This window comes from Micromonospora sp. RHAY321, assembly GCF_023896955.1.
GTDB lineage: Bacteria > Actinomycetota > Actinomycetes > Mycobacteriales > Micromonosporaceae > Micromonospora.
Map to the genome: position 1 here is coordinate 1 of NZ_JAMHIW010000019.1, position 57,456 is coordinate 57,456.

49 protein-coding genes and 1 pseudogene are annotated in these 57,456 nt (G+C 71.0%); 35 read left to right on the top strand and 15 right to left on the bottom strand.

What is annotated here, in order from left to right:
* Positions 1–22: 22 nt before the first annotated feature.
* Complete coding sequence (gene prfH, locus M8C17_RS27385) at positions 23–691, bottom strand: peptide chain release factor H (protein WP_252419444.1); 669 nt, start codon at positions 689–691, stop codon at positions 23–25.
* Entirely contained in the window at positions 688–1,875 is a 1,188-nt protein-coding gene (locus M8C17_RS27390) for an RNA ligase RtcB family protein (RefSeq protein WP_252419445.1), read from the bottom strand. Before M8C17_RS27390 ends, prfH begins: the two co-directional genes overlap by 4 nt.
* A 513-nt stretch (positions 1,876–2,388) precedes the next feature.
* Here M8C17_RS27390 and M8C17_RS32235 point away from each other — a divergent pair.
* Complete coding sequence (locus M8C17_RS32235) at positions 2,389–2,667, top strand: hypothetical protein (RefSeq protein WP_308209596.1); 279 nt, start codon at positions 2,389–2,391, stop codon at positions 2,665–2,667.
* A gap of 55 nt (positions 2,668–2,722) precedes the next feature.
* On the opposite strand, the pseudogene M8C17_RS32240 reads toward M8C17_RS32235, so the two are convergent.
* Together M8C17_RS32240 and M8C17_RS27400 are read right to left on the bottom strand one after the other, a co-directional pair.
* Positions 2,723–3,445, bottom strand: a pseudogene (locus M8C17_RS32240) (ice-binding family protein); the annotation flags it as partial.
* A 243-nt stretch (positions 3,446–3,688) separates the two neighbouring features.
* A complete protein-coding gene (locus M8C17_RS27400; RefSeq protein WP_252419447.1) occupies positions 3,689–4,384 on the bottom strand; it encodes a class I SAM-dependent methyltransferase in 696 nt (231 codons plus the stop codon).
* A gap of 197 nt (positions 4,385–4,581) precedes the next feature.
* Here M8C17_RS27400 and M8C17_RS27405 point away from each other — a divergent pair, with 197 nt between their 5' ends.
* On the top strand, positions 4,582–5,337 hold the full coding sequence (locus tag M8C17_RS27405) for an SDR family oxidoreductase (RefSeq protein ID WP_252419448.1): 756 nt from the start codon (positions 4,582–4,584) through the stop codon (positions 5,335–5,337).
* Positions 5,338–5,350: 13 nt separating this feature from the next.
* Here the strand turns inward: M8C17_RS27405 and M8C17_RS27410 are convergent, their stop codons facing one another.
* On the bottom strand, positions 5,351–7,582 hold the full coding sequence (locus M8C17_RS27410; RefSeq protein ID WP_252419449.1) for a hypothetical protein: 2,232 nt from the start codon (positions 7,580–7,582) through the stop codon (positions 5,351–5,353).
* 215 nt (positions 7,583–7,797) lie between these two features.
* Between M8C17_RS27410 and M8C17_RS27415 the strand changes: the two genes are divergently transcribed.
* The 12 genes from M8C17_RS27415 to araA all read left to right on the top strand — a co-directional run bounded on the left by M8C17_RS27415 (position 7,798) and on the right by araA (position 21,876).
* A complete protein-coding gene (locus tag M8C17_RS27415) occupies positions 7,798–9,012 on the top strand; it encodes an FUSC family protein (RefSeq protein WP_252419450.1) in 1,215 nt (404 codons plus the stop codon).
* Between the two features lie 90 nt (positions 9,013–9,102).
* Positions 9,103–9,627 (top strand): hypothetical protein, encoded by a 525-nt coding sequence (locus tag M8C17_RS27420; protein ID WP_252419451.1) that lies wholly within the window; start codon positions 9,103–9,105, stop codon positions 9,625–9,627.
* 72 nt (positions 9,628–9,699) lie between these two features.
* Positions 9,700–10,542: a DUF4097 family beta strand repeat-containing protein gene (locus M8C17_RS27425; RefSeq protein WP_252419452.1), complete on the top strand. Its 843-nt coding sequence runs from the start codon at positions 9,700–9,702 to the stop codon at positions 10,540–10,542.
* 44 nt (positions 10,543–10,586) lie between these two features.
* A complete protein-coding gene (locus M8C17_RS27430; protein ID WP_252419453.1) occupies positions 10,587–11,543 on the top strand; it encodes an ATP-binding cassette domain-containing protein in 957 nt (318 codons plus the stop codon).
* Complete coding sequence (locus M8C17_RS27435) at positions 11,540–12,328, top strand: ABC transporter permease (RefSeq protein WP_252419454.1); 789 nt, start codon at positions 11,540–11,542, stop codon at positions 12,326–12,328. Before M8C17_RS27430 ends, M8C17_RS27435 begins: the two co-directional genes overlap by 4 nt.
* A gap of 762 nt (positions 12,329–13,090) precedes the next feature.
* Complete coding sequence (gene araB, locus M8C17_RS27440) at positions 13,091–14,761, top strand: ribulokinase (protein WP_252419455.1); 1,671 nt, start codon at positions 13,091–13,093, stop codon at positions 14,759–14,761.
* Positions 14,758–15,450: an L-ribulose-5-phosphate 4-epimerase gene (locus M8C17_RS27445; protein ID WP_252419456.1), complete on the top strand. Its 693-nt coding sequence runs from the start codon at positions 14,758–14,760 to the stop codon at positions 15,448–15,450. The genes araB and M8C17_RS27445 overlap by 4 nt, the downstream gene beginning before the upstream one ends.
* A gap of 116 nt (positions 15,451–15,566) precedes the next feature.
* On the top strand, positions 15,567–16,568 hold the full coding sequence (locus tag M8C17_RS27450) for an ABC transporter substrate-binding protein (RefSeq protein WP_252419457.1): 1,002 nt from the start codon (positions 15,567–15,569) through the stop codon (positions 16,566–16,568).
* 184 nt (positions 16,569–16,752) lie between these two features.
* A complete protein-coding gene (locus tag M8C17_RS27455) occupies positions 16,753–18,294 on the top strand; it encodes a sugar ABC transporter ATP-binding protein (RefSeq protein ID WP_252419458.1) in 1,542 nt (513 codons plus the stop codon).
* A complete protein-coding gene (locus M8C17_RS27460; RefSeq protein WP_252419459.1) occupies positions 18,291–19,361 on the top strand; it encodes an ABC transporter permease in 1,071 nt (356 codons plus the stop codon). Before M8C17_RS27455 ends, M8C17_RS27460 begins: the two co-directional genes overlap by 4 nt.
* Positions 19,358–20,347 carry a galactofuranose ABC transporter, permease protein YjfF gene (gene yjfF / locus M8C17_RS27465; protein WP_252419460.1) on the top strand — a complete coding sequence of 330 codons (990 nt, stop codon included), beginning with the start codon at positions 19,358–19,360 and terminating at the stop codon, positions 20,345–20,347. Before M8C17_RS27460 ends, yjfF begins: the two co-directional genes overlap by 4 nt.
* A gap of 26 nt (positions 20,348–20,373) precedes the next feature.
* Entirely contained in the window at positions 20,374–21,876 is a 1,503-nt protein-coding gene (gene araA, locus M8C17_RS27470; protein ID WP_252419461.1) for an L-arabinose isomerase, read from the top strand.
* A 79-nt stretch (positions 21,877–21,955) separates the two neighbouring features.
* Here the strand turns inward: araA and M8C17_RS27475 are convergent, their stop codons facing one another.
* Positions 21,956–24,697, bottom strand: coding sequence for a beta-L-arabinofuranosidase domain-containing protein (locus M8C17_RS27475; RefSeq protein WP_252419462.1), 2,742 nt, complete (start codon positions 24,695–24,697; stop codon positions 21,956–21,958).
* Positions 24,698–25,315: 618 nt separating this feature from the next.
* On the opposite strand from M8C17_RS27475, the gene M8C17_RS27480 reads away from it, so the two are divergent.
* From M8C17_RS27480 to mmsB, 4 genes are all read left to right on the top strand, one after another.
* Positions 25,316–26,302 (top strand): LacI family DNA-binding transcriptional regulator, encoded by a 987-nt coding sequence (locus M8C17_RS27480; RefSeq protein ID WP_252419463.1) that lies wholly within the window; start codon positions 25,316–25,318, stop codon positions 26,300–26,302.
* Positions 26,303–26,536: 234 nt separating this feature from the next.
* The gene (gene chvE, locus M8C17_RS27485; RefSeq protein WP_252419464.1) at positions 26,537–27,679 is read left to right on the top strand and encodes a multiple monosaccharide ABC transporter substrate-binding protein; all 1,143 of its coding nucleotides are present in this window, start codon (positions 26,537–26,539) and stop codon (positions 27,677–27,679) included.
* A gap of 80 nt (positions 27,680–27,759) precedes the next feature.
* The gene (gene mmsA / locus M8C17_RS27490) at positions 27,760–29,298 is read left to right on the top strand and encodes a multiple monosaccharide ABC transporter ATP-binding protein (protein WP_252419465.1); all 1,539 of its coding nucleotides are present in this window, start codon (positions 27,760–27,762) and stop codon (positions 29,296–29,298) included.
* Complete coding sequence (gene mmsB / locus M8C17_RS27495; protein WP_252419466.1) at positions 29,295–30,545, top strand: multiple monosaccharide ABC transporter permease; 1,251 nt, start codon at positions 29,295–29,297, stop codon at positions 30,543–30,545. The genes mmsA and mmsB overlap by 4 nt, the downstream gene beginning before the upstream one ends.
* A 93-nt stretch (positions 30,546–30,638) precedes the next feature.
* Here mmsB and M8C17_RS27500 read toward each other — a convergent pair whose 3' ends face one another.
* Entirely contained in the window at positions 30,639–32,015 is a 1,377-nt protein-coding gene (locus M8C17_RS27500; RefSeq protein WP_252419467.1) for a DNRLRE domain-containing protein, read from the bottom strand.
* A gap of 222 nt (positions 32,016–32,237) precedes the next feature.
* On the opposite strand from M8C17_RS27500, the gene M8C17_RS27505 reads away from it, so the two are divergent.
* The 9 genes from M8C17_RS27505 (at position 32,238) to M8C17_RS27545 (ending at position 42,227) form a co-directional block, all read left to right on the top strand.
* A complete protein-coding gene (locus M8C17_RS27505) occupies positions 32,238–33,518 on the top strand; it encodes an MFS transporter (protein ID WP_308209594.1) in 1,281 nt (426 codons plus the stop codon).
* Positions 33,515–34,501 carry a hypothetical protein gene (locus M8C17_RS27510; RefSeq protein ID WP_252419469.1) on the top strand — a complete coding sequence of 329 codons (987 nt, stop codon included), beginning with the start codon at positions 33,515–33,517 and terminating at the stop codon, positions 34,499–34,501. The genes M8C17_RS27505 and M8C17_RS27510 overlap by 4 nt, the downstream gene beginning before the upstream one ends.
* 139 nt (positions 34,502–34,640) lie before the next feature.
* Complete coding sequence (locus M8C17_RS27515) at positions 34,641–36,167, top strand: alkaline phosphatase (protein ID WP_252419470.1); 1,527 nt, start codon at positions 34,641–34,643, stop codon at positions 36,165–36,167.
* A 14-nt stretch (positions 36,168–36,181) separates the two neighbouring features.
* Positions 36,182–37,504 carry a hypothetical protein gene (locus M8C17_RS27520; protein WP_252419471.1) on the top strand — a complete coding sequence of 441 codons (1,323 nt, stop codon included), beginning with the start codon at positions 36,182–36,184 and terminating at the stop codon, positions 37,502–37,504.
* A 127-nt stretch (positions 37,505–37,631) separates the two neighbouring features.
* A complete protein-coding gene (locus tag M8C17_RS27525) occupies positions 37,632–38,045 on the top strand; it encodes a septal ring lytic transglycosylase RlpA family protein (RefSeq protein WP_252419472.1) in 414 nt (137 codons plus the stop codon).
* Positions 38,046–38,060: 15 nt separating this feature from the next.
* On the top strand, positions 38,061–38,657 hold the full coding sequence (locus M8C17_RS27530; RefSeq protein ID WP_252419473.1) for a cell wall protein: 597 nt from the start codon (positions 38,061–38,063) through the stop codon (positions 38,655–38,657).
* 79 nt (positions 38,658–38,736) lie between these two features.
* On the top strand, positions 38,737–39,603 hold the full coding sequence (locus M8C17_RS27535) for a MauE/DoxX family redox-associated membrane protein (protein ID WP_252419474.1): 867 nt from the start codon (positions 38,737–38,739) through the stop codon (positions 39,601–39,603).
* 28 nt (positions 39,604–39,631) lie between these two features.
* Positions 39,632–40,801, top strand: a complete 1,170-nt coding sequence (locus M8C17_RS27540) for a peptidoglycan DD-metalloendopeptidase family protein (RefSeq protein ID WP_252419475.1) — start codon at positions 39,632–39,634, stop codon at positions 40,799–40,801.
* 37 nt (positions 40,802–40,838) lie between these two features.
* Positions 40,839–42,227, top strand: a complete 1,389-nt coding sequence (locus M8C17_RS27545) for an N-acetylmuramoyl-L-alanine amidase (protein ID WP_252419476.1) — start codon at positions 40,839–40,841, stop codon at positions 42,225–42,227.
* A gap of 14 nt (positions 42,228–42,241) precedes the next feature.
* Here M8C17_RS27545 and M8C17_RS27550 read toward each other — a convergent pair whose 3' ends face one another.
* The 3 genes from M8C17_RS27550 to M8C17_RS27560 are packed head-to-tail and all read right to left on the bottom strand — an operon-like array spanning position 42,242 to position 45,982.
* Positions 42,242–42,814, bottom strand: a complete 573-nt coding sequence (locus M8C17_RS27550; RefSeq protein ID WP_252419477.1) for a TetR/AcrR family transcriptional regulator — start codon at positions 42,812–42,814, stop codon at positions 42,242–42,244.
* A 53-nt stretch (positions 42,815–42,867) separates the two neighbouring features.
* A complete protein-coding gene (locus tag M8C17_RS27555; RefSeq protein ID WP_252419478.1) occupies positions 42,868–43,533 on the bottom strand; it encodes a hypothetical protein in 666 nt (221 codons plus the stop codon).
* Positions 43,534–43,576: 43 nt separating this feature from the next.
* Positions 43,577–45,982: a PEP/pyruvate-binding domain-containing protein gene (locus tag M8C17_RS27560; protein ID WP_252419479.1), complete on the bottom strand. Its 2,406-nt coding sequence runs from the start codon at positions 45,980–45,982 to the stop codon at positions 43,577–43,579.
* A gap of 120 nt (positions 45,983–46,102) precedes the next feature.
* Here M8C17_RS27560 and M8C17_RS27565 point away from each other — a divergent pair, with 120 nt between their 5' ends.
* A complete protein-coding gene (locus M8C17_RS27565) occupies positions 46,103–46,759 on the top strand; it encodes a M23 family metallopeptidase (protein WP_252419551.1) in 657 nt (218 codons plus the stop codon).
* Positions 46,760–46,870: 111 nt separating this feature from the next.
* Entirely contained in the window at positions 46,871–47,101 is a 231-nt protein-coding gene (locus M8C17_RS27570; protein ID WP_252419480.1) for a DUF2188 domain-containing protein, read from the top strand.
* 81 nt (positions 47,102–47,182) lie between these two features.
* Here M8C17_RS27570 and M8C17_RS27575 read toward each other — a convergent pair whose 3' ends face one another.
* Both M8C17_RS27575 and M8C17_RS27580 read right to left on the bottom strand, forming a co-directional pair.
* A complete protein-coding gene (locus M8C17_RS27575) occupies positions 47,183–48,205 on the bottom strand; it encodes a DUF4331 family protein (protein WP_252419481.1) in 1,023 nt (340 codons plus the stop codon).
* A gap of 51 nt (positions 48,206–48,256) precedes the next feature.
* Entirely contained in the window at positions 48,257–49,444 is a 1,188-nt protein-coding gene (locus M8C17_RS27580; RefSeq protein ID WP_252419482.1) for an ROK family transcriptional regulator, read from the bottom strand.
* A gap of 92 nt (positions 49,445–49,536) precedes the next feature.
* Between M8C17_RS27580 and M8C17_RS27585 the strand changes: the two genes are divergently transcribed.
* Positions 49,537–50,835 (top strand): DUF1479 domain-containing protein, encoded by a 1,299-nt coding sequence (locus tag M8C17_RS27585; RefSeq protein WP_252419483.1) that lies wholly within the window; start codon positions 49,537–49,539, stop codon positions 50,833–50,835.
* Positions 50,836–50,936: 101 nt separating this feature from the next.
* On the opposite strand, the gene M8C17_RS27590 is transcribed toward M8C17_RS27585, so the two are convergent.
* Positions 50,937–52,196 carry a family 16 glycosylhydrolase gene (locus M8C17_RS27590; protein WP_252419484.1) on the bottom strand — a complete coding sequence of 420 codons (1,260 nt, stop codon included), beginning with the start codon at positions 52,194–52,196 and terminating at the stop codon, positions 50,937–50,939.
* A gap of 327 nt (positions 52,197–52,523) precedes the next feature.
* On the opposite strand from M8C17_RS27590, the gene M8C17_RS27595 reads away from it, so the two are divergent.
* On the top strand, positions 52,524–52,922 hold the full coding sequence (locus M8C17_RS27595) for a hypothetical protein (protein ID WP_252419485.1): 399 nt from the start codon (positions 52,524–52,526) through the stop codon (positions 52,920–52,922).
* A gap of 94 nt (positions 52,923–53,016) precedes the next feature.
* Positions 53,017–53,919 (top strand): LysR family transcriptional regulator, encoded by a 903-nt coding sequence (locus M8C17_RS27600; protein WP_252419486.1) that lies wholly within the window; start codon positions 53,017–53,019, stop codon positions 53,917–53,919.
* A gap of 7 nt (positions 53,920–53,926) precedes the next feature.
* Here M8C17_RS27600 and M8C17_RS27605 read toward each other — a convergent pair whose 3' ends face one another.
* The gene (locus tag M8C17_RS27605) at positions 53,927–54,547 is read right to left on the bottom strand and encodes a TetR/AcrR family transcriptional regulator (RefSeq protein ID WP_252419487.1); all 621 of its coding nucleotides are present in this window, start codon (positions 54,545–54,547) and stop codon (positions 53,927–53,929) included.
* 116 nt (positions 54,548–54,663) lie between these two features.
* Here M8C17_RS27605 and M8C17_RS27610 point away from each other — a divergent pair, with 116 nt between their 5' ends.
* The 3 genes from M8C17_RS27610 (at position 54,664) to M8C17_RS27620 (ending at position 56,964) form a co-directional block, all read left to right on the top strand.
* A complete protein-coding gene (locus M8C17_RS27610; RefSeq protein ID WP_252419488.1) occupies positions 54,664–55,380 on the top strand; it encodes an SDR family NAD(P)-dependent oxidoreductase in 717 nt (238 codons plus the stop codon).
* Positions 55,381–55,410: 30 nt separating this feature from the next.
* Positions 55,411–55,650: a 4-oxalocrotonate tautomerase family protein gene (locus tag M8C17_RS27615; RefSeq protein ID WP_252419489.1), complete on the top strand. Its 240-nt coding sequence runs from the start codon at positions 55,411–55,413 to the stop codon at positions 55,648–55,650.
* Between the two features lie 138 nt (positions 55,651–55,788).
* Positions 55,789–56,964: an alcohol dehydrogenase catalytic domain-containing protein gene (locus M8C17_RS27620; protein ID WP_252419490.1), complete on the top strand. Its 1,176-nt coding sequence runs from the start codon at positions 55,789–55,791 to the stop codon at positions 56,962–56,964.
* A gap of 12 nt (positions 56,965–56,976) precedes the next feature.
* Here the strand turns inward: M8C17_RS27620 and M8C17_RS27625 are convergent, their stop codons facing one another.
* Entirely contained in the window at positions 56,977–57,399 is a 423-nt protein-coding gene (locus M8C17_RS27625) for a thioesterase family protein (RefSeq protein WP_252419491.1), read from the bottom strand.
* Positions 57,400–57,456 lie beyond the last annotated feature (57 nt).

Genomic DNA, 57,456 nt, shown 5'->3' on the forward strand with positions numbered 1-57,456 from the left:
CCAACGGGTGGGCCGGCCTGTCTCAGTCTGCCCGCCGTCGCTTCCGCGAACGCCGGTGCGGGGCCTGGTCCGGTTCGGACGGGTCGGGGCGTTCGACCCGGGTGGGGTCGCCGCGAACGAGCTCGTCGTGGATGCGCCACCGGGAGGTGGTGACGGCACGTCGGGCCGCCTCGTCGCCGTCCTCGATGCGCCGCCGCAGGAGTTGCAGCGCGATGCGGCGGTTCAGGCTGAACTGCCGCTCGTCGTCCACCACCACCACGATGCCCGAGGGACGGTGGGTCGCCCGTACCGCCGTGCTGGCCTTGTTGCGGTGCTGACCGCCGGGCCCGCCGGTGCGGCAGGCGACGATGTGTACGTCCGCCTCCGCGAACCTGGTCGGCGGAGCGTCGAGCTGGGGTGGGCGAGCGGTGACGTACCAGTTCTTCCGGCCGGTGCCCGACCGGTAGGGGCTGGGAGCCTGCCAGCACAGGGTGCCGGTCCACGAGGCGGCGAAGGCCTCGGCGCCGGCACCGGAGATCTGGATCAGGACCGATCGGTGGGTGCCGGGCCGGTCACCCGGCAGGGTCTCTTCCCTCCGGGTCGTCAGGCCCTGTGCGATGGCGTCGTCCTCCAGACGACGCAGTAGGTGGGTCAGCGCCCAGGCGCACTCCTGCGGGCCACGCCCGGCCGACAGCAGCAGGCGTACGCTCATGACCGCCCCCGCCTGCGACGCTGGTCACGGCGGTCCGGTCGGGCCGCGGATCCAACGTCGGGCGTCTTGTACGTGACCAGCGGAGTGGTGGCGGCCACCGGTGTGGCCAGGTGGTGGTCGACCAGGTCGGCGATCACCTGCTCGATGCGCTTGTACGCCGTGGGCGCCTCCTCGAAGAGCAACTGGCGGTCCCCGCACACCACCACGGAACCCACCGGCGTGCGGCGCAGCTCCTCGACCGTGTGCTTGGCCCGGCCTCGGCGCAGGGCGTCGGCGCGGGACATCTTGCGGCCCGCGCCGTGCGCCACCGAGTGGTTGGCGTCCGCGCCGGCGTGGGCGGCCACGAGGTAGGAGGCGGTACCCCGCGTACCGGCGATGAGCACGTCACGGCCGTCACCGGGGGCCGCGCCCTTGCGGTGCAGGTAGACCCCGTCGCGGACCTCGACCAGGTTGTGGCACTGGTCCACGATCGGCTCGGTGGGCTCGGCGCCCAGGGCGTGCGCGACCCGGGCGGCCATCAGCCGGCGGTTGAGCGACCCCCACCGCACGGCGTCGTCGTGCATCGCCAGGTAGGCGGCCGGGTCGGGGGCGGGGCCGGCGCCGTGGACCTCGGTGTGCGCCCGCAGGATCCGCTCGCCCAGGCCACGGGAACCACTGTGGACGATGAGGACGAGGTCGCCGGCGTCGAGCCCGAGGCGGCTGGCGTGGCCCGGGTCGAAGACGGTCTCGACGCGTGCGAGTTCGACGAAGTGGTTACCCCGGCCGACCGTCCCGAGGCCCTCCAGGTGACCGGCGGGGATGTCGTCCGGCGCGACGGCCCAGGCCGGGTCGTCGGCGTGCTGCTGCGGGTCCAGCGCGCGGTCGAGGTCGGGGAACCGGGCGGCGAGCCGCTCGGGCACGGCCCGCTTGAGCCGGATGGGGAACACGGCGATGCCGCAGCCGATGTCGGAGCCCACCAGGAACGGGTACAGCACGGTCGACGCCATGGCGGCGCCGATGGGCGCGCCCTTGCCCGGGTGCAGGTCCGGCATGGCGGCAACGTGGATCATGCCGTCGAGGGCGGCCACCTGCCGGCACTGCGTGAGGGCGTCGGACTCGACCCAGCTGGCGGGGGAGGCGAACACGGTGACGGTGGCGGGGGTGGATCGGGGCAGCGACTCCCGATCCGAGAGGTGCTGGGACAAGGTGGCTCACATCTCGTACAGACGGAGGGGCGGGCGGCGTCACGGCCCCGGGCGGCGCGGCCGGGGGCTCGGAGCAGATTCGGTGATGTCCGTCAGTACGTCATGGACGCCACTGTGGCGGAGCCGAGCGCGGCCGGCAAGCGAGTTTCGAGGCCCGGTTCCGTGCAGACCTGGGTGGTGCGTCTGGGGAAGGGGCAGCCCGGGTCCTGCTCTACCTGTCGCACGAGCGGGAGGAAGACGCCACGGAGCGGGCCTCACCCGCCGAACCGTCCGTCTCCGTACCTCGACGGGCCGTCCCCGCTCGGAGGTGGCCCGGCCGGCACATCGCCGGCCGGGCCACCGATCAGGACTCCTGGCTTCGACGCCGGGCGAGGAAGAACGCGAGCCCGCCCAGGGCGACCATGACGCTTCCCAGGCCCGTCATGGCAGGGACCGCGCCACCACCGGTTACCGGCAGGATCGGAGACTTGCCGCCCGGGCTGCCAGGGCCACCGGGGGCGCCGGGACTACCAGGTGCTCCAGGGCTGCCGGGTGCTCCGGGTGCTCCGGGTGCGCCGGGTGCTCCCGGCGCGCCAGGTGCGCCAGGCGCTCCGGGTGCTCCAGGGCTACCGGGGGCGCCGGGACTACCGGGTGCTCCAGGGCTACCGGGGGCACCGGGGCTACCGGGTGCTCCAGGGCTTCCCGGGGCGCCGGGGCTGCCGGGAGGGCCGGACGGTCCGGGTGGGCCGGTCGGTCCGGGTGGGCCGGTCGGTCCGGGCGGACCCGTCGGTCCAGCGCAGGTGGGTGCCGTGATGACGTTGGTGTCGAGGGTGACGGCGGCCGTTCTCGCCAGGGCGCGGCCCTGGAGTGTCGCGCCCGTTGCCAGCGTGATCGACGCCTGGGCCATGATGGTGCCCACGAAGGTGGTGCCCGTGCCGATCGTGGCCGAGCTGCCGATCTTCCAGAACACGTTGCAGGCCGACGCGCCGTTGATCAGGACGACGCTGCTGTTCGACGCCGTCGTCAGCGACGAGTCGATCTGGAAGATGAACACGGCCGACGGGTCGCCCTGGCCGTTGAGCGTCAACGGCCCGGTCAGCTGCGCGGCCCCGATCCGGTAGACCCCGGCGTTGAGGGTGTTGCCGCCCAGTTCCGCCGGAAGGTTGGTGAAGGGGGTCCGACCGGCGGCGTCGTTGAAGGCGATCGTCAGGTCGCTCTGGGCCTGGAGGGCGACCGCGTCGCCGAGGTGGACCTCGCCCCCGATGGTTGCCGTCTCGAAGCCGGCCGCGGTGTTCCCCGGGAACCGGCCGAGGCTCTGGGCCAGGAAGCTGGGGCCGGTGTTGGTGGGCTCGGCGCCGGCCAGGACGGAGAAGTTGGCCGCCGTTCCCAGGTTCACCGGTGCTTCCTGGGCGTTGGCCGCGGTCGAGCTGAAGAGCAGCAAGCTGGCCGCCACAGCGGCGGCCGCGGAAGCCGCGAGCGCCGGCAGGGCCGTACGCCGTAGACGAGAATTGGGTTTAGCTGTCACAGAACACCCTCCGTGGGTACTACTCGCAGGCGGCGTCTCACGAACCGCATTCCTGCGCGGAACCATCTATATGACGCAGACAAGTGCGGTGACCACCACATCACGCCAGATGCGCTTATGCCATCAAAACGGGACAATAAGTCAGCCCGGCGGTGCAAAGAGGATCGACCTTCACGTTCCCGTCGTCGGTCTCGCGTTTCCTGGCTCGGCTCGCCACCACGGCCACCGGCCGCATCCACATGCGGCATCTGATGTCGGAGCGCCGTCGGCGGCAGCGGTCGCGGTCGGTTCAGCCGACGGGTGCCGTCCTCAGTGCAGGTTCGTCGGGACCGCTCTGATCGCGCGGCCGAGGACGCACGGCGAGGACGGGCTGTTGCTGCCGGCCGGGAACCGGAACCGGTGCACGTCCTCGATGACGAACCCGGCGGAGCTGATGGCGGCGGCGGTGTCACGGCCGGTGTGGCAGCCGGCGAACAGTTTCGGCCAGAGCGTCGCGTCGAGCAGCCGTTGGGCCCGTTGCAGACGGCCGGGCTCCTCGACGGCGACGTGCTCGAAGAACCGCAACTGCCCACCGGGACGCAGCACCCGGCCGATCTCGGCGAGCGCGCTCGCCTGGTCGGGCACGGTGCACAACACCAACGCGGCCACGGCCGCGTCGAACTCGCCGTCCCCGGCGGGCAGCGCCTCGGCCAGACCGTCGACGACCGTGACCGGTACCGGCGCCGTCGACGCCGCCCTGAGGGCGGCCGCACGCAGCCGTCGTTCCGGCTCGACCGCGACGACCTCGGTCACCGCGGGAGGGTAGTGGGGGAACATCCGTCCGTTGCCCGCGCCGATCTCGATCACCCGGCCGGACAGGCCGGCCACCAGGTCCCGTCGGTACTCGGCGGTGCCGGCACGGTCCATGGCCACACTGAGTCGCTCGTAGACCCGGGCGTACACCGGGTGGGACACCGCCGCCATGCCGACCTCCAGGTGCGCTGGGACGCCGTCACCATCCTGCACGACCTGCGCAATCATGAGCCGTGATGTCCCAGCGCCAGACATCCACAGGTACGTAGCCTGATGTCGTCCGTGGCTCCACCGACCGGGGCATCCCGGCAACTGGATCGACGCACCTGTCACGGATCGGCGCCCTGTTTCCGTCGTACCTGGTTGGCAACGACTCAGCCCATCGCGGGCAGGCAGGAAGTGGTTCGATCATGAAGATCGTCGTCATCGGCGGCAGCGGCCTCATCGGCTCCAAGCTCGTGGACCGTCTCGGTGAGCAGGGCCACGAGGCGGTGCCGGCGTCGCCCAAGACCGGCGTGAACACGCTGACCGGCGAAGGGGTCAGTGAGGTGCTCGACGGCGCCGACGTCGTCGTCGACGTGTCGAACTCGCCCTCGTTCGAGGACGCCGCCGTGCTGGAGTTCTTCGAGACGTCGACCCGGAACCTCCTCGCGGCCGCGGCGGCCGCCGGGGTGGGGCACTACGTGGCGCTCTCGATCGTGGGTTCGGACCGCATTCCCGACAGCGGGTACATGCGGGCGAAGGTCGCCCAGGAGAAGCTCATCACCGCGTCCGGTCTGCCCTATTCGCTGGTGCACGCCACGCAGTTCTTCGAGTTCGTCCAGGGCATCATCGACGCCGCCGCGGACGGCGACACCGTACGCCTCGCGCCGGTGTTCATCCAGCCGATGGCGGCCGCCGACGTCGCGGCCGCGGTGGCCGAGGTCACGGTCGGCGCACCGATGAACGGGGCGGTCGACATCGCCGGACCGGAGCAGTTCCGCCTCGACGAACTGGGTCGATCCGTCCTCGCGGCCCAGTCCGACCCCCGCTCGGTGGTGACCGACCCCGAGGCCCGGTACTTCGGCGCGAAACTCGGCGAACGCTCACTCGTTCCCGCTGGCGACGCCCGCGTCGCCGACACCAACCTCGACGACTGGCGTGCGCGGGCGGCTCGCGGGAAGTGACGTCCCCGGCGCGCTACGGCGGGTCGGTTCTGGGACCCGCCGTAGCGCCGAGGCGCTCCACCAGCTCCCGCACCGCCCGGATGAACCGGTCGTCGGACTCGCACCCCCAGTGCCCCTGGATGGGTGGGGGGATGCTGTCCCCGGGGGGAGTCACCACGCCGCGCGGATCCCGCTGCCGGCGGTCCACCGTCATGGCCGGGCCGTCGACGGTCGCCATCTCGCCCGGCCGGTGGCCGGAGAAGATCCAGCCACCGATGGGGTCGGTGTCACGCCACAGGTTCACCCACCGCCAGCCGACCCGGTCACCAACCTCCTGCAGCACCGCGTCGTTGACGTAGGCGGGGAAGAGCCGGCCGTAGAGCCGACGCAGCGGTGCCCCGTCGGTGAGCAGGGCGACCCGGCTGCCGACCTGTGGTGGCAACTGGAGCACCGTCGCGGCGACCAGGACCGAGCCGTGGCTGTGCCCGGTGAGCACCACCGCGTCGCCGCGTTCCACCAGGTAGGTGATGCGTCGGGTCAGCTCCGGCACGGCCCGCTCGGCGTAGCAGGGCGGCGCGAACGGGTGGGCGGCCCGGGGCCAGAAGGTGCCCAGATCCCAGATGACTCCGACGTACCGCCGGAACTGGCTGGTCCGGTAGGCGAAGACTCCCCCGATGACCAGGCCGAGGATGATCGCCGCGATCACCCAACTGCCGAACGCGATGGCGAAGGTGACGACGTCGGACGGCACGCCGGCGTACCGCTCGACGACGTCACTCGGGAACAGCCCCAGCAGGCCGATGGTGGTGGTGGCCGTGCCGAGTCCCGCGAGACAGCCGAAGACCACGGCCAGGGGCACCAGCTTCTCGGTGAACAGGGCACGTGCTATCACCTGTCGCACCTGCCGCAGCCGGGGCTCGGCCTCGGCGGGCGGGTCCGGGTGGTCGCGCGCGACGATCGCCGCCGCGGCGCGGTACCGGCCGCGGCGGGAGACCAGAATGACCAGGCCAACGACGATCAGCGTGAACAGCACCGTCCGGAAGAAGCCGAAGATCGCCCAGGTGTACGCCCACGGCGGGCCGTTGACGATTCCCTCTCCGGTCGGGGCGTCGCGATCCAGAAAGTCCGCCACCCGGTAGACGAGCTCCGCGGAGTACGCCACCGCCAGACTGATCGCGACGGCCACCATCACCAGCGTTCCCAGCCCGAACAGCGGGGTGGCGCCCCGCCGCCGGTCCCGGCGCCAGAGCAGCACCACGCCCAGGGCCACCAGCAGTGTCGTCTGGGCGACGAACACGCAGGCCAGAATCGCCTCGTAGCCGGGCAGGGCGCCCCCGGTGCGCCACGGCGCCGGGTTGGCCAGCAGGTGGGCTACGACCACCACGGTCAGGATGATGGCGGTCGTCCGCAGCGTGGTGGTGATCGCGTCGAGCCGCCGGTCCGTAGCGCCCCGGTCGATCAGCGGGGGCGTGCAGAGCAGGACCACGCAGGCGGCCAGGACCACCCCGGTGACCACGACCAGCGTGATCGTGCCGGCCGAGGCGCCGCTCGCGGCTCGGGCGGCGAGCAACGTGACGTCCAGTGTCGCGAACGCCGCTGCCACGTGGATGGAGCGCAGCCGACCCACCAGCGGCTCGGCGTCCCACTGACCGACCGCGCCGAGCGGTAGACCGGAGACCTCCCTCTCGGGTGCCCGAAACGCCTCGAAGGTTCTGCCCGGGCGGTTGCTGAGCCGCCAGAGCAGGCCGATGGCGGCGGCCGGGCCCAGCGCGAGCACCGCCAGCCGCAGCCCGGTGGATTGCCCTCCCAACCAGGAGAACCAGCTACGCCCGGCCAGGCAGCCAGACGAGGTCATGCACTTCCAGGCCAGCAGGTCCAGGGCGACGCCGGCGGCGGCGAGGACGTACAGCGCGGTGAGCGTGAGCGCCAGCACCCGGCACAGGGACTTGACCATGGCCTCGGAGCCAGGGTTCGCCGGGCGCATCCAGATCGCCACGTTGGCCAGCATGAACGGCAGCAGGAAGACCAGCGCCAGGGTGCGGGCCACGGTCCCGGAGGGCAGATCACCCCAGCGGTACGCCTCCAGCGCCACCCCCTGCGCGCCGCTGGTGTGCGAACAGCGCGGACTGGCCCGGTAGAAGCCGCCGCTGCGGTCTCCCGCGACCTGCGAGGTCTGCTCCAGCCCCAACACCTGCTCGGCGCTCGTACTGGAGACCCCGTGCACCCGCAGCTCGACGACCCCGCCAGAGCTGCCCGACCCGCTCAATCGCGCTGATCCATCCGACAATCGCCCCCCGAGGCGTCCCGGCAGTCCCTGCCCCACGCATCCGGCCGAGGACGCCCGCCACCCACGTGGCAGGCCGGGGTCTACCCGGCCTGGAGGGGCGCAATCGTGGCACCAGCGGCGTCCTGCACAGCCGGCACCCGACCGCGGGCCGTGGCGGCCAGGACTGATCCGGGCGGGGTGGGGTAGGTGCCGCCATGGTCGATGCCGGTCGGAACGGGGCGGACGGGGATGCACCGACCCGGCCCGACGACTCCGCCCGGGCCGGCCTGGCGGGGGTCGCCGCCAGGGTTCCGGCTCGTTCGGCCGCCGTCCTGCGGGAACGGTCGCGTCGGCTGCGCGCCACCTGGGGGCTCGCCGTGCAGGCCGGCCTCGCCGCGGCGCTGTCCTGGGTGGTGGTGCACGACGTGCTGCACGTCTCTCAGCCGGTGTTCGCGCCGATCTCGGCGGTGTCGACTCTCGCCGCGTCGGTGGGTCAACGCCTGCGCCGTACGGTCGAGTTGATCATCGGCGTCACCGTCGGGGTGCTGATCGGTGACCTGCTGCTCGTCGTGATCGGCACCGGGTGGTGGCAGCTCGCACTGATCGTGGTGCTGGCGATCGTCGTCGCGTTGTTTCTCTCCGGCAGTGCGGCGGTGGTCATCCAGGCCGGGGCGACCGCGGTGCTCATCGCCACGCTCACCCCATCCGTGCGTGATCTGGAGATCCCCCGGTTCGTGGACGCGCTCGTGGGGGGAGCGGTGGCACTGCTGGTCACCGCCGTGCTGCTGCCGCTGAACCCGCTCCGGGTGCTCAACCGGGCCGCCCGTCCGGCGCTGGACCTGCTCAGCGCCCAGCTCGACGCCACCGCCGGCGCGCTGGCCGAGCGCGAGGTCGCTCCGGCGCGTACCGCCCTGGTCGAGCTGCGGCAGAACAAGGACGAGCTGAAGGCCCTCGTCGAGGCGACGCAGGGGGCGCGGGAGGCCAGCATCCTGTCGCCGGTGCACTGGCACCAGCGGCACGGGCCGGTGGGCCGGTACGCGCAGGCGGCGGAACCGATCGACCGGGCGATGCGCAACAGCGGGACGTTGATCCGCCGGGCGGTGACCCTGATCGAGGACGGCGAGCCGATCCCGGAGCCGATGCCGACGGCGGTCGCGGGCCTGGCCGAGGCGGTCCGGCTGTTGAAGCGGCAGTTCGCCGCCGGCGACGAACCCAGGCGGGCGAGGGATCAGGCACTGCGGGCGGTCTGCGCTGCGGGTGACGCCTACCGTGAGGGGGTCGGTTTCTCGGGCGCGGTCGTCGTCGCGCAGGTCCGCACGACCGTCAGCGACCTGCTGGTGGCCACCGGGCTGAGCCAGGAGGACGCGAACCACCTGGTCCGGCGCGCGTTCGGCGAGTTGACGCCGCCCATCAGGGGTCGCAGGGGTTGACCAGGGCGTACGGCCACTCGTCCGCAAGCTGACACCACCCTGAGCCAAGAGGTATTGCGCGCTGAGCCAAAGTGGTGCCATGATGGCGTCATGGATCTGAGGCCGTACGTCGAGAACCTGCGTAACGAGTTCGCCGTGGCAGCGGAGGGCGTCGACCCGGACAGTCGGGCGCTGGCCCAGCGGCTCTTCACCCAACTGGAGGCGGCGACCCGCCTCATGCTGCTCGACGCGCTGTCCGACGCGGCCGGCGAGATCACCCGGGAGCTCGCGCCCGGGTCGGTGCACGTCCGGCTGCGGGGGCGCGAACCGGACTTCGTGGTGACGCCGGCCAGCCCGCCGACCGACGGGGGCGGCGAGGACGCCGGCCCGCCAGCGCCGCCGCCGCCGGTGCTCGCCCCCGGGGGCGACGAGGGTGGCACGTCGCGGATCAACCTCCGGCTCCCCGACCAGTTGAAGGCCAGCGTCGAGGAGGCTGCCGGACGGGCGGGGTTGTCGGTCAACGCCTGGCTCGTGCGGGCGGTCGCCGGCGCCATCGGGGCGGGCGAGCCGGATCGTCGCCCGGCGCGCCGGGTGGAGCCACGCTCCGGCCAGCACTTCACCGGCTGGGCGCGCTGACCCCGTACTCCCTTTCCTTTCCCCACCGCTGACCTGCAGCGATGTGCGCTGCCCACCTTCCGGGAGACCGCCATGCCTGTTTTCGATACGCCAGAGCCCATCTCCGTCCGGATCGAGCTGCCGGTGGGGGACGCCTGGATCAGCGCGACCGACCGTGCCGACACCGTCGTGGAGGTGCGGCCCCGTAACCCGTCGGACAAGGCCGACGTGAGCGCCGCGGAGCAGACCACCGTCGAGTACGCCGGCGGGCAACTGCTGATCAGGGCGCCGAAGAGTTGGCGTCGCTACGGCTTCGGCACCGGGCCGTCGGTCGATGTCCTGATCGAGCTGCCGACGGGATCCCGTGTGCGCGCCGAGTCGTCCTGGGCCGCGTTCCGCTGCGAGGGGCGGCTCGGCGAGTGCCACTTCAAGACCGGCGGCGCGATCCGGCTCGACCAGACCGGACCGTTGGACGTCGACAACAGCCACGGTGAGGTCGCCGTGGAACGCGTGGCCGGCCCCGCTCGGGTGAAGGCCTCCTCCGGCAAGGTGCGCCTCGGCGATGTCGACGGCACCACCGAGATCAAGAACTCCTCCGGCGACTGCTGGGTCGGCCGCAGCAGCGGCGACGTCCGGGTCAACTCCGCCTACGGCGACATCACCGTCGACGAGGCTCTCGCCTCGGTGACGGCACGGACGGCGTACGGCAACGTCCGGCTGGGCGCGGTCGTGCGGGGGTCGATCGAGCTGCAGACGTCCTACGGGGCCGTCGAGGTCGGCGTACGCCGGGGGACCGCCGCCTGGCTCGACGTCAGCTCCCGCTACGGCCGGGTGCACAACGCGCTCGAAACGACCGACGGCCCGGCGCAGACCGACGACACGGTCGAGGTCCGGGCCGGCACCTCCTACGGCGACATCACGATCCGCCGCGCGTGACGGACCGCGCGCGGCGACAACCCCGTACCCGAATCGAGGAGACCATGGCCAGCCCTTCCCGACCCGCGATAGTCGCGACCGGCCTGCGCAAGTCGTACGGCGACAAGGTCGTGCTCGACGGCATCGATCTGGAGATCGCCGAAGGATCGATCTTCGCCCTGCTGGGCCCCAACGGCGCTGGCAAGACCACCACCGTGCAGATCCTGTCCACGCTGATCGGTGCCGACGGCGGCGAGGCCCGCGTCGGCGGCCACGACCTGACCCGGGAACCCGACGCGGTACGCGAGCTGATCGGCGTCACCGGCCAGTTCTCGGCCGTCGACAACCTGCTCACCGGCCGGGAGAACCTGAGCCTGATGGCCGACCTGCGCCACCTCGGCAGGGCGGCCGGCCGGCGACGCGTCGTCGAACTGCTGGAGCAGTTCGACCTGGCGGAGGCGGCGGACAAGCCGGTGGCGACGTACTCCGGGGGGATGCGCCGACGGCTCGACCTGGCGATGACCCTGGTCGGGGAGCCGCGTGTCATCTTCCTCGACGAGCCGACGACGGGCCTCGACCCGCGTAGCCGCCGCGCGATGTGGCAGATCATCCGCGACCTCGTCGCCGGTGGCGTCACCATCCTGCTGACCACCCAGTATCTGGAGGAGGCCGACCAGCTCGCCGACCGGGTCGCGTTCCTCGACCACGGCCGCCTGATCGCCGAGGGCAGCCCGCACGAGTTGAAGCGGCTCATCCCCGGTGGTCATGTCGTCCTGCAGTTCGCCGACCACGAAGGGCTCGACTCGGCCGCTCGGCTGCTCGTGGCGGCCACCCGCGACGACGCGGCGCTCACCCTGCAGATCCCGAGCGACGGCGGGGTCGGCTCGCTGCGGTCCCTGCTGGACCAGCTCGACCGCGCCTCGATCGGCGTCGCCGGTCTCACCGTGCACGGCCCCGACCTCGACGACGTCTTCCTCACCCTTACCGGCCGACCCGACAACGAAAGGGCCATGGCGCGATGAGCACCCTCACCCTCGCTGCCCGCGACTCGAGCACGATGCTGCGGCGCAACCTCCTGCACATGCGGCGCTATCCGTCGATGACGCTCCTGCTCATCGGCATGCCGGTCATCTTCCTGCTGCTCTTCGTCTACGTCTTCGGTGGCACGCTCGGCGCCGGCCTCGGGCCGACCGGCGACCGGGCCCAGTACGCCAACTACGTCACCCCCGGCATCCTGCTCATCACCGTGGCCAGCGCGGCGCAGGGCACCGCCATCTCGGTTGCCATGGACATGACCGAGGGCATCATCGCCCGGTTCCGCACCATGGCGATCTTCCGGCCGTCGGTCCTCACCGGCCACGTGCTCGGCAGCCTGCTCCAGACGCTGCTCAGTCTCGCGGTCGTGACCGGTGTGGCACTGCTCGTCGGCTTCCGGCCGACCGCCAATCCGGTCGAGTGGCTCGCCGCGATCGGCGTCCTCGCCATGATCACCTTTGCGCTCACCTGGCTGTCGGTCGCTCTCGGGCTGGTCAGCAAGAGTGTCGAGACGGCCAGCAACCTGCCCATGCCGCTGGTGTTGCTGCCGTTCCTCGGCAGCGGGTTCGTCCCCACCGACTCGATGCCGACGGCGGTGCGGCTGTTCGCCGACTACCAGCCCTTCACGCCTGTGATGGAAACCCTCCGCGGTCTGCTGCTCGGCACCGGCATCGGCAGCAACGGATTCCTCGCGGTCGCCTGGTGCGCCGTCATCACCGTGCTCTGCTTCTTCTGGGCCAGGGCGCTGTACAACCGCAATCCCGCACGCTGAACGCAGGCGCTCGCTGCGATCCACCGCGATGACGACGACGGCCCGGCTGGTAAGCCGGGCCGTCGTCCGTTCCGTAGCTGTGCCCGTGGTCGGTCTGAGGATCGTTGTCGTACGGCCCTCGGGAGTGGCGGCGGCCTCGCGGGAATCGCGTTGTTATCGATAACAATCGAATCCTTCTCTGCTGTCCCGCGTTTTGTCTGGCAGCAGTGGCCGGTCGACCAGATCGACGCGGGATCGAATCCGGTGATCCCCGGTCACCGGACGGGACCCGGATGGCCGCACCGGATGACGGCACGGGCGCCAGCCCTGGCAGACGGCTGGCACCGACTTCCGTCCCGGACAAGTGGGGCACTGACGGTCCGAAGCGACGGCGGACCGGCGTGGGTCGCCGAGCCGGCCCTGCGTCGCGGAAGCGCCGGCAGCCTGCGCTTTCGGATGGCCGCTGCAATTGACGGTCCTCCACGACTCACCCATTCATGAGCCTGAGTGTCTGCCCGCGATGATCAGCCGAATATCCTGCGTGCCGGGTATGGATGTTATCGCTGACATTGCCTCTCGCTGGTGAATGGTCGTGATCGGACGGTCGCGCTGAACGGCCTGCCCGGGGTGGTCCGGATGTGGCACCGCGTTGTGCGCCTGTCGCACCTCGTCGACGCACCCGTCGGACGATCCAGGGCGCCGTTACGGAGCTGTTGCGATCAGATGTCTTGACGGGTTTAGATGTGAGCGTTAACACTGTCACCGTTAACGGTGGAGGTGAGCATGAACCGTGTGGACGGAGCCGGCGAACGCTACGTCGTCGGCGTCGACTTCGGCACCCTGTCCGGCCGTGCCCTGGTGGTGCGGGTCAGTGATGGTGCCGAGATGGGGACGGCGGTGCGCGAGTACCGCGACGGGGTCATCAGCACGGAGCTTCCGGAAGGTCGACCGCTGCCGCCGGACTGGGCTCTGCAGAATCCGGAGGACTACCGTGACGTGCTGCGGTACGCCGTCCGGGCGGCCGTGTCCGCCGCAGGGATCGACCCGGCGGCGGTAGTCGGCATCGGCATCGACTTCACCGCCTGCACGGTGCTGCCGACGTTCGCCGACGGCACCCCGCTGTGCGAGGCGCCCGAGCTGCGCGACCGTCCGCACTCCTGGGTCAAGTTGTGGAAGCACCACGCCGCCCAGCCGCACGCCGACCGGATCAACGCGCTGGCCCACGAGCGCGCGGAGCCGTGGATCGGCCGGTACGGCGGCAAGATCTCCGCCGAGTGGCAGTTCGCCAAGGGCCTGCAGATGCTGGAGGAGGATCCCGAGGTCTACCACCGGGCAGAGCGTTTCGTCGAAGCCGCGGACTGGATCGTCTGGCAGCTCAGCGGCACCGAGACCCGGAACGTCTGCACGGCCGGCTACAAGGGCATCCGGCAGGATGGCCAGTACCCGTCGGCGGAGTTCCTGACCGCGCTCAACCCGGACTTCGGCGACTTCGTGGCCAAACTGGACGGCCCGCTGCTGCCCCTCGGCGCCCGTGCCGGCACGCTCACCGCCCAGGCCGCGGCCTGGACCGGCCTGCCGGTGGGGATCGCGGTCGCCGCCGGCAACGTCGACGCACACGTCACGGCGGCCTCCGCGCAGGCCGTGCGGCCCGGTCGGCTCGTCGCGATCATGGGCACCTCCACCTGCCACGTGGTCAACGGCGCCCACCTCGCGGAGGTGGCCGGGATGTGCGGTGTCGTCGACGGCGGCATCAGCCCTGGCGCATGGGGTTACGAGGCCGGGCAGAGCGGGGTGGGTGACATCTTCGGCTGGTTCGTCGACCACGCGGCCCCCGCCGGCGTCGCCTCGCACGAACGCCTCACCGAGCTGGCCGCCAGCCAGCCGGTCGGCGCGCACGGCCTGATCGCGCTGGACTGGTGGAACGGCAATCGCTCACTGCTGGTCAATCACGACCTCAGCGGGCTCGTCGTCGGGATGACGCTGGCCACCCGACCACAGGACATCTACCGGGCGCTGCTGGAGTCCACGGCGTACGGGACACGGATGATCATCGAGGCGTTCGTCGACGCCGGAGTGGCGGTGGACGACCTGGTGATCGCCGGTGGTCTGACCTCGAACGAGCTGTTGATGCAGATCTACGCCGACGTGACCAACCGTCCGCTGAACATCATCGGCTCCGCACAGGGCCCCGCGCTCGGGTCGGCCATCCACGCGGCGGTCGCCGCCGGTGAGTACCCCTCGATCCACGAAGCGTCGCAGGCGATGGGGCGGGTGCACGAGGCCGTCTACCGACCGGACCCCGACCGGGCGCGCGCCTACGACGCCCTCTACGCCGAGTACCGCGCCCTGCACGACCACTTCGGGCGCGGGGGCAACGACGTCATGCTCCGCCTGCGAGCGATCCGCAACGCGGCGGTCGGGACCGCCGCGGCCCCACTGGAGGTGGTCGCGTGAACGCCGAGCTGGACCGACAGATCGGTGAACTGCGGGAGACGGTCGCCCGCCTGCACGCCGAGCTGACCCGGTACCGCCTGGTCGCCTGGACGGCCGGCAACGTCTCCGCGCGGGTCCCCGGCCGGGACCTCATGGTGATCAAGCCGAGCGGCGTGGGCTACGACGAACTCACGGCGGACACCATGGTGGTGTGTGACCTCGACGGCGTCCTCGTCGACGGGGATCTCGCCCCGTCCAGCGACACCGCCGCCCACGCCTACGTCTACCGGGCCATGCCCGAGGTCGGTGGGGTCGTCCACACGCACAGCTCGTACGCCAGCGCCTGGGCCGCCCGTGGGGAGGCGATCCCCTGCCACCTCACGGCACAGGCCGACGAGTTCGGCGGGGAGATCCCCGTCGGCCCGTTCGCCCTGATCGGCGGCGACGACATCGGCAAGGGCATCGTCGCCACACTGGCCGGGCACCGCTCGCCGGCGGTGCTGATGCGCAACCACGGCGTGTTCACCATCGGCCGCGACGCCCGCGCGGCGGTCAAGGCGGCGGTCATGTGCGAGGACGTGGCGCGTACCGCACACCTGGCCCGCGCGGTCGGGCAGCCGGTGCCGATCGCGCAGGCCGACGTCGACGCGCTCTACCACCGCTACCAGAACGTCTACGGCCAACAACCAGTCTCACCGGCGGGGTCCTGACCGTCGAGATTCGCCGGTGCGCACCACCGAGGTACAGCACGCACCACCCGCGTACGCCGCTTTCCGAATCTCTGCGGTCGGCGCGGTCACCCACCACACCGAGCCAAGGAGATCCGATGGGAAAGATGCGAACGCACTCCGCCCGGTGGCGTGCCGGCGCGGTCATCGCCAGTGCGCTGCTCGTCGGCAGCATGGCGGCCTGCGGCAACAGTGACACCGGCGGCGGATCCAGCGACGACGGCAAGCTCACCCTGGGCTTCTCGCAGGTCGGCGCGGAGAGCGGTTGGCGTACCGCGAACACCACCTCGATCAAGGAGGCCGCCGCGGCGGCGGGGGTCGAGCTGAAGTTCGACGACGCGCAGCAGAAGCAGGAAAACCAGATCAAGGCGATCCGCAACTACATCCAGCAGAAGGTCGACGTGATCGCCTTCTCGCCGGTGGTGGAGTCCGGGTGGGACACCGTGCTCAAGGAGGCCAAGGACGCCGACATCCCGGTCATCCTGACCGACCGCTCGGTCGACTCGGCCGACAAGTCCCTGTACAAGACGTTCCTCGGCTCGGACTTCGTCAAGGAGGGCCGGCTCGCTGGTGAGTGGCTGGTCGAACAGAAGAAGACCGCCTCGGGCCCGGTGAACATCGTGGAGTTGCAGGGCAACACGGGCGCGGCGCCGGCGAACGACCGCAAGAAGGGCTTCGGCGAGGCGATTGCCGCCAACCCGAACCTCAAGATCATCGCTTCCCAGCCGGGCGACTTCACGCGGGCCGGCGGCAAGGCCGTCATGGAGCAGTTCCTCAAGGCCAACCCGAAGATCGACGTGCTGTTCGCGCACAACGACGACATGGGTCTGGGCGCGCTCGAGGCGATCACCGCCGCTGGCAAGGTGCCCGGCAAGGACATCACCATCATCACCGTCGACGCCGTCAAGGACGGCATGCAGGCTCTCGCCGACGGGAAGTTCAACTTCATCGCGGAGTGCAGCCCGCTGCTCGGCCCGCAGCTGATGGACCTGGCGAAGAAGGTCCACGCGGGCGAGGAGGTGCCTGCTCGGATCGAGACCGAGGAGACCACCTTCACCCAGGAGCAGGCCAAGGAGGCGCTGCCCAACCGCAAGTACTGATCGACGCCGGGGGTCGCCGCGCTCGCGTGGCGGCCCCGCCGCGTCGCCCCCTACCCGCAACGGACCGGGCCTGGCCCGCGACCACCCGGAGCAGGCCCGCCCGATCGACCCGCAGGGACGACCGGGCGGGCGCACGGGAGCGTAGCGGCCTTCCGTGTCGACGACCCAGAAGAGGTCTGATGGGATGACGGATAGCCGTCCGGTCCTGACCATGACCGGGATCAGCAAGTCCTTCCCCGGGGTGCGCGCACTCCACAACGTCAACGTCCGGCTCTTTCCCGGCGAGGTGCACGCCCTGATGGGCGAGAACGGCGCCGGCAAGTCGACCCTCATCAAGGTGCTCACCGGCGTCTACGACACCGACGAGGGCACGATCACCCTCGATGGCGAGTCGGTGTCCTTCAGCGGGCCGATGCAGGCGACCGCCGCCGGGGTGAGCACCGTCTTCCAGGAGGTCAACCTCTGCACCAACCTCTCGGTGGCGGAGAACATCTTCATCGGCCGCGAGCCCCGGCTCCTCGGCGCCGTCCGCTGGGGTGAGGTTCGCCGCCGTGCCCGGGCCCTGCTGGCCCGCCTCGATCTCGACCTCGACGTCAGCGCGCCGCTCGGCTCGTACTCCCTGGCGATCCAGCAGATGGTCGCCATCGCCCGCGCCATCGACATCAAGGCCCGGGTGCTGATCCTGGACGAGCCGACGTCCAGCCTCGACGCCGGCGAGGTGGCGCAACTGTTCCGCATCATGCGGCAACTGCGCGGCGAGGGCATCGCGATCCTCTTCGTCACCCACTTCCTCGACCAGGTCTACGAGATCGCCGACCGCATCACGGTGTTGCGCAACGGTGGGCTCGTCGGCGAGTACCTGACCGCCGAGCTGCCCCAGCTCTCCCTGGTCGAGAAGATGATCGGCAAGGAACTCGACGTCCTGGAGGGCATCGAGGAGCACTCCCGACGGGACCTGACCGCGCTGGAGGAGGGCACCCCCCTGGTGGCGGTGTCGAACTTCGGCCGGGCGGGCGCGGTCGAGCCGTTCAGCCTCACCATCCACGCCGGCGAGGTGGTGGGCCTGGCCGGCCTGTTGGGCTCCGGGCGTACCGAGGTGGCGCGGTTGCTGTTCGGGGCCGACCGGCCCGACGGCGGTCAGGTCGTGGTCGACGGCACGGCGAGCAGCCTGCGCACCCCCGCCCAGGCCATCGACCACGGCGTCGGCTTCTGCTCGGAGAACCGCCGCGCGGAGGGCATCGTCGCCGACCTGTCGGTCCGCGAGAACATGATCCTCGCGATGCAGGCGGCCCGCGGCTGGCTGCGGCCCATCCCGCGCCGTCGCCAGGACGAGCTGGTCGACAGGTACGTCAAGGCACTCAACATCCGGCCCGCGGACCCGGAGGTGCCGGTCCGCAACCTCTCCGGCGGCAACCAGCAGAAGGTGCTCCTGGCACGGTGGCTGATCACCGAGCCGCGACTGTTGATCCTCGACGAACCGACCCGGGGCATCGACATCGGCGCGAAGACCGAGATCCAGAAGCTCGTGACCCAGTTGTCCGACGGCGGCATGGCGGTGCTGTTCATCTCCGCCGAGCTGGAGGAGGTGCTGCGCCTCAGCCACAAGGTGGCCGTCATGCGGGATCGACAGATGGTCGCGCAGCTCGCCAACGACGACAGCCTGGACGCCGACCGCATCATGCAGACGATCGCCACCGGGTCCCACCGGGAGGAGGCAGACCGATGAACGCCACCATGGGCCGCTACCGGGCGGTGACCGGCCACCGGCTGTTCTGGCCCGCCGCCGTGCTGGTCGTCATGCTCGCCGCGAACACGATCTACCGGCCCGGGTTCCTGTCGATCGAGCTCAAGGACGGGCATCTGTACGGCTCGCCGATCGACATCCTGCGGCTGAGCGCGCCGCTGATCCTCGTCGCACTGGGCATGACCCTGGTCATCTCGACCGGCGGCATCGACCTGTCCGTCGGCTCGGTGTGCGCGATCAGTGGCGCGATCGCCTGCATGTACATCAGCAAGCAGTCCGACCAGAACAGCCTTGCCGTGGTGCTGACCGCCCTCGCGATGGCGTTGGGGGTCGCGCTCGTGCTCGGCGCGTGGAACGGGGTGCTGGTGGCCGTGATCGGAATCCAACCGATCATCGCCACCCTGATCCTGATGGTGGCCGGCCGGGGTCTCGCCCAGCTGATCACCCAGGGTCAGATCATCACCATCAACTCCGAGCCGTTCCGGGCGATCGGGCTGGGCCACCTGTTGACCCTGCCGCTGGCCATCTTCATCGCCCTCGCCGCGGCCCTGCTCGTCGCCGCGTTCACCCGGCGCACCGCGCTCGGGATGATCGTCGAGTCGGTGGGCGGCAACGCCGAGGCGAGCCGGCTGGCCGGCATCCGCTCCGGCCGGGTCATCTTCCTCGCGTACGTGCTCAGCGCCGTCTGCGCCGCGGTCGCCGGATTCATGATGACGGCCAACGTCTCCAGTGCCGACGGCAACGCCGTCGGCCTCTGGGTGGAGCTGGACGCCATCCTCGCGGTCGTCATCGGCGGTACGTCCCTCGCCGGCGGCCGGTTCTTCCTCAGCGGCACGATCATCGGCGCGCTGATCATCCAGACCCTGACCACCACGGTGTACGCCATGGACATCTCACCGCAGACCTCGCTGCTGTTCAAGGCGGTCGTGGTCATCGCCGTCTGTCTCATCCAGGCGCCGGCCTTCCGGGCCCGGTTCGCCCGCCGCAGGCGTGGCGCTCCGAAGCCCAACACCATCGCCGACAAGCCGAAGGAGCAGGTGCCGGCATGACCACTGGATCGCTCACCGCTGGTCGTGCCCGGTTCCGGCTGCCGAGGCGGCAGATTCCGGTCCTGGCCACGCTCGCCCTGCTGCTGGTGATGTACGGCATCGGCGTGTCCCAGTACACGGCGTTCTCCAACGTGCAGGTGATCTTCAACGTCTTCATCGACAACAGCTTCCTGCTCGTGGTCGCTGTCGGGATGACCTTCGTGATCCTCACCGGCGGCATCGACCTGTCGGTCGGGTCCGTCGTCGCCATGACGGCGATGGTGTCGGCCTGGCTGCTCCAGGAGGGTCTGCCGGCCGCGCTGGTGCTCGTCATCGCCCTGCTCATCGGCCCGACGCTCGGCCTCCTGATGGGCTGCGCCATCCACTTCTTCGAGATCCAGCCGTTCATCGTGACGCTCGCCGGGATGTTCTTCGCCCGGGGGATGTGCACGTTCATCTCCGGCTCGTCCATTCCGATCACCGACGGGTTCTGGACCAGGATGTCGCAGGAGCGGATCGGTGACCCGCGGGGCAACTTCGTCTCGGTCAGCGTGCTGATCGCCTTCGTCGTGGTCGCCGTCGCCGCGTACACGCTGGCCTACACCCGGCTGGGGCGCAACGTGTACGCCATCGGCGGCAACTCCCAGTCGGCCCTGCTGATGGGTCTGCCGGTGGGGAGGACCCGGATCGCCGTCTACACGATCAGCGGTCTGTGCTCCGCGATCGGCGGGATCCTGCTGTCCTTCTACACCCTCTCCGGTGCGCCGTTGATCGCCGTCGGCATGGAGCTGGACGTCATCGCCGCCGTCGTCATCGGTGGCACCGTGCTCACCGGCGGCTCGGGGTACGTCTTCGGCACGGTTCTCGGCGTCCTCGTCCTGGGCGTGATCCAGACCCTCATCACGTTCGACGGCAGCCTCAACTCCTGGTGGACCAAGATCGTGATCGGGGGCCTGCTCTTCGCGTTCATCCTGCTCCAGCGCCTCATCGGAATCCGTTACAAGTGACCGCCCCACTCGCGGAAGGCAACCCCATGGCACCACACAGCGCACCCGAGATCTGGTTCCTCACCGGCAGTCAAGGCATGTACGGCGAGGACACTCTCCGGCAGGTCGTCGAGCAGTCCCGCGTGATCGCGGCCGCGCTCGACGACTCACCGCAGATTCCCGCCCGGGTGGTCTGGAAGCCGGTCCTGACCAACAGCGGTGAGATCCTTCAGGTCTGTCGGGAGGCCGCAGCACAGGGCGCCGTCGGGGTCATCGCGTGGATGCACACCTTCTCCCCGGCGAAGATGTGGATCGCCGGGCTGGACGCGCTCCAGACGCCGCTGCTGCACCTGCACACCCAGGCCAACGTCATGCTGCCGTGGGGCGACATCGACATGGACTTCATGAACCTGAACCAGGCCGCTCACGGCGACCGCGAGTTCGGGTACATCCAGACCCGCCTCGGTGTGGCCCGCAAGACGGTGGCCGGGCACGTCAGCGACCCGCGGGTGATCGCCCGCGTCGGGGCGTGGGCCCGCGCCGCGCTCGGCTGGTCGGCGATGCGGTCACTGCGCCTGGCCCGGTTCGGCGACAACATGCGCGACGTCGCGGTGACCGAGGGCGACAAGGTCGAGGCGGAGCTGCGGTTCGGGGTGTCGGTCAACACCTACGGGGTCAACGACCTGGTCGAGGTGGTCGGTGAGGTCACCGACGCGCAGGTGGACGAGCTGGTCAAGGAGTACGACGACAGCTACCGCATCGTCGGTGAGCTCCTTGCCGGAGGCGAGCGGCACGAGTCGTTGCGGTACGCCGCCCGCCTGGAACTCGGCATGCGGGCCTTCCTGGACGCTGGCGGATTCCGGGCCTTCACCACGAACTTCGAGGATCTCGGCGGCCTCCGTCAGCTGCCCGGCATCGCCGTGCAGCGGTTGATGGCCGACGGCTACGGATTCGGCGGCGAGGGCGACTGGAAGACCTCGGTACTGGTCCACACGCTCAAGGCGATGGCGGTGGGCGTCGAGGGCGGCACCTCCTTCATGGAGGACTACACCTACGACCTCACTCCGGGCAACGAGCTGGTCCTCGGCGCTCACATGCTCGAGGTCTGCCCGACGATCGCCGCCGACAAGCCGACCGTCGAGATCCATCCGTTGAGCATCGGCGGCCGCGAGGACCCGGTGCGGTTGGTGTTCGACGCCGCCCCGGGTCCGGCGGTGGTGCTCGGCATGGCCGACATGGGGGACCGCTTCCGGTTGGTGGCCAACGAGGTCGACGTCGTGTCGCCGCCGCACCCGCTGCGGAAGCTGCCGGTGGCACGGGCCGTGTGGCGGCCCCGGCCGCACCTGGCCGGTTCGGCGGAGGCGTGGATCACCGCTGGCGCGCCCCACCACACCGTGCTGTCCCAGGCGGTCGGAGTGGAGGAACTGCACGACCTGGCCGAGATGACCCGCACCGAGCTGGTCGTCATCGACGCCGACACCCACCCGCGCCGCTTCGCGGACGAGATCCGGTGGAATCAGGCGTACTACCGGCTCGCCCGGGGGTTCTGAGCCCGCACGGACCCGACGGGAGCAGCCGGTCGGCCAGTTGGCCGACCGGCTGCTCGCGTGACGGGCAGGCCCGGGTGGTTCAGACGAAGCGCCACCGCTGGTCGGCGGCCCCGCTGTCGTTGCCGAGGACAACCTGCGCGCCCTGGCTGCCGGAGCCACCGCTGACACCGAGGACCCGACCGCCGTTGGCGCACTGGATGCGGAAGTAACCGCTGCCGCCGTACCGCAGCCGCCACCGGTGGTCGCTCGCGCCGTTGTCGGCCCACTGCACGATCCGGGTGCCGGCGGCGCTGGCGCCGCCCTCGACCCCGAGCACCTTGCCGCTGTGGGAGTTGCGCAGCCGCAGGTACCCGGCGGTGTCGACGATCGCGGTCCACAGGTGGTCGGCGGTGCCGCTGTCGCCCCACTGGATCACGAGGCCGCCGTCGGCGGTCGACATGTCCTGCACGCCGAGTACGAGCCCGCTGGCGAGGTTCTGGATCCGGCGCGCGCCGTTGGGGACGAACCGCCACTGGTTGTCCAGGCTGCCGTTGTCCGGGTCCTGCACCGCCTGGGCGCCCTGGCCGGTGGCGCCGCCGGCGATGGCCAGCAGCTTGCCGCTGTGCACGTTGCGCAGCTTGTGTGTGCCGTCGCCCACGTCCACGGGCGTCCAGTTGTGGTCGGCGGTGCCGTTGTCGGCCCACTGGAGGATGCGGGCGTCGTCGGCGGTGGACATGTTCTCCACCCCGAGCACCTTGCCGCTGTTGACGTTGCGTAGGCGGATCGCCGACCCGTCGACCAGGATCTGCCAGTCGTGGTCGGCGGTGCCGGTGTCGCCCCACTGGAGGGCGAGCCCGCCGTCCGCCGTGGACATGTTCTGGATGCCGAGGACGAGGCCGCTGGCCGCGTTGACCAGGCGGAAACTCGCGTCGTTGCCACCACCGCCTGCGGCGGTGCTCCAGTAGACCGTGTAGTTGTGCCCGTGTGCGTCGTAGAACGGCCCGAGATTGACCGGGGCGCCGTTGGCGAGGGCGGTGAACGCGAGGGCGTTGCTGCCCGTCCGCGTGATCGAGCCCGTGTCCAGTGCCGGTGGTCCGCTCAACGTGGTGGTGCCGTAGTTGCCGGAGAGCACCACCGGTCCGTACGTGATCGCCTGCACCGAGGCGTTGTCGTTGGCGGCCGCCAGGACGACCCGCATCGGCAACCGGACCGTGACCACGTCCCCGGAGGCCCAGGATCGGGTGAGGCTGGCGTAGCTGCCCGGTGTCGTGGCGATGGTCTGTGGTGTGCCGTTGACGCTGACGGTGGCGCCGCTCGTCCACCCGGGGATCCGGATCCGCATCGTCCACGATCCGCCGACCGAGCCGCTGACGGTCAGGGTGGTGGTGTCGCCGACCGGGTACGAGGTGGTCTGGGTGACCGTGATCCCGCGCTGCGACCAGGTGAGCACCGACGGCATGAACAGGTTCACGGTCAGCGTGCTGCCGTTGTGGAAGTAGATGGAGTCCATCAGCGTGGTGTTGGTCTCCACACCGGTGCCCTGGCAGCACCAGAACGAGTTGTAGTCGGTGCTCCAGGTGCCGCCGCCCCACGCCGGGCCGACGCCGCGGCGGCCGCCCGGGTTCAGTGGCGTGAAGTAGGTGACGTGCCCGTGGCTGTCGGCCGGGTTCTGCTGGCCGATCATATGGTTGAGCAGCGCGCGCTCGTAGAAGTCGAAGTAGGCGGCCCGGTCCGGGTCGAGCAACCACAGCTCGCGGGTCAGCTTGAGCATGTTGTACGTGTTGCACGCCTCGCAGGTGTCCGAGCGGAGGTACGCGGCGATGGCGTTAGGCGCCCGGAAATGCTCGGCCTGACTGTTACCGCCGATCACGTAGCTGTGGGCGTTGACGGTGATGTTCCAGGCGTTGCTGGCGATGTCGCGGTAGCGGGTGGTGCCGGTGGCCTTGAACTCCCGGGCCGCGCCGATCCACTTCGGCACCTGGGTGTTCGCGTGCAGGCCGTTGAGCTGGTCGGAGTTGGCGGCGAGCGGATTGAACACGGCGGCGTGGTCGAAGCGCTGGGCGGCGGTGAGCCAGCGGGCGGCGCCGGTCTGCTGGTACAGGTCGGTCAGGACGGCGTTCATGCCGCCGAACTCGGTGCCCAGCATGGCCTGCATCTGGGCGGTGGTGAGCCGGCCGGTGCGCCAGTCCACCCAGCCGGCCAGCGCCAGCAGCACGTCGCGGGCCTGGGTGTTGCCGATGAGGCGCCAGACGTCGAGCAGCCCGGCGAGAGTCTTGTGGATGCAGTAGTACGGCACGTTGCCGTTGTTCAGCGTCCGTGCCTCCAGGGCGGTGAAGTCGGACTCGGGGAAGCCGGACAGGTAGCCGGTGTTGAAGCCGGCGGCGGCGTTGTTGGCCTGACACCTGGCCAGCTCCGCCACCATCTGGTTGGCCTTGTCCCGGCAGGTGGTGTCGCCCAGTACCGCCCAGGCGTTGGCCCAGGCGGTCAGGAGATGCCCCTGCATGTGGGTGCGGAACGGGAACGTGGGGGCGTCCCAGCCGCCGGTCGGTGCCGCACCGGCCGTGGAGAGCCGGTGGTTGGCGCGGAAGTTGTAGAGCAGCCGGTTGACGTCGACGAAGCGCAGGTAGTTCAGCGTGCGGTTCTGGTTGTCCTGCCAGCGGCTGGCGGTCAGTCGGATCTGGCCCGGTTCGAAGGCGTACGCGGAGACGCCGATGTCGGAGCGGACGGGGGGAAGCGCGGCACTGGCGGCATCGACACCGGCAGCGGAACCGACGGTGGTGGCGACGGCCGCCGCGCCGGCGGACTGCAGGAGGAATCGACGGCTGACGAGGGGAGAGGACATCAGTGCCTCCGTGCGGGGGGATGAGGTGGTGGTGGGGCTGCGGGCGCGGTGATACCGCCAGTGGGGTCGTCTGTGGGGCGGGTTGTGCGCCGTCCGAGCGGGCGGCGGTGCTCCGGGTCTCGTGCACCAATCCGGCCGTGATTCGTTACGTTAGCGTTAACAGAGGTAGGCGTCAATCGATGGAAGTAGGCGTCCAGGTCGGGTCCCGCACGTCGGCTTGGTTTCCTGGGCGTAAGCCCTTCTGCTCGCTGTACTGCCCGTTTCCGCAATTCCCGGCGTATCAGGCACCGTGATTTCGGTATAGGCTGTTAGCGATCACACCGAATCGCGACAAGTGGTACTGACGACTGGCGGCAATGGCAGTTCATGGCGTCAGGCCGTGGCTTGCCACGGTCCGGCGCTTCCGCCCGTTGCGAGGGCGGGGCGCCGGCCGCGTCCCGTGCCGTGGCGTGGGCGGTGGCTGGCGTAGACTGTCGGCGATTCAGCGCTGGTCACCGGGGTTCAGCACCGGCGTGGCGGCTGAGCGAGGGGTCGCGTCCGGCCGCTCCGGTCGACATCGACGGGCGCGGGTCGGAGATGCAGGGCGGGGGGAGCGAGATGGCCGTGCACGGTCCCGCGATGACGGACGTTGCTCGTCTCGCCGGTGTCTCCCATCAGACGGTGTCGCGGGTGCTCAACGGGCACCCCAATGTCCGTGAGCAGACCCGGTTGCGGGTGCGGGCGGCGATCGCCGAGCTCGGCTACCGGCCCAACGGTGCGGCCCGCGCGCTGGTGACCGGTCGATCGCAGGTCATCGGCGTGGTCGCACAGAACACGACCCTCTACGGTCCGGCGTCGCTGCTGGCCGCGTTGGAGCAGACCGCCGCGGAGGAGGGCTTCGCGGTCAGCGTGGGCAGTGTGCGCGACCTCGACCACCGCTCCATCTCGGCCGCTGTCGAGCGGCACCTGGCGCACCGTGTCGCCGGCATCGTCGTCATCGCGCCGGTCGAGTCCGCCGGTGAGGCGCTGGAACGACTGCCCAAGGATGTCCCGCTGGTCACGGTCGACGGTGATCCGCACCGGCCGGTGCCGCTGGTGACGGTCGACCAGGCCGCCGGCGCTCGTGCGGCGACCCAGCACCTGCTCGACGCCGGGCACCGCACCGTCTGGCACGTGTCGGGGCCCTCCGACTGGTTCGACAGCGTCGGTCGTATCGAGGGCTGGCGGGAGGCGCTGCTGGCTGCCGGCGTCGAGCCACCGCCGTTGATGCCGGGGGACTGGTCGGCGGCGTCGGGTTACCGGTGTGGGCAGATGCTGGCGCGGATGCCGGAGGTCACGGCCATCTTCACCGCCAACGACCATCTCGCACTGGGCGTGCTGCGGGCACTGCACGAGTTCGGCCGACGGGTGCCGGCCGAGATCAGCGTGGTGGGCTTCGACGACGTGCCGGAAGCGGCGTACTTCATACCGCCGCTGACGACCGTCCGGCCGGACTTCGACGCGGTGGCGCGGGCGAGCCTCCAGATGCTGCTGGCCCAGATCGAGTCGGGTGTCGGCGGAGCGATGCGACAGACCGTCGCCCCCACCCTGGTCGCCCGCGACAGCGTCGCCCCGCCGCGCCACTGACCAGGGCGGCCGCCCACGGCGCTGCCTGACGTCCTGACGAGCAACAACGGCACCGCCGGCCGCGTGGCGCGGATCGGGCCTCCGGGGACCGCCCTTGTCGGGATGCTTCCGTTACGAGACCGTGACGCCGGTATTTCGGATCAAGTGTTGACGTGCTCTATGTGAGCGCTAACACTACCCGAAAGGTGACGGTTGGCCCCGGCGGTCGGCCGCGAGTCCAGAGAGGAGAGTCCCGTGGGCAGGAGATTCCTGGTCGCTCTCGGTGGCGCGGTGTTGGCGCTGAGCCTGGCGGCGTGCAGCGGCGAGGGTGCGGGCGGCGGCGGTGACACCAGCGGGGACAAGCCCGGAGACCTGACCATCGGTGTCTCGATGCCGACCCAGACCTCCGAGCGGTGGATCGCCGACGGCAACGCCGTCAAGCAGAAGCTGGAGGCGAAGGGCTACAAGGTCGACCTCCAGTACGCGGGCGACGACATTCCCACCCAGTCACAGCAGGTCGACCAGATGATCACCCAGGGCGCCGACGTCCTGGTCATCGCGGCGATCGACGGCACGGCGCTCAGCGGCCAGTTGCAGGCCGCCGCCGACGCGAAGATCCCGGTCATCGCGTACGACCGGCTGATCCGTGGCAGCAAGAACGTCGACTTCTACGTCAGCTTCGACAACTACAAGGTCGGCGTCGCCCAGGCCACCGGGCTGCTCGTCGGTCTCGGCCTGCAGAACAAGGACGGCTCGAAGGGTACGGCGAAGGGGCCGTTCAACGTCGAACTCTTCGCCGGCTCCCTCGACGACAACAACACCCAGTACTTCTTCGGCGGGGCCATGGACACGCTGAAGCCGTTCTTCGACAACGGCACGCTGCGGGTCAAGTCGCGCCAGACCACCGCCGAGCAGACGGCCATCCTGCGGTGGCAGCAGGAGACCGCGCAGAAGCGGATGGAGGACCTGCTCACCTCCAGCTACAACGACGGCGCCCGGGTCGACGGCGTGCTGTCGCCGTACGACGGCATCTCCCGGGGCATCATCACCGCCCTGCAGAACGCCGGCTACGGCAGCGCGGGCAAGAAGATCCCCGTGGTGACCGGTCAGGACGCCGAGATCGCCTCGATCAAGCTGATCAACGACGGTGTGCAGAGTTCCACGGTCTTCAAGGACACCCGCCTGCTGGCCGACCAGGCCGTGAACGCCGCCGAGGCGTTCCTGCAGGACAAGCAGCCGCAGGCCAACGACACGCAGACGTACAACAACGGCGTCAAGGTCGTGCCGGCGTACCTGCTGCCGATCGCGACGGTCTACAAGGACGACATCAAGGCCACGCTGATCGACTCCGGCTACTGGACGGCGGAAGAGGTCGCCGCCGGTCAGGCCAAGAAGTAAGCCGTCCGCCGGGCTCGGCGTCCATCGCCGAGCCCGGCGCCCTGGCGTACCGCGTCCGTACCTGACAGAGGACAGTGACCATGGACGACACGATCCTCGAGATGCGTCGCATCACGAAGACCTTCCCCGGTGTGACCGCGCTGGAGGACGTCACCCTCTCGGTGCGCCGGGGGGAGATCCACGCCATCTGTGGCGAGAACGGCGCCGGCAAGTCGACCCTGATGAAGGTGCTGTCCGGCGTCCATCCGACCGGCTCGTACGACGGCGAGATCCTGTTCGACGGCAAGCCGGTGCAGTTCCGCGGCATCCGCGACAGCGAGGCCAACGGCATCGTCATCATCCACCAGGAGCTGGCCCTGGTGCCGCACCTGTCGATCGCCGAGAACATCTTCCTCGGCAACGAACGGCGCGGCCGCAGTGGGCTCATCGACTGGAACCGGGCCAACGCCGAGGCGGCGCAACTGCTGGCGTCCGTCGGGCTGCGCGAGAACCCGGTCACCCCGGTCATCCAGCTCGGCGTCGGCAAGCAACAGCTCGTGGAGATCGCCAAGGCGTTGTCGAAGAAGGTGCGCCTGCTCATCCTGGACGAGCCGACGGCGGCCCTCAACGACATCGACTCGGCTCACCTGCTCGACCTGTTGCGGCAGCTCAGGGACCGGGGCATCACCTGCATCATGATCTCGCACAAGCTCAACGAGATCACCGCGATCGCCGACTCGACCACCGTCATCCGCGACGGTCGCGCGGTGGAGACCCTCGACATGCGCGCCGACGACGTGACCCAGCAGCGGATCATCCGGGGCATGGTCGGGCGCGACCTGGACAGCTTCTACCCCGACCGGGTGTCGTCACCCGGCGAGGAGGTGCTCCGGATCGAGGACTGGACCGTGCGGCACCCCGTGCAGGACCGGATGGTCGTCGAGGGCGTCGGCCTGTCCGTCCGCGCCGGTGAGGTCGTGGGCATCGCCGGACTCATGGGCGCCGGGCGCACCGAGCTGGCGATGAGCGTCTTCGGCCGGTCGTACGGGCGCCACATCAGGGGTCGGCTGTTCGTGCGCGGACGGGAGGTGCACGCGGGCACCGTCGCGGAGGCGATCGACAACGGCATCGCGTACGTCACCGAGGACCGCAAGCGGTACGGCCTCAACCTCATCGACGACGTCCGCCGCAACGTCTCCGCCGCCGCCCTGGACCGGCTGTCCCGACTGGGCTGGGTGAACGGCAACGAGGAGATCAAGGTCGCCGAGGCGAGCCGGCGGGAGATGAACATCCGGGCGCCCAGCGTCATGGCGGTGGTCGGAAAGCTGTCCGGCGGCAACCAGCAGAAGGTGGTGCTGTCGAAGTGGCTGTTCACCGACCCGGACGTGCTGATCCTGGACGAGCCGACCCGCGGGATCGACGTCGGCGCCAAGTACGAGATCTACACGATCATCAACCGGCTGGTGGCCGAGGGTAAGGCGGTGATCGTCATCTCCTCCGAGCTGCCGGAGCTGCTCGGGATGTGCGACCGCGTCTACACCCTCGCCGCCGGTCGGATCACCGGCGAGATGCCGGTCGGCGAGGCGACCCAGGAGAGCCTCATGGAGCTGATGACCAAGGACAAGGAGCTCGTCGGATGACCAGCATCAAGACCCCCTCGACGGAGCGCCCGACGCCCCCGGACAGCACACCCGCCGCGGCCCTGCACACCGGGACGAGCGACCTGCGGGCCCTGGTGCTGAACAACCTGCGGCAGAGCGGGATCTACGTCGCCCTGGTCGTCATCGTCGCGCTCTTCGCGATCCTGACCGACGGGGTGTCGCTGAGCCCCGGCAACATCACCAACATCGTCCTCCAGTACTCGTACATCCTGGTGCTCGCGATCGGGATGGTCATCCTGATCATCGGCGGGCACATCGACCTGTCGGTGGGGTCGGTGGTCGCGCTGACCGGGGCGGTGTCCGCCGTCCTGGTGATCCAACAGGGCTACCCGTGGTGGGTCGGCGTCCTGGCCGCGCTGGCCGTCGGCGTCGCGGTCGGGGCCTGGCACGGCTTCTGGGTGGCGTACGCCGGCATCCCGGCGTTCATCGTGACCCTCGCCGGGATGCTGCTGTTCCGTGGCCTCACCCTGCGGGTGCTCGACAACATCTCGCTGTCGCCGTTCCCTGCCGAGTACCAGCGCGTGGCGGCGGGATTCCTCAACGGACTGCTCGGGGGTCAGGGCTTCGACGCGTTCACGCTGCTGATCGGCGCCGTCGCCGTGGCCGGGTACGCGGTGAGCGGCTTCCGCACCCGGGTCGCGCGCATCCGCTACCAGCAGCCCGTCGAGTCGTTCCCGCTGTTCGTCGCCCGGGTCGCCGTGGTCGGCGCGGTCATCATGTACTTCGCCTGGCAGTTGGCGCACGCCCGTGGGCTGCCGATCGTGCTGATCATCCTGGCGGTCCTCGTGCTGGTCTACGGTCTGCTCACCCGGCGCACCGTCTTCGGCCGTCAGGTCTACGCCATCGGCGGCAACCTGTCGGCGGCGGCGCTGTCGGGGGTGAAGGTCCGCACCGTCAACTTCTGGATGTTCGTCAACATGGGTTTCCTGGCGGCGGTGGCCGGCGTCATCTACTCCTCCCGGTCCAACGGTGCCCAACCGGCTGCCGGCAACATGTTCGAGCTGGACGCGATCGCCGCCGCGTTCATCGGCGGCGCGGCCGTCACCGGTGGGGTGGGCACCGTGGTGGGCGCGATGGTCGGTGGCCTGATCATGGCGGTGATGAGCAACGGCATGCAGCTGATGGGCGTCGACCAGTCGACGCAGTCGGTGGTGAAGGGCCTGGTCCTGCTCGTCGCCGTGGCCTTCGACGTCTACAACAAGCGCCGCGCAGGCACGGCCCGCTGAGGCTGAGCCTCGTCCACTGAGCCCGCCTGTCGAGCTGCCCCGCATCCGGGGCAGCTCGACAGGGTTTTCAGGCAGGGCCGTCGGGCGGGCGGATCAGTGGCAGTTGCCGGTGCCGCTGTCGTTGTAGGTCTGCCCGGCGACCGGCACGAACTGCCAGTTGTAGCTGCTGGCGTGCAGGGTGAACTTCAGGACCCCGTACGCCGAGCTGTTGCGGGCCTCGCTGTTGGGCTGGATGGTGCCGAAGCTGTAGTGGCTCGCACCGCCCATCCCGGCGACGAAGCTGCGCATGCCCCGGCTGGCGTCGGCGCCTCCGGCCGGGTTCATCGGGGCGAACCGCTCGTACACGTGGTTGTGCCCCCACACCACGACATCGGCGTTGTTGTCGTAGAGCGCCTGGTACAGCGGGCGCGTCGACGTCGACGGCGCGTGGTTGGAGCTGGACGTGAACAGCGGGTGGTGCCAGTAGGCCAGCGTGCACGGCTTGCTGCTGGCCGCGAGGTCCGTCCGCAGCCACTGCTCCTGCGCGGAGCCGGCCGACATGCTGATGTTCGAGTTCAGCGACACGATGTGCCAGTTGCCGAGGTCGTAGGAGTAGTAGCCCCGGCCGCTCGGGCCGGCGGACGTACCGAAGTAGTTGTAGTAGGGGGTCGCGCCGGAGGTGTTGTAGTCGTGGTTGCCCGGCGACGGACGGGTGCGTGCCTTGTGCCGGCCCCAGGTGGGCTCGTAGTAGCTGGCGAACTCGGCCGCGGTGCCGTTGTCGTAGACGTTGTCGCCGGTGGTGAAGACCGTTCCCGGGATGGAGTCCAGCAGCGCCGCGGTGGCGGTGTCGCCGGAGCCGGAGTTGGCGATGTCACCGACGCCGACGAGGACCGGGTCCCCGGACGGCGGCGGCGTCGTCCCGGTCGTGACCACCAACTGCGGGGCGTCCGCGCCACTCTCGCGCGTGTCGTAGTAGGCGCCGTCGCCGCTGGCGGAGGTCGCACCGAAGCTGTACGTGCCGTTGCCGCCGACCGCGGTCGTGACGTCGATCTCGTACCAGGTGTTGCCGCTGACGGCGCCGATCGTGCCGAGTGTGGCCCCGTCGATGGCCGGCTGGTTGTTCCAGGTGGTGCCGGTCTCCGACCAGGTGGTGTTGGACATCCGCCGGAAAGTGCCACCGGCGTCACTGCCGCTGTTGCCGCTGATGGTGCGTAGCCGCAGCTTCGCGCTGGTGACCGTGCCGCTGACGCCGCTCACCGTGAAGCGCAGGAACGTCCGCCGGACCGGGGAGTTGTCGACCACGACCTGCGTCGACGTGCCGTAGTTGGTGGACGCGGTGTCGTTCTGCACGTAGGTGTCGGCGACCGGCGTGAACGTCACGCTCGCCGCCGAGGCCACGCCCGAGCCGGTCAGGACGACGGCGGCGGTGGCGGCGACCAGCACCGCGACCGCCCCCAGCGCCACCGACGGGCGGGGAATTCGAGTGTCCATCCAGGAGCCCTTCTCTTGCGGGTGGAGAGCGCAAGGAATGTAGGAAGGTCGATGGGCCGGCGCACTACGAACACATGAACAGTACGCTCAGGCAGCGAAACATCTCGATGTTTTCGCCCTGTTCATCCGCCGCATTCCTGCCTGCCACCCACGGTCCCTTGTCTCTCGTCCGGTTAGTCCGGACGATGGCTGACCGTCAGCCCCCGATCCGAGGAGATGCTCGTGTACCTGTCGACCGTCTCCCGACCCGCGGCGGACCCACCCGCCGGCGGCCGACCCGGCCGACGGCTCGCGCTGGTCAGCGGCAACGTCGTGGCCCTGGGCACGGTCAGCCTGATCACCGACGTGTCGGCCGAGATGGTGACGGCGATCCTTCCGCTGTACCTGGTGCTGGGCCTGCAACTCAGCCCGGTGGCCTTCGGTGTGCTCGACGGCGTGCACACCGGCGCGACCGCGCTGCTGCGGGTCGTCGGCGGCTTCGTCGCCGACCGGTTCCAGCGGCGCAAGCTCGTCGCCGGTGTCGGCTACGCGCTCTCGGCGGTAGCCAAGCTCGGGCTGCTGCTCGCCGGCCGGTCGGTGCCGATGATCGGTGCGGTCATCGCCGTCGACCGCCTCGGCAAGGGTGTGCGCAGCGCACCGCGCGACGCGCTGATCACCCTCTCCACGCCACCGGAGTCGCTGGGCCGGGCGTTCGGCGTACACCGGGCGATGGACAGCGTCGGCGCGTTCCTCGGGCCGCTGGCCGCGTTCGCGGTCCTGCTGGCCGTCGGCCAGTCCTACGACGCGGTCTTCGTCACCAGCTTCTGCGTCGCCGCCCTCGCCCTCGTGGTGCTCGTGCTCTTCGTCCGGGAGCGCCCGGCCGGCGGGCCGGTGGACAGCCCCGACCAACCGAGGGTCTCCGTCCGCGAGGCGTTCGGTCTGCTGCGCAGCCGGCACGCGCGCCGTCTGGTCCTGGCCGCGGCGCTGCTCGGGCTCGCCACCATCGGGGACGGTTTCGTCTACCTGCTGCTGCAGCGCCGGGAGGACCTCGGTCTGCGCTGGTTCCCGCTGCTCGCGGTGGGAACCAGCCTGGCCTACCTGGTGCTGGCCGCGCCGCTGGGCGTGCTGGCCGACCGGATCGGCCGCCTCCCCGTGGTGGTCGGTGGGTACGCGGCCCTCGGCGCCACGTACCTGCTGCTGGCCGGCCCGGTCCACGGCTGGCCGCTGCTCGTGCTGACGCTGACGCTGTACGGCACGTTCTACGCGGCCACCGACGGCGTTCTCATCGCGCTCGCCGGGCCGGTTCTGCCGCCGCGGCTGCGTACCACCGGCATCGCGCTCGTCCAGACCGGGCAGGCGCTGGCGTACCTCGTCTCCTCGGTGCTGTTCGGCCTCGCCTGGCAGGCGTGGGGCCCGGAGAACGCGATCCGGGCCGCGGCGGCGGTCGTCGCCGGCGTCCTCGTCGTCACGCTGCTCCTGCTGGCCTCCCCGTCCCGTCCCGTCACCCGGAAGGTGCCCCGATGACCGCGCTGTCGACCCGAGCGAAGCTGGGCGTGGTGGCCGCTTCGGCGGTGCTGCTGGGTGCCGTCGCGGCCGGCTACGCCGCCACGGCCGCGGAGCCGGCCCGCACGCCGCCGCCCGCCGCGACCGGCGACCAGGCGGTCACCCTGACGCCCGGCCCGCGCCTGCTGGCGATCACCGACCGGCACGTCTCCTCCGTCGCCACGGCCGACCCCACCGGTCCGCGCTCCGTGTCCGGCCTGGAATGCCTCCGGGTGTACGCGGCCGCCGGCACCGGTGTCTGCCTGAAGCCGGACACGCCCTGGACGTACCAGGTCGTCGTGCTCGACGCCGCGCTGCACCCGACGCGGACGCTCAGCGTGCCCGGCCTGCCCAACCGGGCCCGGGTCTCGGCCTCCGGTCGGATGGTCTCCTGGACGACGTTCGTCGGTGGCGACTCCTACACCAGCGGCGGCTTCTCCACCCGCACCGGGATCATCGACACCGTCACCGGCGCCACGGTGACCTCGCTCGAGGAGTTCACGATCAAGCGGGACGGCCGGGCCTACCGCAACCCCGACGTCAACTACTGGGGCGTCACCTTCACCGCCGACGACAACGTCTTCTACGCGACGATGTCGACCGGGGGTAAGCGGTACCTCGTCCGGGGCGACGTCGCGAGCCGCGCCGTCGAGACGGTGAAGGAGAACGTCGAGTGCCCGTCGCTGTCGCCCGACGGCACCCGGATCGCCTTCAAGGAGGCGATCGGCGCCGACCCCGCGAAGGGCTGGCGGTTGTCGGTCCTCGACCTGGCCACGATGCGGGTGACGGCGACGGCGGAGACGACCAGCGTCGACGACCAGGCCGCCTGGCTGGACAACGGCACGTTGGCCTACACGCTGCGCCAGAGTGACGGCCGGCCCGACGTCTGGGCCGTTGCGGCGGACGGGTCCGGCGCGCCGAGACTGGTGCTGCCCGGCGCCGAGTCACCGTCCCCGCTCGCCTGACGGCTTCGGTCCTAAGTGGACTCCGGACGGTCCGTCGGGGGATAGGACACCTGACCGCCTTGGTGCGGACAGCATCGCGTCATGTCGGATTCGGCACCGAACCCATCGCCGTTCATCGACGTCTCGCAGGGTGTTGACCATGACAAGGCTGAGTCGTCGCATCTTCGTCCTCGGTGGACTTGCCGCCGCCGGCGCCGCGGTAACACCCTGGCAGGGTGCCCAGGCCGCGGTGCCGTATCCCTTCAAACTCGGTGTCGCCTCCGGTGATCCGGCGCCCGACAGCGTCGTCCTCTGGACCCGGCTGGCACCCTCGCCGCTCAACGCCGACGGACAGGGCGGCATGGCCAACGCCGACGTGACCGTCGAATGGCAGGTGTCGACCAACGACCGGTTCTCCTCGCTGGTCTCCTCGGGCTCGGTGGTCGCCCGCTACGCCGACGCGCACTCGGTGCACGCGATCGCCGGCGGACTCGCCGCCGACTCCGACTACTACTACCGCTTCCGGGCCCAGGGCCACATCTCCCCGGTCGGGCGTACGCGAACCGCACCCGCGCCCGGCACCTTCGGCCGCGACCTGGTGATGGCCTTCGCCTCCTGCGCCCACTACGAGGCCGGCTACTACACCGCGTACCGGCGGATGGCCGAGGAGAACCCCGGTCTGATCCTGCACCTCGGCGACTACATCTACGAGGGCGGCGTCAACACCTCCGCCGTGCGGCAGCACGTCGGCGCCGAGATCGTGTCGCTGGCGGACTACCGCCGCCGGTACGCGCTCTACAAGTCGGACCCGGACCTGCAGGCGGCGCACGCGGCGGCCCCCTGGCTGGTGGTGCCGGACGACCACGAGGTGGAGAACAACTACGCCACCATGGTCCGCGCCGACAGCAGTCCGACGCTGACCGCGGCGCAGTGGACCGCCCGGCGGACGGCGGCGTACCGCGCCTACTACGAGAACATGCCGCTGCGGCCGGCGTCCGCGGCCAACGGCAACAGCATCCCGCTGTACCGCCGGATCCGGTGGGGTCAGCTCGCCACCTTCCACATGCTCGACACCCGGCAGTTCCGCGACGACCAGGCGTGCGGTGACGGCTGGAAGGTCTGCGCCGACGCGGACCTGACCTCCCGGTCGCTGACCGGCGCAGCGCAGGAGACCTGGCTGCTTGACGGGCTGGCACAGCACTACGGCACCTGGGACATCCTCGGCCAGCAGGTCTTCTTCGCCCGGCAGTTCGAGGCGAGCGGAGCGGCGAGCATGGACTCCTGGGACGGTTACCGGGCCTCCCGCAGTCGGATCCAGACCGGCTGGCAGCAGCGCGGGGTGCGTAACCCCCTGGTCCTCACCGGCGACGTGCACAAGTCGTGGGCCAACGAGCTCAAGGCCGACTACGCGAACCCGTCCTCGGCCACCATCGGCACCGAGCTGGTCTGCACCTCGATCGCCACCGGCGGGAACGGCAGCGCCACCACCACCATCCCGAACGCGGCCACCAACCCGCACCTGAGGTTCTACTCCGACCGGCGCGGCTACGTGCGTACCACGATCAGCCGCAGCCAGGTCCGCGCGGACTTCCGCGCGGTGAGCACGGTGACCGAGCACGGGGCGGCGGCGTCCACGGTGCGCTCGTTCGTCATCCTCGACGGCCAGCCCGGCCTGCAGGCCGGGTAGAAGGAGAGCCCACCATGACCGCGATCACGACACTGCTCGTCACGTCCGTGCTGCTCCCGGGCGTCGTCACGGGCGTCGCCGCGCCGACCGCCATGACCGCCGAGGCGGTCGTTTGGACCACGGCGAACAGCGCCGCCACCGGTGACCAGGACCTGCCCGGCATCGCCATGAACCGCAACGGTCACGTCGCGGTGGTCTGGGAGGACGACCGCGACAGCACCGCTCCCGAGGACGACACCCACAGCGAGATCTTCCTGCGCCTGTTCCGTGACGGCACCCCCGGCTACGAGCTGAAGCTCTCCGGCGGTGGCACCAGTGGGGCCGCCTGGCGCCACGTCAGCCCCGACGTCGGCCTCGACGACCGGGGCAACGCCGTGGTGGTCTGGGCCGCCGACGGTGACGGCAACGGCGTCTACAACATCCAGTACCGGGTGGTGTCGCCGACCGGGACGGTGCTCGGGTCGGGGCAGGCCAACGCCAGCGACGCGGGGCAGCAGATCTTTCCGAAGGTCGCCGTCGACCCGGACGGCGCGCCCACCAACGCCGCCGCCGTGGGGTTCACGGTGGTCTGGGAGGACGTCCAGGGGACCGCCCCGGCCACCGTCAGGGCCGCCGGCTTCACCGCCGCCACCACCAAGGCGTACGAGGTGACGGCCTCGCAGACCACGGGTAGCCACCACCGCCCCGACGTGGCGGTGTCCGCCGCCGGCGAGGCCCTGGTGGTCTGGGACGAGGACGCCGACGCGAACGGCTCGTACAACATCGGGTTGACCCGTCTGGCGCGGTCCACCGGCGCGGTGGTGCTGTCGCGGCGGACGGCCAACGTGCAGAGCGGCGGGCAGCAGCAACGCGCCTCGGTGGCGGCGAGCTTCGCCGGTGACTTCACGGTCGGCTGGGAGTCCGACCACACCGGTACGCGCGGCGTCTGGGCGCGCTCGTTCACCGTCACCGGCACGGCACGGCACGACGAGGTGCAGGTCTCCACCGGTACGGGAGCTACCGCGCCCGGCGTCGGTGTCGACGACCAGGACAACGTGGTGGTGGGGTGGACGGTCGCGGGCGCCAACCCGGACGTCTGGGTGCGGGGCCTCAACCCGGACGGCACGTCCACCGGCCGGCTGGCGGCCCAGGCGTTGAGCCAGACCACGACCGGTCGGCAGGAACAGCTGGCCGTCGCCGCCTCCCCGTGGGGCGAGGTGAGTGTCTGCTACACGGACGACAACGACGGCAACTCGTTCGACCAGGTGCTCCTCGGCCTCGGGGCCACGAACTCCACCTGGCTGATGTCCGCCGACGAGCTGCGTCGCCTCAAGGCGCGGGCGGTGGCTGCGGGCTGAGCCGCCCGTCGGTGCGCGTGTAGAAAACTTTCGTTGCGGCCGGTTGACTTCGACGATTTGTGCCACAACAATCACCGTCAATATTTACATCCGTCTCTTTCGTTCTCCTGCTCGGAAAGGAGGCACCATGGCAGCTCTGCGAGGCGAGGTGTCCTGGTTCTGCTGCGGCAGCGCCTGGGGTCCCTGCGGCACAGCCGGCGGCGGCGCCTGCGGCACCTGCAGCTCAGGCAACTACCAGCACGCCTGGCCGAACACCTCGGACGCGTGCCTGGCCATCACCCGACCCGACCGGTGCGGGGTGACCGGGATGACCCGGCGCGGCTGCGGCTTCCGGCACTACACCACCAACCTGTGCAACGGCGCCCGGGTCGGCACCACGATCGCCGACTGCGGGCCGCAGACCGACCTGTTCTGCGGCGAGCGCACCTGCTGCGGCTCCGCCTGCGGCAGCAACCGGATCATCGATCTGACGCCCGCCGCGTACAGCGCGATCGCCAGTCTCTCCGCCGGGCTGCGGCCCTGCTCGGTCGACACGGTCTGAACGGAGGGTGCCACCATGAACCAGACCCTGGACCGCCGGCGTCTGCTCGCCACCGCCGCGCTCGGCGGCGTGGTCGGGGCCACCGGCCTCGGCTCGCTCGCCCCCGAGGCGGCCTTCGCCGCCGAGCCCGCGACCATCGAACCCGGCGCGCCGGACCCGAACTTCGCCGAGGGCCGGATCAGCAGGATCTCCGGCAGCATGCTGCTCGTCACGGGCTCGGACACCGTGCTGCACTCGATCCGGATCACCGACGGCACGAGCATCTGGAAGCTGCACCCGACCACGTTCGACAAGGTGACCGTCGGCGACGGGCTCTACGCCCGCGGCGTCCGTCTGCCCGACGGCACGCTCGCCGCCGACTCCGTCTGGCTCAACATCGTCAACCTGCACGGGCACATCGCCGCCGTCGGCCGCAACGTGCTGCACCTCGACCACCAGGGCCGGCGGATCGTCGCGCACGTCGTGCCGGACCGGTCCGCCGCCGTCTACAACGGCACCCCGGCGGTCAGCGACCTATCGCTGCTCCGCGTCGGCCGGCACGTCCAGGTGCTCGGCGCCTGGCATCCGGACACCAACGAGATCGACATCGCCACCGTCTACGCCGCCGCCTAGCAACGGCCGCCGGGCGGCGCGACCCGCACCCACGCGTCGCCCGGAGTGTCACCCGCCGGCACACCCGAGGGGAGAAACGATGATCGACGTGATCGCGGCTGTCCAGCCGCTGGTCGTGGGCGTGGTGCTGATCTGGTCCGCCCGCGTCAAGCTGGCCAGCCCGCACGCCGCAGCGGCCGCCAACCGGTCCGCACTCGTCCGGCTGCTCGGGCAGCACCGGGCGCTGCCCGCGTACCGGCTGCTGGGCGGCGTCGAGCTGACCCTCGGCGCGCTGCTCCTGCTGCCACCCGTGCTGCGCGCGGAGGCGCTGGCCGCGACGGGGCTGGCCGTGGCCTTCCTCGGCTACCTCGCGTACGCCCGCCGCGCCGCACCAACCTCCTCCTGCGGCTGCCTGAGCGCCCGGGCGACGCCGGTCTCCGGGCGCAGCCTGGCCCGGGCCGGGTTGCTCGCGGTGGCGGGCGGGCTGGCCCTGCTGGCCACCGGCGGTTGGCCGACCGCGGTGGCCGGGCACCCGGTGGCCGGCGGCGCCGTACTGGTCGTCGAGTTGGCCGCGGTGGTGGCGCTCTCCCCGGAACTGGACCAGGTCTGGCTGCTGCCGCTGCGCCGCCTGCGGGCCCGGCTGACGCATCCGCTGCGTGGCGGCTCCGGCGTACCGCTGCTCGCCACCGTGCAGCAACTCCAGCTCAGCGACGCCTACCGGAGGGTGGCACCGCTGCTCCGCTCCGACGTTCGGGAGCACTGGGACGAGGGCGACTGGCGCTTCGTCGGGCACGCCGCGCGCTACCAGGGCCGGCTGGTGACGGCGGTGTTCGCCGTGCCGCTGGCCGACCGTGAGCCCGACCGGGTGCGGGTCGCCGTGGTCGACGACGCCACCGGGCAGACCCTGCTCAACCTCACCGGCGCACGGCCCGCCAGTGGTCCCCGGCTCTCCATTGCCCCGGTCTGAAACCCACACCAGGAAGGCGAGGACCACGATGAGGCACGCTCGACGATGGACCGGTGGCGCAGCCGCCGCCTTGCTGACGGTCACGAGCCTGATCGGGGCGGCGCCCAGCGCCGCCGCGCCGGCGGCCGACGCTCCCACGCTCACCGACGCGGTGACCGCCAAACTACTCGGCTCGGCCGAGGCACCCACCGCCCTCGCCGAACGGGACACCCGGGTCACCGTCAGCCGCACCGACGGCCGATGGGCGTTCGGCACCGCCGTCGCCCTCGCACCCCGGCAGGAGGACGCGCACCCCACCGGGTCGATCTTCATCGCCCGTGCCGACCGGGCCGGGTGGCGGGTCGCCTTCGACGGCGAGGCCGCCTTCGCGGACCTGGCCGCCGAGTCACCCCTGGTGGCGGGACGGGAGAGGAGCGTGCTCACCACCACCCCGACCCCGATGTACGCGGGCGGGGACTACCGGACCGGGATGGCCCTGCCGTTCGCGGTGGGCCAGACGTGGACGCTCACCAGCGGCCCGCACGGCTGGGGCGGGAGCGAGTCGCCGTACAGCTCGATCGACCTGGCCGGCGGCGACCAGGTGGTCCGCGCGGCACGGGCCGGCGCGGCGTACACGATGTGCCAGGGCTGGATCCGCGTCATCCACGACCGGGGCTACTCGACCGACTACTACCACCTGTGGAACAGCATCTCCGTCAACGGCGCCAGCGTCGGTCAGGGTGCCGCCCTGGGCAACACCGGCACGGACGTCACCTGCGGCGGCGCCGCCTACGGTCGGCACGTCCACTTCGGGCTGCGGCAGAACAGCGCGTACGTGCCGATCGCCGGTCACGACATCGGCAAGTGGGTGCTGGCCAACGGTGCCGCCGCGTACCAGGGTGGTGCTCGGCACGGGTCGGCCTGGGCCGGTGCGGGGGCGGGTCTGTACAACTACGGCGCGCTCGGCTTCACCCAGGCGGTGGTCGACGCGAACGGCGGTGGGGCACTGACCCGCCGCGCCGGCCCCGGGACGGGCTACGGATCGCTCGGCTCCCTGGGCGACGGCGCCACCGTCTCCGTCTCCTGTTCCGCCAACGGCACCGCACACACCGGCCGCTACGGCACCACCGCGCTCTGGGACCGGCTGAGCGACGGCAGTTGGGTGTCCGACGCCTACCTGTGGACGGGTGTGAACGGTCCGATCAACGGCTGGTGCTGACGCGCCGACCCGACCCCATCCATCGCAAGGAGTGGCAATGACCGTACGAACCTCCCGCCGGGGTCGGCTCCTGCTCGGCGGACTGCTCACCCTGACCACAGCCCTGGCCGGTTCCGCCGCCACGGGGTCGCCGGCGGCCGCCGCCCCGACCGGTACGCCGGCGTCGTCCGGCCCGCTGGCCGCCGCGTTCGACACCGCCGCCACGCGGTACGACGTCCCCCGCGACCTGCTGATGGCACTCGGGTACGCCGAGTCGCGCCTGGACCCGAAGGCCGGTACGCCCAGCGCGGGCGGCGGGTACGGGATCATGCACCTGGCGAGCAACACGCAGGTGCACACCCTGGAGGAGGCGGCCGGCCTCACCCGCCTGACCCCGACCGTGCTGCGGGCCGAGCCTGCCGCGAACATCCTCGGGGCGGCCGCCGTGCTGCGCTCGTACGCCGACCAGGCCGGCCTCACCGCCGCGGCCCGTGACGACGTGAACGGCTGGTACGCACCGGTCGCCCGGTACGGCGGTGCCACCGACCCGTCGGTGGCGCGACTCTACGCGGACACCGTCTACGACCTGCTGCGCACCGGGTTCACCTCGGCGCGCGGCGAGGCGGTGGCCGCCCGACCGGTCGCGCCCCGGCGCGGCGGCCTGGAGCGGGCCGCCGTGCTCGGCGGGATCGGCACTCTCAGCACCGACTACGGGCCGGCCGCCTGGGCGCCGGCCAGCACCAGCAACTACACGGTGGCCAGCCGACCGGGCAGCCACCCCGTCAACCGCATCGTCATCCACATGACGCAGGGTTCGTACGCCGGCTCCATCAGCTGGTTCCAGAACCCGGCGGCAAAGGTCAGCGCGCACTACACCTTCCGGTCCTCCGACGGGGCCGTCACCCAGTCGGTGCGAGAGAAGGACATCGCCCACCACGCCGGCAACTGGACCTACAACACCCAGTCGATCGGCATCGAGCACGAGGGGTACGTCGACAACCCCGCCTGGTTCACCGACGCGATGTACCGCGCCTCGGCGGCGCTCGCCCGCAGCCTCACCACCAGGTACGGCATCCCGAGGGACCGGGCGCACATCATCGGGCACGTCGAGGTGCCCGGCGCCACCCACACCGACCCGGGCCCGAACTGGAACTGGACCTACTACCTGCAACTGGTGAACGGAGTCACCGGCATCGGCTCCGGCACCGTCAACACCGAGTCGGCCAACCTCAACGTGCGGTCCGGGCCGGGCGCCAGCTACCCGATCGTCGGCTCGGTCGCCGACGGCGCCACGGTCTCCGTCTACTGCCAGGCGGTCGGGAGCACGGTCACCGGCCCGTACGGCACGACGAGCATCTGGAACCGGATCGGCACCAACCGCTACGTCTCCGACGCCTTCGTCCTGACCGGCTACGACGGGTACATCCCGAACGTGCCCCGCTGCTGACGGCGCGGCGGCCGTCAACCGAAGAGCAGGTCGAGGTGGGCATCCAGCGCCGCCAAGGCCTGCTCGGCGGTGTACTGCCCGCCCAGCAGATAGATGCCGAGCCCTTCCATGAGCGCCAGCAGCCCGGCCGCGGCCGCGGCGGCGTCGGCGTGTCGAGCGGGCAGGGCGCTGGCGACGAACTCGGTCAGCTGCGTGGTGTCCGCGCGCAGGCTGGAAGCGGCCGCCGGCCGCACCGCGGTGTAGGCGAAATACGCCAGCGCCACCCGCCCGTCGTCGCGGGTCCCCTCGTCCAGCGGCAACAGCGCGGCGATCATCGTGCGCAGCAGGAGCCGGGGGGAGGGGTCCGCGCCCAGCCGCGCCATCGCCTCGGTGACCCGGATCTGACCGCGCTCGCGGACCACCGCCAACGCGAACGCCATCATCTCGTCCTTGGTGCGGAAGTAGTGCTGCACCATCCCGGCGGACACGCCGGCCTCGGCAGCCACGTGACGGAGGCTGACAGCCTCCAGGCCCTGGTCCGCGGCGACCCGCATCAACGCGTCCGCGATGAGGGTGCGCCGCTCCTGGTGATCGACCTTCTTGGGCATGACCTCGATCGTTTCACAGTGGGTGGCCCGGACAGTCCGCCGACGGGCGGCGGTTACCGGCTGACGGTTCCGGGCGCGGGAGTGCCCCGCGCGCTGCGCAGGAGGCCGTCGGGGTCGTCCGCGTACAGCCGCAGCTCGTCCACCGGCTCGGACCGGCCCTTCGGCAGGTCGAAGGTCGTCGGCCGGCGCAGCAGGACGTCGATGCTCGTCTGGCTGCCGACCGAGAGGTGCAGCACCCGGCGCTCGCCCTCCTGCTCGACCTGCACCGTCTTACTGGACGGCAGCGAGCGGTAACGCTTGCGGAGGGCCTCGATGTCCGTCCACGGAATCCAGATGTCGATGCCCGAACTCACGCGGACCCGCAGGCCCCTGTCACCGACGAGGTGCGGGTGGATCTGCATGCTCGCGTAGAGACCGGCCATCCAGAGCAGACCCCAGACGCCGAGGGCGAGCACGATCCAGCGGGCCGGGCCCCACGGCACCACGTGGGTGACGATCAGGTCGAAGATCGGAATCTCCACGACCGACAGGCCGATGAAGATGCCGAGGATCGGCTTGACCACGCCCAGGTAGCCGAACGGTTCGTCGCCCGGCGCCAAGGGCAGTGGCTTGCGCCGCGCCCACACGTACAGGCTGCGCCACATCGCGGCCTCCATCTCGGCCACCCGGCGCAGCAGCGGGCCCACCTTCACCCCGGTCGGGGCCTTCACGTCGGTCATGGTCGTCCTCGCGGCAATGGTCGGGCGGTCAGTGGGCGGGTGGTCAGTGGACGGTGACGGTTCCGGCGGCGCCGTCCACGGTGACGAGCTGACCGGTCGAGATCGTGCGGGTGGCGTCGGGCACGCAGATGACGGCCGGGATGCCGTACTCCCGGGCCACCGTCGGGCCGTGCGCCATGATCGCGCCGGTCTCGGTGACCAGTGCCCCGGCGGTGAGGAACAGCGGGGTCCAGCCGGGGTCGGTGGTCGCGGCGACCAGGACCTCGCCCGGCTCGACGTGTGCGGTGGCCGGGTCGTGGACGACCCGGGCAGGGCCGGTCACCCGGCCCGCCGACGCGCCCACGCCGGTGAGGGTGCCATCGACGGCGGGCGCCACCGGCAGTACGGCCTCGACGTCGGTGCCGTCGGACAGCAGCGCCACGGGCACCGTCCTGCGGCGCAACTCCCTGCGGTGCACCGCCCTGCGGGAGGCGATCGTGGCCCGGTGGTCGACGCTGTCGTGCACCGAGGCGTGTGCCTCGTCGAGGGTCAGGAACATGATGTCGTCGGGCTGTTCCAGCAGGCCGGCCGCGTGCAGGTCGGCGCCGATGAGCAGCAGTTGCCGGCGGGTCTCGCGCAGCGGGTACAGCCCGGCGAACTTGCCGGCCTCGCGCAGGCCGGCCAACGACCGGGCACGGCGCAGCAGGAACCCGGCGATCGTGCCCCGTACCGGCCGCCGGCGGCGTGCCCGCCTGACCAGTTCGTCGAGCGCGGCCTCGGCCGTCGCGGCGGCCCGCTGGAAGCGCTGGTCCGGGCCCTGCCGCGGGTCGGTGACCCGCAGGTAGTTGGCGAGCGCCGCGAAGACCGGCGTCGGGTCCTCCGCCCACCGCGGCACCCCGAGGTCGACCTCGGCGACGCCGCGGTGACCGTAGGCGTCCAGGAAGCCGGCCATCCCGACGTCGGGCAGTGTCCCGCGCAGGTATCGCGCGGCCAGTTCGTCCGGCGGGGTGTCGAGCAGGAGTTGACGATGGTCGCCCGCGTTCTGGGCGAGCCGCCAGAGCGCCAGATCCATCTCGATGGTGACGTTGTGCGGCATCCCGCCCAGCACGGTGTGGATCTCATCCTGGGTCGCGACGCCCTTGAGCAACGAGGCTGGCAACGCGGCGGCGAGCATGCCCGTGACGATCGGCCACATGATCGCGTCGGCGCTGTCGTCGTCGGCGTCCCGCGCCTTTAGGAAGCGCAGGCGGTCGGCGGCGGTGCGCAGGTCGGCGGGGGCCGCCGACCGTACTCTCATCTGCTCGACGGCCTGGAACATGCGGATCCGCGCCGCGTCGGGACGGGCCAGCGCGCGCAGGATCCCCACCACCGCGCGGCCGGCGGTCCGCAGGGACGCCGCCCCCTGCGCCGCGCCGCGCTCGGCGCTGACCGTGGTCACGGCGAACCGTGGATCCCCCAGGACGTGCTGCATCACCGCCTGCGCCCGCGGGCCGAAGTCGACGGCCAGGAGCTTGACCAGCCGCTTGCGGGACGACCTGCTTCGAGCCAGGTCGGTCAGGTCGCCGTAGAGGCGACCGCCGATGTCGACGATCTCGACCCGGACGCCGAGGGAGGCGAGCATCGCCGAGATCTGCGACCGCAGGGTCGACATGCCCATGGGGGTGACCGGTTGCAGCATGCCCTGAACGTGGCCGAACTCCAGATAGACCCGGGGGAGGGGCTTCCCGGTCTCCGGCGGAAGGGGGAACAGGCTCGTGATCGGCCGGGACTGCAACAGCCACAGCACCCCGTCGCCGTCGATCGCCCACTCCACGTCCTGCGGGGAGCCGAAGTGTCCCTGCAGCCGCTCACCGGTGGCCCGCAGCTCCGCGAGGTGCGCGGGCGTCAGGCAACCTTCGGCGTCCCGCGCGACGCCGTCGAGGACGTAGTGGTCCACGGTCGCCGCCCCGTCCACCACGGCCGTGCCGAGGCCCGGCGCGGCGTCGACGGCCATCTCGTCGCGTCGGCCGGTCAGCGGGTTGGCGGTGAACAGCACCCCGGCCACGGCGGGAGTGATCATGCGTTGGACGACGACGGCCATCCGCACCGTCGAGTGGTCGATCTCGCGGGCGTCGCGGTAGGCGGTCGCGCGAGCGCTGTGCAGCGAGTCCCAGCACTTCCCGATCGCGGCGATCAGCTCGGCGGTGCCCGTGACGTTCAGGACGGTGTCCTGCTGCCCGGCGAAGCTCGCATCCGGCAGGTCCTCCGCCGTGGCGCTGGAGCGTACGGCCACCGGGCCGGCACCGAGCCGCTCGTACGCGGCGACGATCTCCGCCTGCGGGATGACGCCGAGCCGGTGAGCCTCGGCGGTGACGCAGAATCCCTCCGGGACCCGCTCGCCTCGCCGGATCAGCTCGCCCAGCCCGGCCGCCTTGCCGCCGACCAGGTCGACCATGTCGGCGGTGGCCTCGGACAACGCGATCACGTGCATGTGGGGCCTCGTCTCTATGCAATGCACCTGCATTGCATCCCACGGTACCCGTTTGGCGATACGACTGCAATGTCACCGTCGCGGGGGCGACCCGGAGCGGAGGCGTTGCCGACGTCTGCCATGCTCGGGGCGGTGACGACCGGCCACCCCACCAGAGTCCGCACCCACCGTCGCGCCCGCAGTCGCACCGCCCGCGTCCTCCTCGCGCTCGTCGCGGTCGTGGCCCTCATCGCCGTCGCCGTGGTCGTCGTGCCGATGCTGCGCCCGCCCGGCCCGCGACCGCTCTTCCAGCTTCCGGTCGCCTGCGGTGAGACGTGGCAGCTCAGCACCTACCCCGGCCACGACGACTACGACGTCGACCTGTTCCCGACCGAGGGTGAGGCGTGGGGGAGGCCCGTCCTCGCGTCCTACGCCGGCACCGTCACCGTGGCGGGCGTCAACGGGTCGGTGGGCGGGCGTAACCCGGAGAACCCGGAGGGCCCGCGTGGTCGCGGCGGCGGTTACTGGGTCAAGATCGACCACGGCGGCAAGTGGGAGACGCAGTACCTGCACCTGCTCGAACCGCCGCTGGTCCGGGTCGGTCAGCGGGTCGCCCAGGGCGACCAGATCGGGCGGCTCGGCAGCACCGGCAATTCCGGCGCCCCGCACCTGCACTACGAGCAGCGCCGTGGCTGGGACAAGGTCGAGACCCACTTCGACGGCGAGCCTTCGGGCATCACCACCGACGAACGCGAACAGATCATCAAGCGCAAGAGCAACAACTGCGTGCCCGGCTGACCGCCAGCCACCGCCTCACGCTCTTTTGTGGACGTCGGTGGCACGTTTTGCCCGGCCCGGCTCCGGGCACTGGTTCTGATGGACAGACTCAGACGCAGGGAGGAACCGGTCATGACCAAGGGTGACGTCGACACGTACCACGAGGACGGGCAGTGGAAGAACCGCCCGGAGGGCAACGAGCGAGCCAGCAGTACCCATGAGGTCAAGGCCGAGGCGCAGGCCCGTGGTCGCGAGATGGCGGCCGACCGTGGCGTCGAGCATGTGATCAAGAAGCAGGACGGCACGATCGGGGAGAAGAACACGTACCCGCGCAGCCGCGATCCGCGAGACATCGAGGGCTGAGCGCTTCTCGCCCACCTGCGGGCTGACCTCTCCGGCGACTCCGGAGAGGTCAGCCCGTTTCGGGCACGAACGGCGGCCCGATCAGGCCGGCACCACGTACGGGAACGTGTCGGCGCGCGCGCCCTTGGTCACGTCCGGGGTGAGTCCGGAGGTCATGCCGGTGTTGAGCACCAGGGAGAACATCACCTCGGGCGCGTTGTCGGCCATGGTGCGTCCGTTGCGGACGGCGAAGCCGTAGTTGGCAGCCGTGCCCACCTGGTACGACAGCACGTCCGGATAGAGCTGCCGTGCCACGCTCCAGCCGTACGCCTGCGGGTCCGGCGCGGTGCCGTTCGCCGCGACGACCCCCGCGACGGCGGACGCGATCTCCTCGCCGTCCTCCCGGAGATCGTCGCAGGGGTGCCGGGTGTTGGCCGGGTTGGAGAAGTCGGTGTCGGTGGGCCAGAAGATCGGCCACATCATGGGGTGGCCGGCGCGGTTGATCTGGCGCCACCCGCCCGCGTCGGTGGCCAGCATGGTGCGGCACCAGACGCCGATCTGGGTGCCGTCGCGCAGCATCGGCTCGTCGTGGGACACCTCGAGCACGATGGACTCGACGGTGGTGCCGGCGAAGCTGTTCTTGGCGTTGTCGGCCCGCCACGCCGAGCGGTCCAGCTTCGCGCCGTCCTTGACCGCGCCGTTGATGGTCGCCAGCTCGTCGAGGTCGACGTAGAACGGGTCGGTGATCCGCCCGGCCCAGACCCGTGCGTTGCCGCCACGGGACACCTCGCCGCTGCGGCCCTGCACGATCGGAGTGCCCATCGCGGCGTCGTCGCGGGCGTCGGCACCGGTGAGCTCGTACAACTGCAGCGCCTGCCTGCCGTCGCCGTCCAGCTCACCGAAGGCGAACCGGTAGGTCAACCCCTCGGTGTCGGCGTCGTTGAAGTGAATCTTGATCTCGTAGCGCGCCTCGGCGTGGAAGCCCCGCTTGATGTCGGCCTTCGTCACCGAGCTGTTGACGTCCATGACGAACACCGTGGCGCGGTCGCCGTTGAAGACGTACAGGTCGTCGATGTAGAGCTGGCCGCTCTGGGCGGCGAGGGGGGTGTCGAGGTGGTGCGACATGGATTCACTCCCGGTACTGCCGGACTTATTGGACTAATCCGAACATAGCGGTCAGTCCTCCTGTCGCCGGCCGAATCCGTGGTCGTGCTCGTTGGGGGACCGGAGGTCCGCCGAGGATGCCGTTCGTGAGGGGAGGGCGATGATGGCCGAGCGAAGGCGGTCAAGAGCCTCGGCGCGGGCGCCGGTCAACGACGGCTCCTCCGTCAGCCGCGCCGGGCGTACCTCGACATGGCGGGGCATCCGCGTGAACTCGGTGGCGATGGCGTCCAGGATCGCCGGCCGGCTGCCCCAGGGGCCGCCGACGAGGACCAGGCGCGGATCGGCGAGCGCGACGACGGCGGCCAGCACCCCGCTGACGGCCCGCCCCAGCGCCTGGCGGCTGGTCGCGGGGAGCCGGCCGACGCGGTCGACGTCGATGGCCGTCGTGCCGGCGCGTCGCAGGTCGAGGTCGGCGAACACGTCGATGAACCGGGTGGCCTGCCCGTCGGGGCCGATGGTCACCAGGTGCGCGATCTCCCCGGCGACCCCGGAGTGACCGCGGCGTACCTCGCCGTCGCTGACGATCGCGCATCCCAGTCCCTCGCCGAGGAACACGTAGGCGAAGTCGTGCAGGCCCGCCGGGTCGGTGTCGCGTTCGGCCTGCGCCGCCCAGTTGACGTCGTTGTCGACGATGACCGGGCCGGCGACCTGGGGCGTCAGCACACCGACCGGGTCGAGTTCGCCGAGCAGGAACGGCGCGTCGGGCAGTCGGACCAGTCGTCCGCTGGCGCGTTCCACCGGGTCGGCGGCGCTGACGACCGCCAGCCGGATGCTCTTCCCGTCGCTCTCGCCGGCCTGGTCGACGGCGCGGCGCAGGGCGGCCGCCACCTGCTCGGCCCGGGCCGGCCGGCTGATGTCGTGCCGGGTCCGCCCGAGGATGTCGCCGTGGGCGTCGACCCGCTCGACCACCACCCCGTCCGGCGCGATGCTGATGGCCAGGGCGGTGCCGACGGTGTCGGCGAGGGCGTAGTACGAGCCGACGCGGCCCCGGCCGCGCCCGCCGGGCGTCCGTTCCCCGGTGTCCACGAGCAGGCCGGCCTCGGTCAGCCGGCGCACGCTCTCGCCCACGGTGGGCTTGGAGAGGCCGCTGCGGGCCGCCAGGTTGGCGCGGGTCAGCCGCCGCGCGCGCATCAGCTCCCGCAGCACGTGCTCGTCGGTCAGCGAGCGGAGCAGCTCCAGCGAGGGCTTGACGGTGGTCACCCCCCGATTCTAGGCAGGAGTCTTGCCTAGAAGGGTCCCCGCCTCCTACAGTCATTTCCAAGAAGGAGCCCTAACTAGAAGGAGGTCGCGCCATGAACGCCCAGCCCGCCCTGGCCGTCGCCCCGCTCCCGCCCCTGCCGCACTGGGAGTCGACCCCGGACGACCTCCCCGCCGCCATCCGCGAGATCAAGGCCGCGCTGCGGGGCCGGATCGAGGCCTCCGGCCGTACGGTCGAGGAGGTGTTCGCGGTCGTCGAACGGCGGGTGCGGGCCAAGGTCGACGAGATCGTCGCTGCCAGGGACCGCGGCGAGACGGTCTGGCCGGTCATCGAGTACGCCGACATCGAGGCCGGCACCGTGCCGGCGGAGGCGATGGCGAAGCTCCGCGAGCGGGGGTGCCTCGTCGTCCGCGGCCACTTCGACCGTCAGCAGGCCCTCGACTGGGACCGCGACATCGTCGACTACGTGGACGGCAACGGGTTCACCGAGGCATACAGCGGCCCCGCCGACGACTTCTTCGGCAGCGTGGGGTCCACGCCCGAGATCTACCCGATCTACTGGTCACCCGCGCAGATGCAGGCCCGCCAGAGCGACCGGATGGCCCGGGTGCAGGCATTCCTCAACAGTCAGTGGAAGCACGAGTCCGAGGGCGTCCGGTGGTTCGACCCGGATCGCGACTCGCTCTACCCGGACCGGATCCGCCGCCGGCCGCCGGGCGCGGACTCCAACGGCCTGGGCACGCACCTCGACCCCGGCACCCTCGACCTGTGGATGACCGAGGTGTACCAGAAGGCCTTCCGCCACCTCTTCGACGGCACCGTCGAGCAGTACGACCCCTGGGACGCCGCCCACCGCACCGCCGGGCCGCAGTACCCCGGCACCACCATGTGCTCGGCCTTCCGTACCTTCCAGGGCTGGACGGCTCTCTCCGACATGGACCACGACCAGGGGGTGCTGCACACCGTTCCGGTCCCCGAGGCGATGGCCTACCTGATGCTGCGGCCACTGCTCGCCGACGTGCCCGCCGACGACATGTGCGGCGTCACGGTCAACCAGGTCTTCCCCGCCAGCGAGACCTGGCACCCGCTGCTCATGCGGGCACTCGCCGGCATCCCCGACGTCCGGGCGGGCGACTCGGTCTGGTGGCACTGCGACATGATCCACAGCGTCGCGCCGGTTCAGGACCAGCGGGGCTGGGGCAATGTCATGTACATCCCCGCTGCCCCGTGGTGCCCGCGCAACGAGCGGTACGCGGCCTCCGTCCGCGAGGCGTTCCGCACCGGGGCCAGCCCGACGGACTTCCCGGCGGAGCACTACGAGCGCAACTGGCCCGACCGTTTCCAGCCCGACGACCTCAACCCCATCGGGCGGCGCGGCCTGGGCCTCGACTGATCACCGGCTCGCGGGGCCGTCCGGCGGTGGCGGTCCCGCGTACGGCGGTGGGCCGCCCGGACATGTCGCCGGACAGCCCACTCGCCGCTGCTCGGGAGGTGTCAGACGCGGGACCACTTCTGGTTGGCGGCACCTATGCAGTCCCACAGGTGCAGCTTGCCGCCGTTGTTGGGGTTGGCGTCCCGGACGTCCACGCACTTGTTGGCGCTCAGGTTGACCAGGTCGCCAGCGCCGTTGAGGGTGAAGCGCTGGGCGGGATTGCCGTTGCAGGAGACCAGGTTGACCTCGGTGCCGTTGGCGGTGCCGGCCCAGGCCGGGTCCATGCACTTGCCCATCGCCCGGACGGTCCCGTCAGAGGCGAACGTCCAGGACTGCGCCGCGGTGGTGTTGCAGTCCCAGATCTGCAGCTTGGCGCCCTCGACCGGGTTGGCGCCGGGGATGTCGATGCAGCGTCCGCTCTGCGCGCCCCTGATCCGGCTGGTGCCGGGAGCCGGGTCGCCGCCGCCGCCGGAGGTGTAACTGGACACCCGGACGTAGTCGACGAGCATCTGCTGCGGGAACTGGGTGGAGGCGTCCGGGTAGCCGGGCCAGTTACCGCCGACCGCCACGTTCAGGATCATGAAGAACGGGTGGTCGAACACCCACCGGTTGCCGCCGAGCCGGGCGGGGTCGACCCGGTGGTACTGCACGCCGTCCAGGTACCAGGTGATCACGTTCGGCTCCCAGTCCACCCGGTAGGTGTGGAAGCCGTCGGCGAGCGGCCCGCCGAGGGTGCGGCTGCCGGTGATGCCGCCGCCGCCGGAGTAGCCGGGCCCGTGCACGGTGCCGTAGACGGTGTTGGGTTCCCGGCCGATGTTCTCCATGATGTCGATCTCGCCGGCGTCGGGCCACCCGCCGCCGGTGCCGAGCATCCAGAACGCCGGCCAGATGCCCTGGCCGCGCGGGATCTTGATGCGGGCCTCGAAGCGGCCGTACGTCTGGGTGAAGGTGGCCGCGGTCAGCAACCGCGCCGACGTGTACTCGCAGCGCCCGTAGTGGCACTGGTAGTTGGCGGGGTTTTCCCGGCGGGCGGTGATGACCAGGTTGCCCTGGCCATCGTGGACGGCGTTGCTGGTGCTGTTGGTGTAGTACTGCCGTTCGTTGTTGCCCCAGCCGCCGCCGCCGATGTCGAACCGCCATTTGTTCTGGTCGACGGGCGTGCCGGCCGAGGCGTTGAACTCGTCCTGCCAGCTGATCGGGCCGATGGCGGCCTCGGCCCGGTCGTTCTGGGACGGGAGGACGAGCGCCACGGAGGTGGCGATGAGGGCGACCGCCGCGAGGACGAACGGCCGGAGGCGTGGGGCGGGACGGGCTGTGAACACGGGAGGCTCCTCAGCGAGGGGGTGGCGGAGGCTTGAGCCCGGAGAGTGCCGGAGAGCGCTCTCTAGAACGAAGAATGTCGATATGAACGGCATTCTGTCAAGAGTGTTGCCAGCACGGGGACAGGGGGTCACCGCCCGGTTCTCGCCCGTAGTCGGGGCGGCTCCGTGCCACCCCCGAACGCGCACACGTGCTACCCCGATAGCGGTCGAATCGACCCTTCCTATTGCCGTGGGGCGTCCACGGGGGACAGGATGACGAGGCTCGCCGGAAACATCCCCGTAACCTGCGCGCTGCTGGTCTCTGTCACGAGGAAGTGGGAGTCAGTCATGAGCGACGTGTCGACGGCGCTGGGTGTGCGCCTCTACCCGGACCTGGTCGAGCGGGGTGGTCTGGCCCCCGCGCTCATCGAGATCGCTGCCCGCCACGAGCTGGATCTGGGCCGGGTGAGCGCCCCGGAGCAGGGGCGTAGCCGGTTCACCTGCGCCGAGCTGCACTCCGACCAGGGTGTGGTCTGCGTCGGCCTGGGTTCCCAGGCCCGATACTTCATGGTGGACCTCCGGGTGTCCGGCGAGGTCCAGGCCCGGGGCGACGCCATGGATCTCGTCCAGGTGGCCCAGCTGGCCTCGGCCTGGCGGGCAGGACTGACGCTCGCCGAGCTCACCACCCGGTTCCCGTTCATGGAGGAGACGAAGCGCCACCCCGCACCGGTGGCCCAGGTGCACTGACGGATCGACGTGTCAGGTCAGGGTCGGCGACCAGCAACGACGCCGTCGGCCGTGACCCGGCACCGGCCACCTGCGACGGCGGTAGCCTCAGGCTGTGACCCCTGATCTTCGGCAGCTCAGGTACTTCGTTGCCGTTGCCGAGGAGTCGAGCTTCACCCGGGCCGCCAGCCGGCTGATGATCACGCAGCAGTCACTCTCCCAGCAGATCAACGCCCTGGAGCGGATCCTCGGCGCGAAGTTGTTCGACCGGGGCAGCCGGGGCACCAGGCTGACCGGTACCGGAACGCTGTTTCTGCCGGAGGCGCGCGCGGTGCTGGACCGCGCCGACGAGGCCGTCGCCGTGGTACGGCGGGCCGTGCGCGGCGAGACAGGCCAACTCCGCGTGGCGTTCCTGGCCACCACCGCCAACCATCTGCTGCCGCCGGTGGTCCGGGCGGTGCGGGACCGCCTGCCCGGCCTGGAACTGACCACCGAGGAGACCACCATCGGGCCACTGGTCGACGGCCTGTCCAGCGGCCGGTACGACCTCGCGTTCACCCGCCCGCCGCAGGTGCCCGGCCTGGCCGCCAGGACCCTCGTCACCGAACAGGTGTGCGCCGTTCTGCCCGAGGGCCACCCGCTCGCCGACCGGACCGAGCTGACGCTGCCCGAGTTGGCCGACGAACGCTGGGTGATGACCCCGCGCAGTTCCTGGGAGCCCTGGCACCGCAGGTTCGACGAGGACTTCCGGGCCGCCGGGTTCACTCCCGACATCGTCGCCCGGGACGCCAGCGTCCAGGGTCTGCTGGGTCTCGTCGCCGCAGGCGTCGGGATCACCCGACTCGGCCGGTCCGCGCACAACCTCCGCCGTACGGGTGTGGTGTTCGTGCCGCTGGCCGGCGAGTTCGCCACCACCGTGATGCTCTGGCGGCCCGACGACCGCTCGGTCGCCCTGCACCGCGTGCTGGCGGTGGTGACCGAGTTAGCCGCCACGGTTGACCTCACCACCACCGGCTGACGCGCACTCAGTCGGTCGCGGCCCGGGCCTGTGCCGGTACCTGGAGAAGGTCGAGGCAGTTGCGCCACAGCATCTCCAGCTGGGCCGGATCGTTGAGCAGCTTCGCGAGCAGAACCCGTCCCTCGATCTGGGCGACGATGGACCGGGCGGCCTCGCGGGTGTCGACCGACGGGCCCGCCACGCCGGCCTCCTTCGCCTCGACGACCACCCGCTCGATGAGGTCCATCTGCTCCTCGAAGATCTCCTGAAGCCTTTGGCGGATCTCCTCGGCCTGGTTGCTGAGTTCGAGGGCGAGGTTGCCGAACAGGCAGCCGGCGACCACCCCGGCCTTCTGCTGGCCGGCGCGCTGGATCTCCTCGGTGGCCTCGAACAGGTCCCGGAGCCGCCGCAGCGGGTCGTGCCCGCTGCCGAGCAGCTGCTCCCACTGGCGGCGCTGGGTGGCCCAGTGCTCCTCGATGACGGTGCGGGCGAGCGCCTGCTTCGACTCGAAGAAGTAGTAGAAGCTGCCCTTCGGCACGCCCGCCGCCGCGCAGATCTCGGCCACGCCCAGCGCCGAGTAGCCACGCTGTTCGATCAGCGTGGCGGCCGCGTCGAGGATCTTGTTCCGCGCGTCACTGGTCCGTCCCATGCTTTGACGATACACGACCGGTCGGCTAGTTTTTAGTCGACCAGTCGTCTAGTGGTCACTCCGACCGGGCCGACCAGGCCCGACCCCACGGCTCCGGCCAGTCAGGAAGTGTTTCCATGAGTACCAGTCAGGGACAGAAGGTCGTCGTGATCACCGGTGCGTCCCAGGGCATCGGCGCCGACCTCGTCACCGCCTACCGCAAGCTCGGATACGGCGTCGTGGCGACCTCGCGCTCGATCGGCGTGGCCGACGACCCGGAGATCGTCACCGTTCGCGGCGACATCTCCGAGGCCGACACCGCCGAGCGGGTGGTCCGTGCCGCCCTGGACCGTTTCGGGCGGATCGACACCCTGGTGAACAACGCCGGGATCTTCGTCGCCAAGCCCTTCACCGACTACACCGACGAGGACTACCAGCTGGTCACCGGGATCAACCTCGCCGGGTTCTTCCACCTCACCCGGCGCGTCCTGCCGCACCTGCTGGCCACCGGCGCCGGGCACATCGTCACCATCACGACCAGTTTCGTCGACCAGCCCAACTCGAACGTCCCGTCGGCGCTCGCCTCGTTGACCAAGGGTGGTCTCAGCTCCGCCACCAAGTCACTGGCCATCGAGTACGCGGGTCGGGGAGTCCGGGTCAACGCCGTCGCACCCGGCATCATCAAGACCCCGATGCACCCCGTCGAGACGCACCAGGCGCTCGCGGGCCTGCACCCGGTGGGTCGCATGGGCGAGACCAGCGACGTCGTCGACGCTGTCGTCTACCTCGAGTCCGCACCCTTCGTCACCGGCGAGATCCTGCACGTCGACGGCGGCCAGAACGCCGGTCACTGAACCCACGCAACCCCGGAAGAGGAGCAGATCATGCCGATCGTCACCATCCAGATCACCCGCGAGGGCAGCACGCCCGGCGCGTCCGCGGCGACCGCCGAGGAGAAGGCCGCACTCATCAAGGGCGTGAGCGAACTGCTGCGCGACGTCCTCAACAAGCCCTTGACGTCCACCTTCGTGGTGATCGACGAGGTCGAGACCGAGAACTGGGGTCACGGCGGCCTGCCGGTCGAGCAGTTCCGGCAGCAGCAGCGCGACGCTGGATCCGAGTAGACCGAGGCGACCAAGCCGGCCGGGTGGCGTCGCTCGACGCCGCCCGGCACGACCGGTGCGGGCTCGACCTGCCGGCCGGTGGCATGAACCGACCGGCCCCGGGAAGGACGGGTCCCTGCCGCCGGTGAGGGAGTAGGGATGAGAGCCGTGGTCTACACGGACGTGCGCACCGTCGCGGTGCGGGAGGTGCCGGACGCGACGGTGGAGGCCGGGACCGACGCGCTCGTGCGGATCACCTCCACCGCCCTGTGCGGCACCGACCTGCACATGTACGACGGGCGGACCAGCGCCGAACCCGGCATGGTGCTCGGTCACGAGCCGCTGGGCGTCGTGCAGCAGGTGGGCGCCGCCGTGCAGACCGTCCGCCCGGGCACCCGCGTGGTGATCCCCACGCACCTCTTCTGCGGAACGTGCGTGATGTGCGCCCGGGGCCTGTCGGCGGCCTGCCTCCGCGTGCGCGCCGAGGGGCCGGGCGCGGCGTACGGCTACGCCGGGATGGGCACGTACCGGGGTGCCCAGGCCGATCTGCTGCGCGTGCCGTGGGCCGACGCGAACTGCGTACCCGTGCCCGGTGAGCCCGGGGACGCGTACGAGGACGACTTCGTGCTGCTCGCCGACGCGTTCGTCACCGGTTGGCACGCGGCGGCCACCCTTGCCGGTGTCGAGCCCGGTGACACGGTGGCCGTGTTCGGTGCGGGCACCATCGGCCTGCTCAGCGCGTACTCGGCGCTGATCCGCGGTGCCCGGGTGGTGTACTGCGTGGACGGCGTCGACGTCCGGCTCGACAAGGCCGGCGAGATCGGCGCGGTGCCGGTGGACTTCCGACACGGTGACCCGGTCGAGCAGATCCGCGCGGACCGCGCTCGGACGGGGCTGCCGCTCGGCGAGGAGAAGCTGGGCGGGATCGACAAGGTCATCGACGCGGTCGGGTTCCAGGCCAGGAACCGGGAACGGCCCGACCAGGAACGCCCCGACCAGGTCATCGCCGACGCGGCGCGGCTGGTCAACCCCGTCGGCGCGATCGCGGTCGCCGGTGTGTACCCGAACAACGACCCGCACCCCCGACCCGGTGCGAGCGCCCACGAGGACCTGGTCGCACCATGGGGAACGCTGTTCGGCAAGGGCGTCACGGTCCGGTTCGGCCGCACCCACGACCGCCGCTACACCGTGCTGCTGCGGGACATGGTCGTCGCCGGCCGGGCCCGACCCGGCTTGATCGTCACCCACCACGGCGGCCTCGACGACGCACCCGGGTTGTACCGCAGCTTCGACCGCCGCGAACACGGGGTGATCAAGGCCGTGCTGCACCCCTGAGGACGGCCGGCCTCAGAGGTTGAGCGGCCCCGGGTCGGTGGCCAGCTGCCGGAACCGTACGCGCGGGTCGGGCACCAGCCGTCGGGCCGACAGGTCCAGCAGCCCGCCGACCCCGGTCAGCCTGGCGACCGGGGTGCCGTCCACGCGGGTGTAGTCCTGCTCGATCTGGAACACCTTGCTCTCGCTCCAGTGGAACTGGCAGGACACGTCGACCTCGTCCCCACCGCGCAGCTCCCGCAGGTACTTCAGCGTGACCTCCAGGGCGACCGGCCCCACGCCGGCCGCCAGGAGCCGGTCCTGCGCGATGCCCGCGGCGCGCAGGCACTCCCACCGGGCGTGCTCGCCGTACTGGAGGTAGACGGCCTGGTTCAGGTGCCCCTGCGTGTCCAGCTCGTAGCCACGGACGGTGATGCGTACCCGGAACGGATCTGCCATGGGCCGAGGGTAGCGAGGCTCCGTCGCCGTGGATCGGGTGGCGCTCCACCCGGCCGG

Coding starts and splice junctions, on each gene's coding strand:
- M8C17_RS27435 (WP_252419454.1), top strand. CDS start 11,540: ATGAGCACCCTCACCCTCGCTGCCCGCGACTCGAGCACGATGCTGCGG.
- M8C17_RS27430 (WP_252419453.1), top strand. CDS start 10,587: ATGGCCAGCCCTTCCCGACCCGCGATAGTCGCGACCGGCCTGCGCAAG.
- M8C17_RS27615 (WP_252419489.1), top strand. CDS start 55,411: ATGCCGATCGTCACCATCCAGATCACCCGCGAGGGCAGCACGCCCGGC.
- M8C17_RS27535 (WP_252419474.1), top strand. CDS start 38,737: ATGATCGACGTGATCGCGGCTGTCCAGCCGCTGGTCGTGGGCGTGGTG.
- M8C17_RS27625 (WP_252419491.1), bottom strand. CDS start 57,399: ATGGCAGATCCGTTCCGGGTACGCATCACCGTCCGTGGCTACGAGCTG.
- M8C17_RS27555 (WP_252419478.1), bottom strand. CDS start 43,533: ATGACCGACGTGAAGGCCCCGACCGGGGTGAAGGTGGGCCCGCTGCTG.
- M8C17_RS27565 (WP_252419551.1), top strand. CDS start 46,103: ATGCTCGGGGCGGTGACGACCGGCCACCCCACCAGAGTCCGCACCCAC.
- M8C17_RS27610 (WP_252419488.1), top strand. CDS start 54,664: ATGAGTACCAGTCAGGGACAGAAGGTCGTCGTGATCACCGGTGCGTCC.
- M8C17_RS27525 (WP_252419472.1), top strand. CDS start 37,632: ATGGCAGCTCTGCGAGGCGAGGTGTCCTGGTTCTGCTGCGGCAGCGCC.
- araB (WP_252419455.1), top strand. CDS start 13,091: ATGAACCGTGTGGACGGAGCCGGCGAACGCTACGTCGTCGGCGTCGAC.
- M8C17_RS27605 (WP_252419487.1), bottom strand. CDS start 54,547: ATGGGACGGACCAGTGACGCGCGGAACAAGATCCTCGACGCGGCCGCC.
- M8C17_RS27475 (WP_252419462.1), bottom strand. CDS start 24,697: ATGTCCTCTCCCCTCGTCAGCCGTCGATTCCTCCTGCAGTCCGCCGGC.
- M8C17_RS27520 (WP_252419471.1), top strand. CDS start 36,182: ATGACCGCGATCACGACACTGCTCGTCACGTCCGTGCTGCTCCCGGGC.
- M8C17_RS27415 (WP_252419450.1), top strand. CDS start 7,798: ATGGTCGATGCCGGTCGGAACGGGGCGGACGGGGATGCACCGACCCGG.
- M8C17_RS27545 (WP_252419476.1), top strand. CDS start 40,839: ATGACCGTACGAACCTCCCGCCGGGGTCGGCTCCTGCTCGGCGGACTG.
- M8C17_RS27620 (WP_252419490.1), top strand. CDS start 55,789: ATGAGAGCCGTGGTCTACACGGACGTGCGCACCGTCGCGGTGCGGGAG.
- M8C17_RS27510 (WP_252419469.1), top strand. CDS start 33,515: ATGACCGCGCTGTCGACCCGAGCGAAGCTGGGCGTGGTGGCCGCTTCG.
- M8C17_RS27455 (WP_252419458.1), top strand. CDS start 16,753: ATGACGGATAGCCGTCCGGTCCTGACCATGACCGGGATCAGCAAGTCC.
- M8C17_RS27585 (WP_252419483.1), top strand. CDS start 49,537: ATGAACGCCCAGCCCGCCCTGGCCGTCGCCCCGCTCCCGCCCCTGCCG.
- mmsA (WP_252419465.1), top strand. CDS start 27,760: ATGGACGACACGATCCTCGAGATGCGTCGCATCACGAAGACCTTCCCC.
- M8C17_RS27405 (WP_252419448.1), top strand. CDS start 4,582: ATGAAGATCGTCGTCATCGGCGGCAGCGGCCTCATCGGCTCCAAGCTC.
- M8C17_RS27515 (WP_252419470.1), top strand. CDS start 34,641: ATGACAAGGCTGAGTCGTCGCATCTTCGTCCTCGGTGGACTTGCCGCC.
- M8C17_RS27500 (WP_252419467.1), bottom strand. CDS start 32,015: ATGGACACTCGAATTCCCCGCCCGTCGGTGGCGCTGGGGGCGGTCGCG.
- araA (WP_252419461.1), top strand. CDS start 20,374: ATGGCACCACACAGCGCACCCGAGATCTGGTTCCTCACCGGCAGTCAA.
- M8C17_RS27570 (WP_252419480.1), top strand. CDS start 46,871: ATGACCAAGGGTGACGTCGACACGTACCACGAGGACGGGCAGTGGAAG.
- M8C17_RS27450 (WP_252419457.1), top strand. CDS start 15,567: ATGGGAAAGATGCGAACGCACTCCGCCCGGTGGCGTGCCGGCGCGGTC.
- M8C17_RS27575 (WP_252419481.1), bottom strand. CDS start 48,205: ATGTCGCACCACCTCGACACCCCCCTCGCCGCCCAGAGCGGCCAGCTC.
- prfH (WP_252419444.1), bottom strand. CDS start 691: ATGAGCGTACGCCTGCTGCTGTCGGCCGGGCGTGGCCCGCAGGAGTGC.
- M8C17_RS27530 (WP_252419473.1), top strand. CDS start 38,061: ATGAACCAGACCCTGGACCGCCGGCGTCTGCTCGCCACCGCCGCGCTC.
- yjfF (WP_252419460.1), top strand. CDS start 19,358: ATGACCACTGGATCGCTCACCGCTGGTCGTGCCCGGTTCCGGCTGCCG.
- mmsB (WP_252419466.1), top strand. CDS start 29,295: ATGACCAGCATCAAGACCCCCTCGACGGAGCGCCCGACGCCCCCGGAC.
- M8C17_RS27550 (WP_252419477.1), bottom strand. CDS start 42,814: ATGCCCAAGAAGGTCGATCACCAGGAGCGGCGCACCCTCATCGCGGAC.
- M8C17_RS27420 (WP_252419451.1), top strand. CDS start 9,103: ATGGATCTGAGGCCGTACGTCGAGAACCTGCGTAACGAGTTCGCCGTG.
- M8C17_RS27595 (WP_252419485.1), top strand. CDS start 52,524: ATGAGCGACGTGTCGACGGCGCTGGGTGTGCGCCTCTACCCGGACCTG.
- M8C17_RS27480 (WP_252419463.1), top strand. CDS start 25,316: ATGACGGACGTTGCTCGTCTCGCCGGTGTCTCCCATCAGACGGTGTCG.
- M8C17_RS27460 (WP_252419459.1), top strand. CDS start 18,291: ATGAACGCCACCATGGGCCGCTACCGGGCGGTGACCGGCCACCGGCTG.
- M8C17_RS27560 (WP_252419479.1), bottom strand. CDS start 45,982: ATGCACGTGATCGCGTTGTCCGAGGCCACCGCCGACATGGTCGACCTG.
- M8C17_RS27425 (WP_252419452.1), top strand. CDS start 9,700: ATGCCTGTTTTCGATACGCCAGAGCCCATCTCCGTCCGGATCGAGCTG.
- M8C17_RS27540 (WP_252419475.1), top strand. CDS start 39,632: ATGAGGCACGCTCGACGATGGACCGGTGGCGCAGCCGCCGCCTTGCTG.